This is a genomic window from Mesorhizobium sp. LCM 4576 (assembly GCF_001854815.1).
GTDB lineage: Bacteria > Pseudomonadota > Alphaproteobacteria > Rhizobiales > Rhizobiaceae > Mesorhizobium > Mesorhizobium plurifarium.
Window position 1 is genome coordinate 1 of record NZ_MDDT01000033.1, and the last position, 50,391, is coordinate 50,391.

The following is a 50,391-nucleotide window of genomic DNA, read 5'->3' on the forward strand; positions in this document are numbered from 1 at the left end:
ACTTTCCGCCACGGCCTTCAGTACTTCCAATCCATCGCACGTGGCTGGAGCCTACGAGATGTGTGAATCGCCTAGGCGAAAGCGGGGGAGAGGTGGCCCGGCGAAGCCGGGACGGAGCGGGGGACGACGTCCGCGACACCAAAGCCGCTGCAAGCCAAGGCGCAAGACTGAAGGGCTCGAGGCGGTTAGGAGGCTTAAAAACTCCAGGCGCCGCGCTGACCCCTCTCCGTCCCGGCTTCGCCGGGCCACCTCTCCCCACTTCGTGGGGCGAGGAACCAGGTTCTGGCCGCAATTGCCGAAAAGCCAAAACATTGCTATCTACCCCGCCATGGAAAAGCTTTTCAGCGATCCGGCATACAAGGGTTTCGTGCTGCAGGACAGAAAGCGCCTGCCGTCGCGTTTCTCCGCGCGCGTTTGCGGCGCGCTGACCAGCCGACTTAACTGACCCGACCGATCGCAGTCGTCGCGCCGGATGGCCGGCGTGCTTTTCCCATTCTCATATCGACGGATTTACGCACATGAGCGCACCGCGCACCCTCTATGACAAGATCTTCGACGACCACGTCGTCGACCGCCAGGACGACGGCACCTGCCTGCTCTATATCGACCGCCACCTCGTGCATGAGGTCACCARCCCGCAGGCCTTCGAAGGCCTGCGCATGTCGAACCGCAAGGTCCGCCATCCCGAGAAGACGCTGGCCGTGGTCGACCACAACGTGTCGACCTCCCCCGAGCGCAAGTTCGGCATCAAGAACGAGGAAAGCCGCATCCAGGTCGAGGCGCTGGCCAAGAACGCCAAGGATTTCGGCATCGACTATTATTCCGAGAACGATATCCGCCAGGGCATCGTCCATATCATCGGGCCGGAGCAGGGTTTCACGCTGCCGGGCATGACCATCGTCTGCGGCGATAGCCATACCTCCACGCACGGCGCCTTCGGCGCCTTGGCGCACGGCATCGGCACCTCGGAGGTCGAGCATGTGCTGGCGACGCAAACGCTGATCCAGCGCAAGGCCAAAAACATGCTGGTGCGCGTCGACGGCCAGTTGCCGGAAGGCGTCACCGCCAAGGACATCATCCTCGCCATCATCGGCGAGATCGRCACCGCCGGCGGCACCGGTTACGTCATCGAATATGCCGGCGAGGCGATCMGCTCGCTGTCGATGGAAGGCCGCATGACGATCTGCAACATGTCGATTGAGGGCGGGGCGCGGGCCGGCCTGATCGCGCCGGACGAGACGACCTTCGCCTATGTCAAGGACAAGCCGCGCGCGCCGAAGGGCGCCGCCTGGGACGCCGCGCTCGCCTATTGGAAGACGCTGCATTCCGACGAGGGCGCGCATTTCGACAAGGTGATCGTGCTCGACGCGGCGAAGCTGCCGCCGATCGTCTCCTGGGGTTCCTCGCCCGAGGACGTCGTCTCGGTGCAGGGCATTGTGCCCGATCCGGAAGAGATCGCGGACGAAAACAAGCGCACGTCGAAGATCCGCGCGCTCGACTATATGGGGCTGACGCCCGGAACCAAGATCACCGACATCGCGCTCGACCGCGTCTTCATCGGCTCCTGCACCAATGGCCRCATCGAGGACCTGCGCGCTGCCGCCAAGGTGGTCGAGGGCAAGAAGGTCAATCCGCGGGTCAACGCCATGATCGTGCCGGGTTCCGGCCTGGTCAAGGAACAGGCGGAGGCCGAGGGCCTCGACAAGATCTTCCTCGCCGCCGGCTTCGACTGGCGCGAGCCGGGCTGCTCGATGTGCCTGGCCATGAACGACGACCGGCTGAAGCCGCATGAGCGTTGCGCCTCGACCTCGAACCGCAACTTCGAGGGCCGGCAGGGCTTCAAGGGCCGCACCCATCTGGTCTCGCCGGCYATGGCGGCAGCGGCGGCGATCGCTGGCCACTTCGTCGACATCCGCGACTGGAAGTAACCGCCCGCCTGCGGTGCTTGACAAAGGCCCGGACAATACGTCCGGGCCTTTTGCTTTTCAGCGATCTATCTGCGAATGATCTCGTGAAACTCCTCGCGCCGGCCGGGCTCGTCGGCGGCGACGACCAAGGCCAGCTGCCGCTCGTCGAAGATCTTGAACCACTCGTCCCACTCCACGAGCTCGTAGCCGCCGGCGTTGATCGGGCGCTCCGGGCGGTCCTCGTCCTCATAGGCCTGCTGCCCAAAAACCAGCCGCAGCATGGCCTGCGTTCCGGCCTCGGGCGAGACGTCGACGATGGCCGGGAAGCCGGCGCGTGCCGCCGCCCAGGAGCGGATTTCATCGTGGTTCGTCAAAGTGATCGTGCCGGCCATCTCGATCGTCTCCGTCTGGCGTTTCTTGTCTGGCCGGACAACGCCGCTCAGGCAGGCCGGTTCCGCGTGGCGTGCAACGTATCTATCGAGGCTTAACCGCTTGTTTGGGCTTAAGTCCTAGTATCTCCCCTTGGGTAAGTTGGGGAAAGTCGCAGTCCTTTGGACACCGGTCTGCTCATAGCGCTGCTCAATCCGACGATAGCGCTGGCGCTCGGCGCTGCGTTCCTCGTGCTGTGGTCCTATCAGCGCCATCGTCCCTATCTGGCCGTCTTGGCGGCGAGCTATGCTCTCGCCGCGGCCGGTTTCCTGTTCCAGCATTTCACCCTCCCGGTCGGCCTGGCGCCGTCCAAGTTCCTCTCCAACCTGTGCTTCTGCGTTGCCGGATCCTGTCTGGTTGGCGCCATTATCGCGCGCCAGGGCCGGCCCGTCCCCTATGCCGGGATCGCCGCGCTGGCGTTGGGCGGAATGGCCGCATTCTGCTGGTTCCTGTTCGTTCAGCCGGACCTGACATGGAGGATCCTCGTCGTCAATTTCGCGCTTGGCGGCATCAGCCTGCTGGCCGCCGCTGAGCTGCGCGTGGTGCGCGGCAATGGCCCGACGGAAAAGATCTTGCTCGCGCTGGCGTTGCTTTCCGGACTGAACTTCTTCGTAAGGACGCTGGCCGTCATCATCGCGCACGGRCCGTTCAAAGGCTATGACGAGCTCTATGCCTCGTCCTACTGGACGACGGCGCTGCTGTCGCACGCGCTCTTGTCGCTGCTGATCGCGCTCTGCCTGTTCACCGCGGCGGCGCTCGACGTGATGAAGGCGCTGAAAGCCGAAACCCATACCGACCCGCTCTCGGGCATCCTCAATCGCCGCGGCTTCGAGGAGCGGGCGACCCTCTTGCTCGACCAGTGCGGCAAGGCCGGATTTCCCGTCRCCCTGGTGCTTGCCGATCTCGATCACTTCAAGGCGCTCAACGACCAGCATGGGCATGAGGCCGGTGACCGGGTGATCGCCGATTTCGCCGCCAAGCTGCGTTCCGCCACCGGCGCGCGCGGGGCCGCCGGCCGCATCGGCGGCGAGGAGTTCGCCGTGCTTCTGCCTCTCACCGACCTGGGAGCGGCAAGGCTCTTCGCCGAAGCGATCCGCGCCTTCTATTCGGCGGGCACGATCGACGGCCTGCCGGCCGGCACCAGGGTCACCGCGAGTTTCGGCGTCGCCGCCCGCACCGGCAAGGAAGGGCTGATGCCATTGATGCGACGCGCCGACGAGGCGCTCTACAAGGCCAAGAAGAACGGCCGCGACAGCGTGCGGCTTTCCTACGAGAGACCCGAAACCGCCTTCGTCGCCGTGCCGCTCGCCGTCGGCTGAGGTACACTGACCCAGGCTGCCCGAACCCGGCAGGCGATCGCAACGTTCGCGATTGGCCGAGGCCTATGCAGCCTCGTCATCCTCGGGCTTGACCCGAGGATCCATGCCGTAACCTCAACGAAAGTGCAGCGGCGCAGAATTCTGCATCGCGGTGGCGCGTTGAAGTCACGGCATGGATTGCAGGGTCTGCGCGCGTCGCTTCGCTTCTTGCTCCGCCCTGGAACGACGACAGGATAAGTTTTGYGGCTAACCGCCAAGGCTTGCGGTTCCGTACCGCAGCTAGCATTAACGTGTTTTTCGCCCGTCGATGGTTTTCTGTCCGGAACGTTCGACGAAGGAAGACATGGRCAGCGCCGACTTCATATTGATGATCAACTTCGTCGTCGCCGGGCTGCTGGCGGCGGCGTTCATGGCGATTGCTGTCTATGATACCGGGCGCGTGTCGGCGCGCTGGCTTGCCTTCAGCTACCTGCTCGGCATGGCCTATTTCGCCATCGASTTCAGCATTCCTGCTTTCGCGGACGCCCGGCTGCCGGTCGTTGCCGCCTTTGCCGTGCTCTTCGGCGCAACCGTCGCCTTCAACGGCGGGCTCGCCCATAAATACGACGTGCGGCCGCCCTGGGCGCCGATGCTGTGCTTCCTCGTTGTGGCCTCGGTCGCCGTCTATCTGGTGCAGGACCTGCCGCGTCAGTCGCTGACGCGCATGATGGCCTACCAGCTTCCTTACGCTACCATGCAATTCGCCGCGCTCGGCATCGTGCTGTCCTCCCGGCAAAGGCTCGCGCGGCTCGACCATGTGCTTGCGCTGGTGCTCGGCGCCAGCGCCGTGCAGTTCGCCTCCAAGCCGCTCATCGCCGGCGCGCTGGGCGGGTGGGGCGCAAATCCGCAGGCCTATGTACAGACGGCCTACGCGCTTGTGTCTCAATCGCTCGGCACCGTGTTCGGGCTGGCGCTGGCGTTGCTTGCGCTTGCCGTCCTGGTGCGTGACGCGCTCAACGAGGYGACCTCGAAATCGGAAACCGACGCTTTGTCGCGGCTCTTCAACCGCCGCGGTTTCGAACGCCACGCGGACCTTGCGATGCGGGATGCCGTCCGGCGCGGCGTGYCGGTGGCGCTTGTGATCGCCGATCTCGATTATTTCAAGAGCATCAACGACAGCTACGGCCATGCCTGCGGCGACCGCGTGATCGAGAGCTTCGCCAGTTTCCTGCGCGAAGCCGCCGCCGAGCACCATGTCGCCGGYCGTATCGGCGGCGAAGAGTTCGCCATCATCCTGCCGGGCACCAATCTTGCGGCGGCGCGGCTGTTTGCCGAGGGCGCGCGCAACGCCTTTGGCGCCTTGCCGATCGAGGGCCTGCCGGCCGACCATCGCTGCAGCGCAAGCTTCGGCGTGGCCGAGCTCGCCGCGGACGAGGGTTTTGCGGATCTTTTGCGGCGCGCCGACGGCGCGCTCTACGAAGCCAAGAATGCCGGCCGCGACTGCGTGCGCGTGTCAGGCGCGCTCAGGCGGCGCCAAACGCCGACGATCTTCAACGGCAAGGGCTGAGATTGGGCATCTCGCCGTCGGAAAGCCCGTACATATAGGAGCGGCCCTTGACCAGCACCGGCGGCTGGTAGCAGCCGGGCGCGCCGGGCTCGTCCGCATCGTCATAGACGACGTCCGGCTGGCCGGCGCTGGTGTATTCGGAAAGTTTCTTGGCGAGCTTGCCCTCGCCGACGATGATGCGCTTGTAGCCGGCGGCGCTGTCGATGACGAGATTGCCGAAGGAATCGGCATAGACGCGGTCATGGTGGCGCAGGCCGGCTTCGGCCGGCGCGGCGATTGCCGTCACCAGCCCCGCCAGCGCGGCGGTGGCAACGCTTGCCCGCACTGAATTCGAACGCATGTCGCTCTCCTTGATGGCACGACCGATCGCGCCTGGGTTCCGGTTCGCATCGGAAATTAACCCTTTCTTAACCTTTGTTAAGAGGCGGGAGGCCTTCGGCGCCGGTTCTTAAGGAACATGGTTAATTTTCGAAGGTCCGGTTCTCACCCGCCGCAGGGCGGCCATGCAGTCGACTGACTCTGGGTGAGCTTGATCTTGATGCGTCGCGTGGCTAGAGCGGTTCGTCGTTTAACGGAAACGACAAACCACTCTATCTCTTTGTTTTGACGCAATTCCGGACGGAAAACCGTTTCACACTTTTCCTGGAATTGCTGTAGCGTGCCGCGCACGAAAGGGCAGCGCATGAGCTTTGGCCACACGGTTCGGGTGTCGATCACCATCCCGCTGCTTCTCGCGGCCGCGGCCTGCGTGCCGCAGGACGGCGCGCCGAAGGCGGCGAATGCCGCGCCGCCCGCCGCCTCGCCCGCTCCGGCCCCGCCGTCCGCGGCACCCGGGGCGCCGCCGGCAGCCGCAACGCCCCCGGTACCTGCAACGGCCCCGGCGCCTGCAACAGCCAAGACGCCCGCAGCGCCTGCGCCCGCGACCAAGATCGTCACCGACCTTACCGTGCCGCGATCCGGCATCGGCACGGCCACCTATAGATGCGGCAATGGCGGCATGATCACCATCCAGAATCTCGGCTCGTCGCTGCGCGTGGTCCGCCAGGATGGCACGACCGAGGAATTCGCGGCCTCGCCCGCCAACCAGAGCAGCCGCTACCAGGAAGCGGCGACGCATGACGCAATCGTGATCGATGGACGCGAAGCGCTGGTGATGAAGAGGGGATCCACCCCGCAGACCTGTCGGAGATAGCCGGTGGGCTGACCTTCAGGTGAGGCCGGCCTGCAAACGGCAGCTTCCTGCGCTTCCGGTGCTCACGTACTTCAAGTACGCTCCGCTCCGGTTCTCGGAAACCGCCTTGTTTGGTCGCTTCGCGCCCGTCTTCGACTCCGACTCGGCCTGACCTGAACCTCAACCCACCGGCGCGCGCTCTTTGTTGCGCTGCAGCGAGACCTTGCGCCGGCTTCGAAGCAGCCGCTAATCGATTGAAGCGCGCCGCCGTCCATTTGTCAGACTAAATGATGTTTCCAAAACGATTTTCCGGCTTTGACGCGGTGCAAAAAGCGCATTAGAAACCGGCTGTCCGGGCCATATATGAACATGGCAAACGCCGCATTCCCATCGCGGCTTCCAGGATGCCGATCTGGGGGAGCCATGAGCAAATCACCAGCCACCCGCGCAGTTGCCAGACGTGAACGGCCGCTTTCGCCGCATCTGACTGTCTACCGGCCGCCGATCACGATGACGATGTCGATCATCCATCGCATCACCGGCGGCGCGCTTTATTTCGGAACGCTGCTGGTGGCGGCGTGGCTGATCRCCGCCGCAAGCTCGCAGGCCGCCTTCGACTGGGTCAACTGGGCCTTCGGCTCCTGGCTCGGCCGGCTGGTTCTGTTCGGCTACACCTGGGCGTTGATGCACCACATGCTGGGCGGGCTGCGCCACCTCGTCTGGGACACCGGCGCGGGGCTGGAAAAACACACCGCGTCGAAGATCGCCTGGGCGACGCTCGCCGGTTCGATCGTGCTCACGCTGTTGATCTGGATCGCCGGCTACATGGCGCGGGGAGCTTTCTGATGAGCGCGAACAACACCGACATGCGCACGCCGCTCGGCAAGGTGCGCGGCCTGGGCTCGGCCCGCGAGGGCACGCAGCATTTCTGGCGCCAGCGGCTGACGGCGATCGCCAACATCCCGCTGCTGTTGTTCTTCGTCGGCTTCCTGATCGCGGTCAACGGCCACGGCTACACGGACGTGCGGGCGTCGCTCGCCAACCCCTTCGTGGCGCTCGTGCTGGCGCTCGTGCTCATCTCCGGCCTCTACCACATGCGGCTCGGCATGCAGGTCATCATCGAGGACTATGTGCATGGCGAAGGCATGAAGCTGGCGCTGATCGCCCTCAACACCTTCTTCGCAGTCGCGGTCGGCGTCGCTTCGCTGTTTGCCCTGCTCAAACTCGCATTCGGAGGCTGACGTCTTGGCCAACGCAAATACCGCCGGCACGGCTTCCGCCTACACTTTTGTCGATCACAAATTCGATGTGGTGATCGTCGGCGCCGGCRGCGCCGGGCTGCGCGCCACGCTCGGCATGGCCGAGCAGGGGCTGCGCACCGCCTGCATCACCAAAGTGTTCCCGACCCGCTCGCACACCGTTGCCGCGCAGGGCGGCATCGCCGCCTCGTTGTCGAACATGGGGCCGGATTCCTGGCAGTGGCACATGTACGATACCGTCAAGGGCTCGGACTGGCTGGGCGATGTCGACGCCATGGAATATATGGTGCGCGAAGCGCCGGCCRCCGTCTACGAGCTCGAGCACTACGGCGTGCCGTTCTCGCGCACCGAGGAAGGCAAGATCTACCAACGGCCGTTCGGYGGCCACATGATGAACTACGGCGACGGTCCGCCGGTGCAGCGCACCTGCGCCGCCGCCGACCGCACCGGCCACGCCATCCTGCACACGCTCTACGGCCAGTCGCTGAAGAACAACGCGCAGTTCTTCATCGAGTATTTCGCGCTMGACCTGATCATGGAGCCGGACGGCACCTGCACCGGCGTGGTGGCCTGGAACCTCGACGACGGCACCATCCACCGCTTCTCGGCCAAGATGGTGGTGCTGGCGACGGGCGGCTACGGCCGCGCCTATTTCTCCGCGACCTCGGCGCATACCTGTACCGGCGACGGCGGCGRCATGGCGGCCAGAGCCGGGCTGCCGCTGCAGGACATGGAATTCGTGCAGTTCCATCCGACCGGCATCTATGGCGCCGGCTGCCTGATCACCGAAGGCGCGCGCGGCGAGGGCGGCTATCTCGTCAATTCCGAGGGCGAGCGCTTCATGGAGCGCTATGCGCCGTCGGCCAAGGACCTTGCCTCGCGCGACGTCGTCTCGCGCTGCATGACGCTGGAGATCCGCGAGGGCCGGGGCGTCGGCAAGAAGAAGGACCATATCTTCCTGCATCTCGACCACCTCGATCCGGCGGTGCTGCACGAGCGGCTGCCCGGTATTTCGGAATCGGCCAAGATCTTCGCCGGCGTCGACCTTACCAAGGAGCCGATCCCGGTGCTGCCGACGGTGCATTACAATATGGGCGGCGTGCCGACCAATTATTGGGGCGAGGTGCTCAACCCGACGCCAGAGAATCCCGACCGCGTGTCGCCCGGTCTGATGGCTGTCGGCGAGGCCGGCTGCGCTTCGGTGCATGGCGCCAACCGGCTTGGCTCGAATTCGCTGATCGACCTCGTTGTGTTCGGGCGGGCGGCGGCCATCCGCGCCGGCCAGGTGATCGACCGCAAATCGGCGATCCCGTCGCCCAACGAAGCTTCGGTCGAAAAGATCATGGAACGCTTCGACCGGCTGCGCCACGCCAACGGCTCCATCCCGACGGCGGTGCTACGCGAGAGAATGCAGCGCGCCATGCAGGAAGACGCCGCCGTGTTCCGCACGCAGGAATCGCTGGAGAACGGCTGCAGGCGCATTTCGGAACTCTGGGGCGAACTCAAGGACATCAAGGTCACCGACCGCTCGATGATCTGGAATTCTGACCTCGTCGAGACGCTTGAGCTGGAGAACCTGATGGCCAACGCCATCACCACGGTCTACGGCGCCGAGGCGCGCAAGGAGAGCCGTGGCGCGCATGCGCGTGAGGATTTCGACAAGCGCGACGACGCCAACTGGCGCAAGCATACGCTTGCGCATCTCAGCGAAGACGGCACGGTGACGCTCACCTACCGGCCGGTGCATACCGAGCCGCTGCTGGCGGAAAAGGACGGCGGCATCAGCCTCGCCAAGATCGCGCCGAAGGCGAGGGTCTACTGACCATGGCATTGGCGGCCGCGGGATATTCCGGCACGTCCCTTCCGGCCAAGCTCGGCCTGAAGGACGGCATGGTCGCCGCCTTCATCGCGCTGCCGCCGGAGCTCGATGAACTGACTGGGACCGTGGCCTTTGYGGACGTCGATCGGTTCGCCGAGTGGTCCGCGATATCGGGTCGGCAGAGATACGATGCCGTGCACGCCTTCACCCGGCAGCGCGCCGAGATCAAGGACGGCTTGGCTCACCTCGAGACGGCGATCAAGCGCGACGGCATGGTCTGGGTCTCCTGGCCGAAGAAAGCATCGAAAGTGCCGACCGACGTCACCGAGGGTGTGATCCGCGCCGAGGCGCTGAAGCGCGACCTGGTCGACGTCAAGGTCGCCGCCGTCAACGAAATCTGGTCCGGGCTGAAGCTCGTCATCCGAAAGGACCGCAGGTAAATGGTCGAACTCACGCTTCCAAAGAATTCGCAGATCAAGCAGGGCAAGACCTGGCCGAAGCCGGAGGGCGCCACGAACCTGCGCGAATACCGCATCTACCGCTGGTCGCCGGACGACGACGAAAATCCGCGCATGGACACCTATTTCGTCGACATGGACGATTGCGGGCCGATGGTTCTCGACGCGCTCCTGTGGATYAAGAACAAGATCGATCCGACGCTGACGCTGCGCCGTTCCTGCCGCGAAGGCATCTGCGGCTCCTGCGCCATGAACATCGACGGCTCGAACACGCTGGCCTGCACCAAGGGGGCGGACGACATCTCCGGCGCGGTGAAGGTCTATCCGCTGCCGCATATGCCGGTGATCAAGGACCTTGTGCCCGATCTCACCAATTTCTACGCCCAGCACGCCTCGATCGAACCGTGGCTGAAGAYGGTCTCGCCGACGCCCGCCAAGGAATGGCTGCAGAGCCATGAGGACCGCGAGAAGCTCGACGGGCTCTACGAATGCATCCTGTGCGCCTKCTGCTCGACCTCCTGCCCGAGCTACTGGTGGAACGGCGACCGCTATCTCGGCCCGGCCACGTTGCTGCAGGCCTATCGCTGGCTGATCGACAGCCGCGACGAGGCGACGGGCGAACGGCTCGATAACCTCGAAGACCCTTTCCGGYTCTATCGCTGCCACACCATCATGAACTGCGCGCAGACCTGCCCGAAGGGGTTGAACCCGGCCAAGGCGATCGCCGAGATCAAGAAGATGATGGTGGAGAGAAGGGTTTAGTCGGGCGAATTCGCTCGTGGTGCTTCGAAGGCAGCGATCCTTCGCGCCCCCCTCTGTCCTGCCGGACATCTCCCCCACGGGTGGGGAGATTGGCTGTCACCGCGGCTTTCGCCAATCGCTGCCGTCGAAGAATAAGCGCTGTTGACGAAGCCGCTGATCTCCCCCCTTGTGGGGGAGATGTCCGGCAGGACAGAGGGGGGCGCTGTCCCGCCAGCGTCAGAAAGGATTGCAGCCAGTGACCGATCTCCCCGTCCTCTCCCCCGTCGAAGCCCGCGTGCTGGGCTCGCTGATCGAGAAGAAGGAACTGACGCCGGACGTCTATCCGCTGACGCTCAATGGCGCRCATCAGGCCGCCAACCAGAAGACGGCGCGCGAGCCGGTGATGGYGTTGGAGCTGACCGAGGTTCRGCGGGCGCTGAGCACGCTCGAGCAGAAAGGTCTGGTGYGCCAGGCCTTCGCCTCGCGGGTCGAGCGTTACGAGCATCTGATGGCGCAGCGCTTTTCGCTGACCACGCCGCAGATCGCGGTGATCGGGCTTTTGCTGCTGCGCGGCGCGCAGACGGCGCATGAATTGCTGGCGCGTTCAGAGCGCATGGCGCGCTTCGCCTCGATCGAGGAGCTGCGCGACAATCTCGATTTGATGATCGGGCGGAGGCCGCCGCTGATCCAACTGCTCGAACGCGCGCCCGGACAGCGCGAGGAGCGCTATGTGCATTTGCTGAGCGGGCCGGTGGAAGCGGYAGTGGCGGCGCCTTGGCAGCCGCCAGCGGTAGCTGTGGATTCCGGACTTGAGGCGCGCGTCAAGGCGCTGGAGGAAGAGGTCGCCGCATTGCGGGCGAAGATCGAGGCGCTGGGCGGCTAGCGCTCACTAGAAGCGTTGGCGCGAGGCCCCCCTCTCTGTCCTGCCGGACATCTCCCCCTCAAGGGGGGAGATTGGCAGTTTYGGCGCCGGCGCTCCGCTGGCAATGTTGGCGATTAGCGAAAGCCGCAGTGACATCTGATCTCCCCCCTTGAGGGGGAGATGCCCGGCAGGGCAGAGAGGGGGGCGAAGGAATGCCTGCCGGCGGCTAGAAGGCGCCGTTACGCGAGCTTCGCATCCAGCGAGACGTTTATCGCCCCCAGCGCCTTCGACACCGGGCATTCGGCCTTGGCCTTCTCGGCCAGTTCCTTGAACTTCGCCGCGTCGATGCCGGGCACCTTGCCGACCAGGGTGATGGYGCTGCCGGTGATGCCCGTGCCCGGCACCAGCGTCACCACCGCCTTGGCGTCGAGCTCGGCGGCCGGTGTGCCGTTTTCGGCGAGGAAGTGCGACAGCTGCATGGCGTAGCAGCCGGYATGGGCGGCGGCGATCAGCTCTTCCGGATTGGTGCCGGACTTGCCGCTCTCGTCCTCGAAGCGCGCCTTGAACGAATAGGGCGTGCCCTTCAAGGTCCCGCTTTGCGTGTCCAGCGTGCCGTTGCCTTCCTTCAGATTGCCTTTCCAGACGGCGTTTGCAGTGYGGTCCATGGAGTCCTCCCTGTGTGTTCGGGGTTTCTCGCCGGCGGGCGCCGACGTCCTCGCAAACTATAGCGCGGGTGTAGCGGAAGGCCATCCTTGGCCTGGTATGATTGTGTTCCAGAAAACTCGCGAAAAAAAGCGCGTGCAAAAATGTCGACTTCCCGTCGGCCCGACCGTCCTGCGGGCGGCCACTCACGGCCGACGGAGATTAAGGATGGATAGTCTGTTTCTTGCGATCTGGGGAAGGCCGGGACGAAAAGGCGTGCGACTTGAAGAGTTCTGGCTGGATTCGCCGACGCTCGGCTTCGGTCGGCTGGYGGTGGCCATCGCCATCATCGGTGTCGCGRCATGCATACTCGATCATGCGGCGACGGCCAGCAGAACCGACACCGTCGCCTTCCATGGCGTGTCAACGAAAGGAAGCTCGAAATGAAATATGTCCTGCTGGTCTATGGCGAGGAAAAGAACCTCTATGCGCTGACCCCTGAGCGCGCGGCCAGGCTCGATGCCGACTCGCTCGGCTATGATCGGGAACTCGACCGGCAAGGYAAGCTGGTCATCGCGCAGGCGCTGCAGTCGGTGAAGACATCGAAATCGCTCAGGCGGCGCAAGGGCAAGGTACTGGTGACCGATGGACCGTTCGCCGAGACCAAGGAGCAGCTGCTCGGCTTCGTCATGATCGAGGCGGCCGACCTTGCCGAAGCGCTGAAGATTGCCGAAGGCATTCCGCTGGCCGAGCTCGGCACCGTCGAGATCAGGGCGATCTACGACATACCAGGGTCATGACGCCGTATAACGACGGCGTATATGGGATTTGTTCATCGTCGCGATTGTCGCTTGTTGAAGCGATGCCGCACTTCTCTTATCGTTGCTCGGATTTCGGGGGAATTCGGCATGCCTTTCCTGATCGCTTTGCTTGGCGTGCTCGGCGCGGCTGCCTTCTGGTGGTATCGGCTGAAGGCGATGAACGAGGCGGCGAACGAGGTCGCCGATGTCATCGGACGCGTGCAAGGTAACATTCGCCGGAAGAAGCTGCGCAAGCAGGCAGCACTTTCGCCATTGACCGCAATCGAYGATCCGGTGGTAGCGGCCGCGACGCTGATCACCGCGATCGTTGCCGAGCATGGCCYGATCCTGCCGCAGCGCGAAGGCGTCATCCGCGAGGTGATCGCGCAGATCGCGGAAAATCCGAAGAAGACCGACGAGGCGGTCGTCTACGGCAAATGGGCCGCCGCGCAGATCGACGACGCGACCATCGTCATCGACACGCTGGCGCCGTTCCTGCGCGAGCGTCTCGATCCGCATGAGCGCGACGACCTGCTTAGGATGCTGAACCGCGTCGCTCAAGGCGGCGAGCAGAGCCTCAGGATCGCCGACCAGCGGATGCTGAGGCTGCGGCAGAAGCTGGGCTTCGAGGTGAACTGAATTGAAACAGCGACGATCGGATCGCCTGCCTTCGTGATTGGCCGAAAGCCCTCGCGCTCCGCCCGTGGATGACGATGTTTGAATGGCTTACGCCAATCGTTCAGATCGCCTCGCCCTTCAGCAGCCGTGGCGTGTCCCCCGACAGGCCCGAGGCCTGGCGGATGAAGAAATCCTTGAGCCTGGGCATGCGCTCGACCAGGCCGAGGCCGAGATCGCGCACGGCGCGCAGCGGGCCGATGTCGTTGGAGAACAGCCGGTTCAAGACGTCGGTGGTGACGCCCATCTGCAGCGTGTCGAAGCGGCGCCATTGCTGGTAGCGCTCGAGCACGTCGAGGGCGCCGATGTCCTGGCCGAGCCGGTCGGCCTCGACCACGACTTCGGCGAGCGCCGCCACATCCTTGAAGCCGAGATTGAGCCCCTGGCCGGCGATTGGGTGGATGCCGTGCGCGGCATCGCCGGCGAGCGCGATGCGCGGCGCGACGAAGGCCCTCGCCAGCGTCAGGCCGAGCGGCCAGGCGCGCGGCTTGTCGGCGACGCGGATTTCGCCGAGCTTCAGGCCGAAGCGCTGTTCCAGATCATGCTCGAAGACGAACTCGTCGCCCTCGACCAGCGCCTTGGCATCTTCCGTGCGCTCCACCCACACGATCGACGAGCGGTTGGTGCCGTCCTTGTCCGGCTTCAGCGGCAGCGTGGCGAAGGGGCCCGCAGGGAGGAAATGCTCCTCGGCGCGGCCGTTGTGCGGGCGCTCATGYGCCACCGTGCAGACGATGCCGGACTGGCCGTATTCCCATTTGACCGTCTTGATGCCGGCCATGTCGCGCAGCTTCGAATTGACGCCGTCGGCGGCAACAAGCAGCCGCGCCTTAAGCGTCGCGCCGTCCGCCAGATGCACGGTGATGCCGGCGCCGCTCGTGTCGAAGGCGCTGACCGCCATGCCCTCGATGATGTCGATKCCGAGCTTCTCGGCGCGCCGGCGCAGCGCGCCGTTGAGATCCCGGTTGGCGACCATGTGAGCGAAAGGCTCGCCCGGCGCCACCTCGCCGTCGAAGGTCAAAAACACCGGGCGCACCGGGTCGGCGGCGCGCGAGTCGGTGATGATCATCTCGGTGATCGCCTGCGCCTGCGGCGCGACCTCTTTCCAGACGCCGAGCTGTTCCAGCATGCGGCTCGCGGCCGCCGCGATGGCCGAGGCGCGGCCGTCTTTCTGCCAGACTCCGGCGGGGGCGGCGTCGACGACGGCGATGGCGAGGCCCGGCCTCGCCTGCTTCAGCGACACGGCCGCCGTGAGGCCGACATAGCCTGCGCCGGCGATGAGCACGTCGAGCGGCGTCTCGCGGCTTCCGTTCGCTTCCGCTTCCTTCGGCTTGCGGTCGACCATGGCATCATCCTTTCACGGCTTCGGCCGGTTGCCGTTTGCGGCCTTGACTGCCTGCGCRTCCTGTCCGAAACCGGCCATGGCACATCCTTGAAGGATTTCAAACATGACCGCGGCCATRGACGAGCTTCTCGACATTCTCGACCTCGAGCAGCTCGAACACAATCTGTATCGTGGTCGCAGCCCCAAGGTCGACTGGCAGCGCGTCTTTGGCGGCCAGACGATCGCGCAAGCGCTGGTCGCGGCGCAGCGCACCGTGGAGCCGGAACGCCATGTGCATTCGCTGCATGGCTATTTCATGCGGCCGGGCGACACCAAGCTGCCGATCGTCTACGAGGTCGACCGCATCCGCGACGGCGGCTCCTTCACCACGCGCCGGGTCGTGGCGATCCAGCATGGCCAGGCGATCTTCTCGCTGGAGGCGTCCTTCCAGCAGGATGAGATCGGGCTCGAGCACCAGCTGCCGATGCCGCGCGACGTGCCGGCGCCCGACACGCTRCTCACCCAGCGCGAGCTGCTGGGAAAATTCGGCGAGGCGGTGCCGGAAGGCATCAGGCGCTACTGGGAGCGCGATCGTCCGATCGAGATGAAGCCGRTGATGCTGAAACACTATACGAGCCGCGAGAAGCTGGATCCGCAGCAGAATATCTGGATCCGGACCACCGGCCCGGTGCCTGAAAACCGCGCGACGCAAGCGGCCGTCCTTGCCTATCTTTCGGATATGACGCTGCTCGACACCTCGACCTTCGYGCATGGCCGCGCCATCTTCGACCGCGACATCCAGGCCGCCAGCCTCGACCACGCCATGTGGTTCCATCRCAGCCATTCGCTCGACGACTGGATCCTCTACAACCAGGACAGCCCGTCGACGCAAGGGTCGCGCGGCTTCACCCGCGGCTCGCTGTTCGCGCGCGACGGCACGCTGATCGCTTCGGTTGCCCAGGAAGGGCTCATCCGGCTCAAACGTTGAGCCGGCTTCCCGTATTTGCCTGCAAAACGCGCATTTTTGATTTTCTGCCTACTTTTTAGGCCGCGGTGCCTGCCGGCCCGTGCGCGAATGATGTGCACCGGCTGGCCATCCCCTTTGTTTACAATAGGTTAACACCCTGCTTCGGCAACTGGCACGGAGCTTGAATCCTGTCGAGCACTCTCCGGCTCCTCGGGATCGGTGAAGGTGTGCAAACGCGGGGGACCGCAACAGCAAAGGGTGAAACCTTATGAAAATCGTGATGGCAATCATCAAGCCGTTCAARCTCGACGAGGTGCGCGAAGCGCTCACCGCCGTCGGCATCCAGGGCCTGACCGTCACCGAAGTCAAAGGCTACGGGCGTCAGAAGGGGCACACGGAAATCTATCGCGGCGCGGAATACGCGGTCAGCTTCCTGCCCAAGATCAAGATCGAGGTCGCCGTCGCGGTCGACATGGTCGACAAGGCCGTCGAAGCCATCACCGCGGCCGCCAAGACCGGCCAGATCGGCGACGGCAAGATCTTCGTCTTCGGCATCGACCAGGCGGTGCGCATCCRCACCGGCGAAACAGACACCGACGCGCTCTGAGCGGCGACCATCCATTCCAACGGAGAGTTCAATGAATATTCCTTCCACCTTGAAGACGACGGGACGCGCGGCCGCTTCGCTCGCGCTCGTGGCCATGAGCACCGTCGCCGCCATCGCGCAGGAGGCCGCCCCGGCARCCACCGCTGCTGCGCCTGCCGCGCCGGCGCCCGCGCTTGATACCGGCAACACCGCCTGGATGCTGACCTCGACGGCGCTGGTGTTGATGATGACCATTCCGGGCCTGGCGCTGTTCTATGGCGGCATGGTGCGCAAGAAGAACGTGCTCGCCACCATCATGCAGAGCTTCGCCATCACCTGCCTGGTGACGGTGCTGTGGTTCATGTTCGGCTATTCGCTGGCCTTCTCCGACGGCGGCGCCACGAACGCCTATATCGGCGGCTTCACGAAATTCTTCCATCACGGCATCACCACCGCGACGCTGTGGGCGCCGGGCGTTGCGAACATCCCTGAATTCGTCTTCTCGATGTTCCAGATGACCTTTGCCATCATCACGCCGGCGCTGATCGCCGGCGCCTTCGCCGAGCGCATGAAGTTCTCGGCGCTCTTGATCTTCATGGGCCTGTGGCTGGTCTTCGTCTATGCGCCGATCGCGCACTGGGTGTGGGGCGGCGGCTTCCTTGGTTCGGCCGGCGTGCTCGACTTCGCCGGCGGCACGGTCGTCCACATCAACGCCGGTGTCGCGGGCCTGGTCTGCGCGCTGGTGCTCGGCAAGCGCGAGGGCTACGGCACCACCAACATGGCGCCGCACAACCTGGTCTACTCGGTGATCGGCGCCTCGCTGCTGTGGGTCGGCTGGTTCGGCTTCAACGCCGGTTCGGAACTGGCGGCTGACGGCCTCGCGGGCGCGGCCATGATGAACACGCAGGTCGCCACCGCCGCCGCGGCGCTGGCCTGGATGTTCGCCGAATGGATCGTCGCCAAGAAGCCTTCGGTCCTCGGCATCATCTCGGGYGCGGTCGCCGGCCTCGTCGCGGTGACGCCGGCTTCCGGCTTCGTCAACCCGACCGGCGCCTTCATCGTCGRCATCATTGCCGGCGTCGTCTGCTACCTGTCGGCGGTCAAGCTCAAGCATGCGTTCGGCTATGACGACTCGCTCGACGCCTTCGGCGTGCACGGCGTCGGCGGCGTGGTCGGCGCTTTGCTCACCGGCGCGCTCGCCGATCCGGCGATCAACGCGCTCGGCAAGGACGCCTCGGTCGGCAAGCAGCTCTACGGCATCGTCTTCACCATCCTGTGGACGGCGATCGCCACCTTCGTGATCCTTTACATCGTCAAGGCGCTGGTCGGCCTGCGTCCGTCGACCCAAGAGGAGGTCGAAGGCCTCGACGTCACCCAGCACGGCGAAGTGGTGCCGTAAGGCTCATTTCGCTCTCTGCTTCGGCGCAATTCCGGACCRGGACCGTTCGGAATTGCACCAAGGGCCGGCGGATCCTCCTCCCGCCGGCCCGGAATTTCCTCCCAAGATCCCGTCGTGACGCTCTCGAAAGGAGCTCACGCCTTGAGGCCCGGAAGAACCTTCCGGGCCTCCTTTTTTGTCGGGCGGCCATCCAAGCCTTCTCGATCACGTTCACTTGATCGCGTCGGTGTGAAACATCGGCCTTCCAGGTTCCGTACTGGGATAGCGACCGTCATCAAGGCGTTCGCCAAACAAAAGGGAAGGAACCACCTGATGAACATCAAGAATATCTTCCTGGGAGCAATGGCTCTTTCGATGATCAGCGGCGTTGCACTTGCCGGTGCTCTCGATGAGCCGGCCAACATGGCCCCGTTCTTCACCGACTCCAGCATGAAGACCATGAAGTCCGAGGCCGACTTCAAAGCGGCCTGGGCTTCGATGCCGAAGGACAAGCAGGACATGATGATGAAGGAATGCCAGGACGCGGCGATGAGCAAGCCTCACGCCGAGTTCTGCGCCAACCTGGTGACTTACGCCGGCAACAGGTGATTTGCGGCAGATCGGGTCCGGAAGGAGCCCGATCGTTTTGCTGTTTCAAGCAGGGATGGCGGGCCGCAAGGCCTGCCATCTTTGTTGGAGCCAATCCGGTAAAGACCCATGGTTAATGCGGCCTTAACCTTCCCCCCGATAGTCTGGCGTTCGAATCTGCCGGAATGCGCCATGCGCCCGGCCAGGCAACGATTACGGGGAAGAGCATGCGTTCAGGCGCCTCAGCACCGCTCGCGCTGACCGATACGGGGCACGGCATCCAGGCATTCGCGCGGCGCCAGGTCGGGCGGCTGGTCGGYGCCGGGCTGTTCCTGTTCACCGCCTTCGGCATCGCCGCCTTGGCCACATGGAACGTCGCCGACCCCAGCTTCTCGCACGCCACCAGCAATGTCGTCACCAATGCCATGGGTTATGCGGGCGCGGTGTTCTCCGACCTCGCCATGCAGTTTTTCGGTCTCGCCGCCGTAGCGGGGCTGGTGCCGGCGGTGATCTGGGGCTTCCTCCTGTTTTCCGCGCGCGGCGTCGACAAATTGCCGAAGCGCGGCTTCGCCTGGTTCGGCTTCGCGCTTTTGGCCGCGGCCATCGCCGGCTGCGTGACGCCGCCCAACACCTGGCCGCTGCCGACCGGGCTCGGCGGCGTGTTCGGCGACATGGTGCTGAAAATCCCGGGTATCGCCGTCGGCGGTTACCCGAAAGGCCTTTTCGCGACGATCATCGCGGTCATCCTCGCCGCGCCGACCTTCTGGCTGTTCGCCTATGGCTCGGCGCTGATCGCGCGCAAGAACGGCTTTGCCGTCATGGAACGCGCCGCCCAACCCGATCCGCGCGAGCAGGACGAGATGCTGTTCGAGGAGGATGAGGACGAGGGCGACGAGGGGATACTCGCGCTCGGCGCCGTCACCCATTGGTGGCTGTCGTTCCGCGCCTTCCTGCACCGCCGCGCCGAGCGGCGCAGGCGCGAGCGCGACGAGTTCGAACCGCCGATGGAGCCTAAGGCCAGCGCCTGGCGGCGGGCCGCCGAACGCGTCGAATCGRCCGAGTTCGCCGAAAGCCGGATGAGTCCGGGCGGCCGCGCCCGCGTCGAGCCGGAATTCTTCGCCGCCATGGTCAACGACCGCAGCGCCTCGGTCGATCCGGCCGACCAGGATATATTCGACGACGAGCAGGACGAAGACGTCGACCTTGACGACTTCGACGACGAAGCGCCTGTCCAGCGTCGCGGCGCTGGCGCCAAGGTGCAGAATTTCCGCTCCGATGCCGCGACCCGCGTCGCCGCGCCGGCGGCGCGCCCCGTGCCGGGCGCGCGCATCCAGCGCGAGGCCCAGACCTCGCTGATCGGTTCCGACACGTTCGAGATGCCGTCGCTGCACTTCCTGTCCGAGCCGAAGAACATCGCAAAGGATGCGAGCCTTTCGAAGGACGCGCTGGAGCAGAATGCGCGCTTGCTCGAGGGCGTGCTGGAGGATTTCGGCGTCAAGGGCGAGATCATCCATGTCCGCCCCGGCCCGGTCGTCACGCTTTACGAATTGGAGCCGGCGCCAGGCATCAAGTCGTCGCGCGTCATCGGTCTTTCCGACGACATCGCCCGCTCGATGAGCGCGATCGCCTGCCGCGTCGCCGTCGTGCCCGGYCGCAAYGCCATYGGCATCGAATTGCCCAACGCCAAGCGCGAGACGGTCTATCTGCGCGAGATCATGGCCAGCCGCGACTTCGAGACGACCAAGATGAAGCTGGCGCTGGYGCTCGGCAAAAGCATCAATGGCGAGGCTGTCATCGTCGACATCGCCAAGATGCCGCACGTTCTGGTCGCCGGCACCACCGGCTCGGGTAAGTCGGTCGCYATCAACACCATGATCCTGTCGCTRCTCTACCGGATGACGCCGCAGGAATGCCGGCTGATCATGATCGACCCGAAGATGCTGGAGCTCTCCGTCTATGACGGCATCCCGCATCTTTTGACGCCGGTCGTCACCGATCCCAAGAAGGCGGTTGTCGCGCTGAAATGGACCGTGYGCGAGATGGAGGACCGCTACCGCAAGATGTCCAAGGTCGGCGTGCGCAACATCGACGGCTTCAACGCGCGCGTGYAGCTGGCCGAGAAGAAGGGCGAGAAGATCTCGCGCACGGTGCAGACAGGCTTCGACCGCCAGACCGGCGAGGCGATCTAYGAGACCGAGGATCTCGATCTCGAGCCGATGCCCTATATCGTGGTCATCATCGACGAGATGGCCGACCTGATGATGGTGGCCGGCAAGGATATCGAAGGCGCGGTGCAGCGCCTGGCCCAGATGGCGCGCGCGGCCGGCATCCATGTCATCATGGCCACGCAGCGCCCGTCGGTCGACGTCATCACCGGCACCATCAAGRCCAATTTCCCGACCCGCATCTCCTTCCAGGTGACGTCCAAGATCGACAGCCGCACCATTCTCGGCGAGCAGGGCGCCGAGCAGCTGCTCGGCATGGGCGACATGCTCTATATGGCTGGCGGCGGCCGCATCCAGCGCGTGCACGGCCCGTTCGTCTCGGACGACGAGGTTGAGAAGGTCGTCGGGCACCTCAAGCTGCAGGGCGTGCCGGAATATCTCGACGCCATCACCGAAGACGACGAGGAAGACGACGAGGACGGTCCGTCGGGCAAGGGCGGCTCCAGCGGCGGTGGCGGCGGCAATTTCGAGGATTCCGACGATCCTTACGACCAGGCGGTGGCGGTGGTGCTGCGCGACGGCAAGGCCTCGACCAGCTACATCCAGCGCAGGCTCGGCATCGGTTACAACCGCGCCGCCTCGATCATCGAGAAGATGGAGAAGGAGGGCATTGTCGGTCCAGCCAACCATGCCGGCAAACGCGAGATTCTGGTCCCAACGGAAGAGGACAAATTCTAGGTCTGTCGACATTCAGGTGAGGCCGGCCGGACCTGAAGCCCGACAAGCCCCTGGCCCGGCAAGACGCCGGTCCGGGCCGGCAGGCAACCGGAAATCGTCTGGCGCGTTCATGCGACGGAGCTGTCGCGCATCCGCCAAACTTAGGCCCCAGTGGGAGTCCAGAAACTGCGGCGACACGAATCACAGGAAGTGACCGGCATGAAGACCCAGACCGAATTCGCCCTCACCCGCCGCCAGCTTCTCGGCCTCGGCCTGATGCTTGGCGGAGCCGCCGCGCTCAACCTCGTGCCGGGCTACCAGCTCGTGGCCGCCGCGCAGGCCGCGGTGCCGCCGGCGGCGCAGAAGATCGCCGATCATTTCTCCTCGGTGAAGTCGATGAGCGGCGAGTTCGTCCAGTTCGGGCCGAAAGGCGAGCAGACCGGCGRCAAGTTCTTCCTCGAGCGCCCCGGCAAGATCCGCTTCAACTATGACGGCTCCTCGAACTTCCGCGTCATCTCCGACGGCAAGTCGGTGGTGATCCTCAACAAGAAGCTCAACACCTCCGACCTCTACCCGCTGTCGAAGACGCCGCTGAAGCTGCTGCTCGATGATCGGATCGACCTCTCCGGCGGGCGCGTCAAGGCGGTCAAGGAAGAAGACGACCTCACCACCATCAAGCTGTCCGACAAGTCGGTGTTCGGCAATGYGATGATCACCATGATGTTCGACCCGAAGACCTACGATCTGCGGCAGTGGACGATCACCGATGCGCAAGGCAAGGACACCACGGTGATGATCTTCAACACCAAGGAAGGCGTCAGCTTCCCGCCCGACACGTTCGCGATCGACTACACGGCGAACAGAGAGCTGAACACGAGAACGCGCTAAAACCGCTAACTTGGCGGGCTGGTCAGTAGCTTCGTCATCCTAGGGCGAAGCGACGCGGAGCGGAGCGGAGACCCTAGGATCCATGCCGTTGCGCTTGCCGAGGAACGATGCGGTGCAGAAGAACACTATTCTGTGCCGGCGTTCGGTGCTGAGGTCTGCACCGTTGCAGCGCTCGCACGTCACGGCATGGATTCCAGGGTCTGCGCGCGTCGGTTCGCTCCTTGCTCCGCCCTGGAATGACGAAGTTGAGAAGGCTTTGTCCAATCTCGAAGGCTTGCGCCATGCTTCGGCTTGTCTTCGCCCGCGCTCACTGGCACTAGTGCGGCGACTTTTGCCGTCCGGACTCGCCGCATGCCTTTCACCATCGCCACCTGGAACATCAACTCCGTGYGCCTGCGCATGCCGATCGTCGAGCGGCTGTTGAAAGAGCATGCGCCCGACGTGCTCTGCCTGCAGGAGACCAAGGTTCCCGACGAGCTCTTCCCGGAAAAGGCCTTCCGCAAGGCGGGCTACGAGCACATCCTGTTCCATGGCCAGAAGGGCTATCACGGCGTCRCCACCGTCGCACGCCGGCCGATCGAGTTGGTGGAAAAGCGGCGTTTCTGCGAGATCGACGACAGCCGGCATCTGTCGGTCAGGGTGCAGRCGGGCGGCAAATCGGTGCTGGTGCATAATTTCTACGTGCCGGCCGGCGGCRATGAGCCGGATCCGGAGATCAACCGCAAATTCCGGCACAAGCTCGATTTCGTCCATGAGATGAACGGCGTGCCGGCGAGCGGGGACGAATCGTCCGCGTCGATCCTGGTCGGCGACCTGAACATCGCGCCGCAGGAGCATGACGTCTGGTCGCACAAGCAATTGCTCAACGTCGTCAGCCACACGCCGGTCGAGACGACAAATTTCGAGGCGATGCGCGAGGCCGGCGGCTGGGTCGACCTGATGCGGCTCAACGTGCCGGCCGAGCAGAAGCTCTACACTTGGTGGAGCTATCGCGCGAAGGATTGGGAAGCGTCGAACCGCGGCCGCCGCCTCGACCATGTCTGGTCCTCCGCCAACCTGGTGCCGGCTTTCAAAGGCTACGAGATCCTGCAGGCGGCGCGCGGCTGGGAAAAGCCGTCCGACCATGTGCCGGTGATCGCGAAATTTGACTTGGACTGACGCGGCGGCGGAGAGGGCGGCGCACGCCTCTCAGGTCGTCATCCACGGGCTTCGCTCCTTGCTCCGCCCTGGAATGACGAAGTCGCGATTGCGCGTTTCGTCGAGTCCTACCCCGTAAAGCGCGGCGCCAGTTCCTCGATACGGGCGATCATCTGCTGGAATTCCTCCAGGATGCGCTCATGCAACAGAACTGCGATCTCCGGGTATTCTTCCAGGATTYGGTGGAACATCTTGCGGCTCAGCCGGATCACTTCCGAATCGACCGCGGCGGAGGCGCTGGTCAGCCGGTTGGTGTCGGCGATCAGCGCCAGTTCGCTCAGCATGGTGCCCGGGCCCGCCGTGCCGATCGGGACGCGTTCGCCGCCTAGCTCCCGATAGAGCGTGATCAAGCYGGTGACCACGATGTAGGCCGAGTCGGCGACGTCGTCCTCGCGGTAGAGCTTATGGTCGGCCTGCAGCACCGTGGTCTCGGCGCCGAAGGCGAGCAGGCGCAATTGTTCCTGCGTGAAGCCCTGGAAAAGCTTCACGCTGGACAGGATGAGGATGTCATCATCCAGCGCCATCCTAGCTGTGTCCCCGAGCGGTCAGTCCAGTCCCTCCTTTGGAGCGGCGCGCCCTTCTGGGCACGCGAGAAACGCTCCGCCATGCATCCTGCGATGCGTGCAACGAGCCGATCCATCACCCTCCAGCACCAGGATCGTACCCGAAGCGGTCCCGCCCGACCGCTCTCAACTCTTTTGGCTCAATTCCGGACGGAAGGCTACGGCGAAGCCGCCGAGCCCAACCGTTTCACACTTTTCCTGGAATTGTTCCAGATCATGAAATGTTTAAGGAACCAGCTTGTAGCCGCCGCTTTCTGTCAYAAGAATTTCGGCATTGGAAGGATCGCGCTCGATCTTCTGGYGCAACCGGTAGACATGGGTCTCCAGCGTGTGCGTGGTGACGCCGGAATTGTAGCCCCAGACCTCTTCCAACAGCACGTCTCGCGTCACCACCTTCTGGTCGGCGCGGTAGAGATATTTGATGATCGAGGCTTCCTTCTCGGTCAGCCGCACCTTGGCGCCGCGAGGGTCGATCAGCAGCTTCTGGCTGGGCTTGAACGTGTAAGGACCGACCGAAAAGGTCGCATCCTCGCTCTGCTCATGCTGGCGAAGCTGGGCGCGGATGCGCGCGAGCAGCACGGCGAAGCGGAAGGGCTTGGTCACATAATCGTTGGCGCCGGCCTCGAGACCCAGGATCGTGTCGGAATCGGTGTCGTGACCGGTCAGCATGATGATCGGCGCCTTGTAGCCGCCCTTGCGCAGGATCTTCACCGCCTCGCGGCCGTCCATATCGGGCAGGCCGACATCCATGATGAGCAGGTCGACAACGCCGCCACGCGCGGCGGCAACGCCTTTTGCGGCGGTCGATTCCTGCTGGACGTCGAATTCTTCGTAAAGCGCCAGCTGCTCGACCAGGGTGGCGCGCAGGTCGTCGTCGTCATCGACGATCAGGATGGTGCGTGATGTCATGGATATCAATCCGTTGTTTTAAAAAGAATATTCAGTTGACCTCCCCCCATTTATGCGGAAGCTCACCGGCGCAACAGCCRATCACAGTGATTTGTTCCGTGACACGATCATACAAGAAAAAACGCGCTCGCAATGCGGCGGGCRCATTTTTGYCRAAAGGCCTGGGCGTTTTGGTGGTGCGCGCGCGCCCCGGCAACCCCGCGCAAGGCTTCCTGCAAGCCGGCAAAACGGTGTTTCCCTGTGCGCTGGGGCGCAGCGGCATCACCGCCAACAAGCATGAAGGGGACGGCGCGACGCCGCTGGCGTCGATGCGCATCCTGTCGGGCTATTTCCGGGGCGATCATTTTCCGGGCGGTCGCCGGACGAGGCTGCCGATGGCGCCGATCGGTCCGGATCTCGGCTGGTGCGAGGTGCCGGACGACCGCAACTACAACCGTCCGGTGAAGATCCCCTATGGCGCGAGCCATGAGCGGATGAAGCGCGACGACCGGCTCTACGATGTCTGCCTGGTGCTCGACTGGAACATCGCGCCGCGCCGGCGCGGGCGCGGCAGCGCGATCTTCTTCCATCTGGCGCGGCCGGGCTTCACGCCGACCCAAGGCTGCGTGGCGGTGACGGCGCGGACCATGGCGAGGCTGCTTCCGTTGCTGTCGGATCGGACGGTGGTGAAGGTAATCAGGTAGGCAGTAGGCAGTAGRCAGTAGGTGTCTTGGAGTCTCCTTCCCTATTGCCTAATCCCTAATCCCTACCGTCTCGGCTGCTGCCAACCGGTACCGAGCAGCCCGATCTCGCGAAGCTCTCGATCCATCGTCTTCGAGATATCCCGGCGCTCGGCGCCGATGTCGCGCAGCTGGCTGTCGGAGAGGTCTTCGACCGATTCGTGTGGCAGCCGGGCGGCGACGCGAGCCTGGTGCAGCCAATCGCGCGCCGAACGCAGCCAAACGGTCAGGCCCGAGGGCGATTCCAGGGGGGTGCAGGGTTTCAGGGCGATCTCAGACATGGCTTTATCCCGTGTTCTCCGGATATCAAATCCAGTTTTATGGTGTTTCGATGAGGCCATGATGCCGGATTGAAAAACAAACGGGAAACGAGTAGTTCTTTTCTGATCGTCAAGTTTTATTTGGAGATCGTATGTCCAAGCTGCTGCCGGGAACACGCGCGCTCCGGACGTTCGAGGCGGCCGCCAGGCATCTCAACTTCACCCGCGCCGCCGACGAGCTCGGCCTGACGCCGGCGGCGGTCAGYCATCAGATCAAGGAAATCGAGGACCAGCTCGATCTGGTGCTGTTCACGCGCACCAGCCGTACCATCCGGCTGACGGAGGCGGGCAACTTGCTGCTGGAGGCCTCGGTCGATGCGCTCGACCTGCTCAACCGCGCCGTCAGCCGCGCCCGAAAGATGACCCGCGGCACGGCGCTGCTGAAGGTGACGCTCGACGCACAGTTCGCGACGAAGTGGCTGATGCGGCGCGTCGACGATTTCCGCCGGCAGAAGCCCGGCGTCGAGCTGCGTTTCGACATCACCTACGACGTCAGGGATTTCGAGCGCGACGATGTCGATGTCGGCATCCGCTTCGGCACCGGCAAATATCCGGGGATCATCGCGCATCGGCTGTTCGAGAACATCATCATCCCGGTCTGCAGCCCGGCGCTGCTCGCCTCAGGTCCGCCGCTGAAGGAGCCGCGCGACCTCTTCAACCATACGCTCGCGCATATCGAATGGTCGCGGCAGGGCGTGACCTGGCCGAACTGGAGCATGTGGATGCAYGCCGCCGGCGTCGACGATTTCGACGACAGCCGCACGCTGGTCTTCGGGTCCTCGACCGATGCCACCCAGGCGGCGCTCGACGGCAATGCGGTGGCGCTCGCCGACTTTGCCATGGTGGCCAACGATCTCTCGCAAGGGCGCCTGGTGCGGCCCTTCGAGCTCGGCATCAAGGTCGCCCCGGAATTCGCCTATTTCCTGGTCTATCCCGAGGCCGTGAAAGACGACGCGCGCGTCGTGGCCTTTCGCGAATGGCTTATAGAGGAGGCGGCGAAGACGCCGACGTGATGGCGACTTAACCCGCTGGCGCCGCGGGCGCGCCGAACCAGCCGATGATGGCGCCGATGATCAGCATCGCTCCCAGCCAATGGCCGGCATCGATCAGCGTCAGGGCCCAGCCGAAACCTTCATAGCGGTGGTTGACGGCAAGCGTCGTGGCGATGAAGCCCAGCCAAAGCACGAAGCCGAACAGCAATCCCGCTATAAGGTTCGGCTCGCCGCCGGTTATGGCGCCGACCACCAGCGTCAGCACCAGCGCCATGATCAGCTCGGCGATGAAGCTCACGACGAACGGAACGGCCGAGCGCTTCATTGTGGCCGGGTCGAGCTTGGCCGCCTTCAGCCAGGGCTTGCTCAGGCTCATGTACCAGGCGGCGCCGAACAACCATGCGACAACGGCGGCGACAATCACCGCCAGCCAGTTCACGACCGAAAAATCCATGCTTTCCCCTCCGGATCGAAATGCGATGGAACGCTTGTTCGCCTGTCGCGTCAAGCAAGGCGCCAGACGGTCGTACGCTTGACGTCGGCATCCTCCAGCACGCGCGTCACCGGAACCTGATAGACGGCAAGCGATTGCAGCCCGGTCTTCGGCAGGTAGGCGCGGCCGGGATCGCCGACGAGGATCTCGGCGCCGCGCGCCTTCAGGGACCCGAACCAGGGCAGCAGCCTGTCGGCGAAAGCTTTGTCGTAGAAGACGTCGCCGGCAAGCACGACGTCCCAGCCACCGTCGGTGCCGATGCAATCCGTGCCGAGGAATTGCGCTTCAGCGCCATTGGCTTCGAGGTTGATGGCGATCGCCGTCTCGCAGAACGGGTCGATGTCGGCGGCGATCACCTGCTTCGCGCCCGCTTTCATCGCGGCGATGGCGACGAGGCCCGAGCCGGAGGCGAAGTCGAGCACGCGCCTGTCGCGTACGGTCCCCGGGTGGTCGAGCACATAGCGGGCGAGACCCTGGCCGCCGGCCCAGGCAAAGGCCCAGAAGGGCGGCGGCAGGCCGATCTCGGCCAGCTCCTCCTCGGTGCGCAGCCAAAGGTCATGCGCCTCGTCGGCGAGGTGCAGAAGCACTTCCGGCACATGCGGCGGCGCCATCAGCGCCGTGTTGTCGAGGATGAAGGTCTTCGCGGTTTTCGGCGTCAGTCGTTTCACGGCGCCGGGTTGAGTTCGGCCATGCGGCAGACCTCTTTCCATTCGGCCGGCGTCACCGGCTGCACGGAAAGYCGGCCGAGCCGGACCAGCGCCATCTCCGCGAGCTTGGGGTTGGCCTTGACCTGTTCCAGYGTCACCGGCTTCGGCACGTCCTTGTAGGCGCGGATGTCGACGCATTCCCAGCGCGGGTCGTCGGTGGTGGTGTCGGGGTGCGCCAGCGCGYAGACCTCGGCGATGYCGACGATGTCGAGCCCCTCATTGGAATGGTAGAAGAAGCCGAGATCGCCGATCTGCATCGCCTTCATGTTGTTGCGGGCGGCGTAGTTGCGCACGCCGTCCCATTGCGTGCCGGCCTTGCCCTTGGCTTTCAGCGCCTCGAAGGAAAAGACCGAGGGCTCGGACTTGAAYAGCCAGTAATTCATATCGTTTGTCCCATCGCTTTGCCGCCACGCATGGCGTTGCCGTCTATGCTTACTCTCTCGCCGCCGTTGCGGCGAGAGCAGCGAACGATCATGCGTCGGCGGGTTTCTGGAAGACCCAGTTCCACGGCCGGATCTGCACGCTTTCGAACAGGCCGGCCTTGGCGTAGGGGTCGGCCGCGGCGAGCTCCTGGGCGCCGGCCATGTCCGGCGCCTCGATCATCACCAGGCTGCCGTCCGGCTTGCCGTCGGCGTCGAGGAAGGGACCGGCAAAGGCAAGCCTGCCTTCGCTGATCAGGCCTTCCAGGAAGGCCGCATGCGCCGGCCGCGTGTCGACGCGCAGCTGCAGGCTGCCGGGCTTGTCCTTGCAAATCAACGCAAACAGCATTTTTCAACTCCGATGGTTCAGATGTCGGTTTCGGTTTTGAGCKGGCGTGTCATCAGCGCGGTCACCGCCTGGCCGATGGTCACCTTGCCGTCGAGGATGGCGGCGACGGCCGAGATGATCGGCGCCTCGATGCCGCGCTCGGCGGCGATGCGGGCGGCGATGCCCGCCGTCGGCACGCCTTCGGCCAGCGGCAGGCCGGCAAGCGGCTTGCCCTGGCCGAGCGCCAGGCCATAGGCGAAATTGCGCGACTGCGCCGAGGAGCAGGTGAGCAAGAGGTCGCCGAGGCCGGAAAGCCCCATCAGGGTTTCCGGTTTCGCGCCGAAGGCGGCGCCGATGCGGCGCAGTTCGACGAAGCCGCGCGTCACCATGGCGGCCTGGGCGCTGGCGCCGAGGCCGGCGCCGGTGATCGCGCCGGCGGCGATGGCGAAGACGTTCTTCAGCGCGCCGCCGATCTCGACGCCGATCAGGTCGTCGCTGGAATAGCAGCGCAGGTTCTCGGCCGAGAAGCGGGCGGCAAGCTCGGCCGCCAGTTCCGCATCGCGGGCGGCGACCACGACGGCGGTCGGCAGGCCGCGCGCGACGTCGCTGGCGAAGCTCGGACCGGAGAGCGCCGCGACCGGATTTCCCGGCAGGCTTTCCTCGACGATCGCCGACAGCAGCGCGCCGGTGTCGCGTTCGATGCCCTTGGCGCAGAGCACCAGCGGCACGCCTGCAGGAACGTGGCTTCGCGCGCCGGCGAGCACAGCGCGCAGCGATTGCGCCGGCGTCACGGCGAGCACGCAGTCGGCGCCGTCGAGCGCCTCGGCCATATCGCCGGTGGCCGCGATGCCGGGCTCGATCCTGATGCCGGGCAAATAGCGCGGGTTCTCGCCGCGGGCGATGGCGGCGACGGTTTCGGAGTCGCGCGCATAGAGCCGGACATCATGGCCGGCGCGCAGCATGGCCAGCGCCAGCGCCGTGCCCCAGGCGCCGCCGCCCAGCACCGCGACGCGCCAGCCGCTGCCCGGCTTCCTGCCGCTCGCCCCCTTCGCGCTCATGCCTTGGCACCGCGCCGGCCCGAGCCGACCAAAGGCGTCGAAACGCTGTCGAGCGGCCAGCGCGAGCGCGGCACGAAGTCGGCGGCGTTTTCGTCGGCGATGCCGGCGCGCAGCCGCTCGACGCCGGCCCAGGCGATCATCGCCGCGTTGTCGGTGCAGAGCTTTTGCGGTGGCGCCACGAAGGCGAAGCCGGCTTTGGAACAAAGCGCTTCAAGCGTCGCCTTGACGGTGCGGTTGGCGGCGACGCCGCCGGCGACGACCAGCGCCGGCTTTGCCTGGCGCGGRAATTCCTGGCGGAAGCGGGCAAGGGCGCGGCCGACACGATCGCCCAGCGCGTCCGCCACCGCCGCCTGGAAGGAGGCACAGATGTCGGCGACGTCCTGGTCGCTCAGCGGCGCGATCGCGGTTGCCGCCTGGCGCACCGCCGTCTTCAGGCCGGAGAAGGAGAAGTCGGGCTGCGCCGAGCCCTTCATCGGACGCGGGAAGGCAAAGCGGTTCGCATCGCCACTGGCCGCGGCCTTCTCGACATTCGGGCCGCCGGGATAGGGCAGGCCGAGCATCTTGGCCGTCTTGTCGAAGGCTTCGCCCAGCGCATCGTCGATCGTGGTCGCCCAGCGCTGATAGTCGCCGACGCCGCGCACCGCGACGATCTGGGTGTGACCGCCGGAAACGAGCAGGAGGAGGTAGGGGAAGTCGAGCCCATCGGTCAGYCGCGCCGTCAGCGCGTGGCCTTCGAGGTGGTTGATGGCGATCAGCGGCTTGTTGGCGGCGGCGGCGATCGCCTTGGCCGTCATCAGGCCGACGATCAGCCCGCCGACCAGTCCGGGACCAGCGGTGGCGGCGATGGCGTCGACCTCGTCGAGCGATACGGATGAATCGGCGAGCGCTRCCTCGACGATGCCGTCCAGCGCCTCGACATGGGCGCGCGCGGCGATCTCCGGCACGACCCCGCCGAAGGCCGCGTGCTCCTCGATCTGGCTGAGCACGATGTTGGACAGGATTTCGGGCGCGGAAGCGCCGTCCAGCGCCACCACGCTGGCCGCCGTCTCGTCGCAGCTCGTCTCAATGCCCAGAACGCGGATCAATTGGTCGCTAGCCTCAAAGATTGTATCACCGGCCAATCCCAATTAGGAAAAGGCCCGGCAGACCTCAAGCTGCCCGGGGGTTATCACGGACCGCGCGCCATGCAAACTTTGAAAATCGGAACACGCGGCAGCCCGTTGGCGCTGGCCCAGGMGCATGAGACGCGGGCGCGGCTGATGCAGGCGCATGGCCTGCCAGAGCAGGCGTTCGAGGTGGTGCCGATCTCGACCAGCGGCGACCGCATCCAGGACCGGCCGCTCTCGGAAGCCGGCGGCAAGGGCCTATTCACCAAGGAAATCGAGGAAGCGCTGCTCGATGGCCGCATCGACATCGCGGTGCATTCGTCGAAGGATATGCCGACGGTGCTGCCCGACGGGCTGGAGCTTATCACGTTCCTGCCGCGCGAGGACGCCCGCGACGCTTTCATCGGCAAGAAGGTGAAGCGGATCGTCGACTTGCCGCGCGGTGCGGTGGTCGGGTCGTCGTCGCTGCGGCGCCAGGCGCTGCTTCGCCGCATGCGGCCGGATTTCGAGGTGGTGATCTTCCGCGGGAATGTGCAGACCAGGCTGCGCAAGCTCGACGAAGGCGTTGCCGAGGGCACGATCCTCGCCTATGCCGGGCTGAAGCGACTCGGGCTCGAACATGTCGTCACAGACCTGATGCCGCTCGAGGATTTTCCGCCGGCGCCGGGGCAAGGCGCGATCGGCATCGAAGCGCGCATCGGCGACCGCGACGTCGAGAGGATGCTGGCGGCGATCCATCATGTGCCGACCGGCCAGGCGCTCACCTGCGAGCGCGCCTTCCTTGCCGCGCTCGACGGCTCGTGCCGCACGCCRATCGCCGGCCATGCGACGGTAGCGGGCGAAAAACTGTCCTTTGACGGGCTGATCATCTCGCCCGACGGCACCGAATCGCATGAGGTCCGGCTGGAGGGCGAGGCCGCGGACGCGGCGGAGATAGGACTGGACGCCGCGCGCAGGGTTCGCGCCAGGGCCGGCGCTAAGTTCTTCGACGGCTGGGCCTGACATGGTCCGCATCCTGGTGACGAGGCCGGAGCCCGGCGCGTCGCGCACGGCACGACGCCTCGAAACACAGGGATTCCAGCCGGTCCTGCTGCCGCTGACCGTAACGAGCGCCTTGCCTGTCGAAGCGAGCATCGGCGGCGATGCCGTGGCGGTTGCTGTCACCAGCGCCAATGCGGTGCGGCATGCACCGAAAGCGCTGGTCGCGGCGCTTGCGCGCCTGCCTTGCCACGCGGTCGGGAAAAGGACGGCCGAAGCCTGCCGCGCGGCGGGATTTCTCGCCGTCATGGAGGGGCCTGGCGACGCCGAGGCGCTGGCAGATGTGATCGCCGGCGGCCTTGCCGGTAAGGCAATCGTCTATCTGTGCGGCCGCGTTCGCTTCCCGGTGTTCGAGCATCGGCTGAGTGCGGCGGGCCTGCATGTCCAGGCAATCGAGACCTACGACACAACGGCGATCGACTATGGCGACGCCGATGTGGTCGCCCGTCTGTCGGGCCGGCCGGTGGGGGCGGCGCTGCTCTATTCGGCCAAGGCCAGCTTGGCGCTGGTCAGCCTGATTAAGCGGCCAACGCTAAGGCATCTCTTTGAAAAAACGGAATTCCTGGCGCTCTCGGCCCGGATCGCCGAACCGCTGGATGGGGTTGCCGGTCACAGGGTCCGCATCGCCGCCAAACCCGAGGAAGACGCGCTGCTGGCGCTTTTGTCGCTGCCCGGTTGAGCCGCGTCATCACACCGCCCCTTTTCACCGCTTGGTGATGTGCTAGAGCATCCTGACGCTCTGGACCCATTGATCAGCCATTTTGCGGAGCCCAAGCATGGTCAAGACGCCGAAGATGCGACATTCGAAGAGCCGGCGCGAGCCGGTGACCATCGAACTCGAGCCCGGCGCCGTCTCGCGAATCACCGACGAGGATGCCGCGAAGGCCAAGGCGGCCCAGACCGATGAGGCGAAGGCGGAAGAGGCCGCCGCCGCTTCCCAACCGGAGGCGCCGGAAGAGCCGATCCATGCCGAGCAGGCCGATATCGAGCCGTGGGAGCATAGCGACGCCGCGCAGGCGACATCCGACAAGCCCGAGGTCGGCAAGGATGAGCCGGAAAAGCCTTACCCCGGCGGTTCCGATGCGCCGAAAAGCCAGCACCAGGGCTTCGACTACAATTTCGAGGATGCGTCCGCGCCCGGCGCCGGCGCCTCGGCAGCGAAACCAAGCGACACGAGCAGCGAGGATCGCATGCCGCAGCCACCGCGCAGAACCGGTGTCAACGCCATTGCCGCGGGCGTCGTCGGCGGCGTGATCGCGCTTGCCGGCGCCGGCCTGCTGCAGGCGGTCGGGCTGATTGGCGCGCCGGGATCGAACGGCGGTTCGCTCGACGGCGTCAATGGCGAGATCGCTTCGCTGAAAAGCGAAATCGCGGCGTTGAAGGAAAGCGGCGACACCGGCGTGTCGGCCAAGGTCGACGGCCTTTCCTCGGCGCTCGCGCAGGTCAAGGCCGATGTCGCGGCGCTGAAATCCACCGCAGGACAGGGCGGCGACGGCGCCGCGCTGAAGGCGCTCGGCGACAAGGTCGGCCAGATCGAGGCCACCGTTGCCGAGCTGCAGAAGAACGGCAATGCCGCGCCCGTCGATCTTGGGCCGCTCAATGAGAAGATCGCCGGGCTCGACGCGTTGGTGAAATCGACCGGCGACGCGGCCAAGGCCGTGGACGGCCGGGTGGCGGCGCTTGAGCAGTCCGTGTCGCAGCTTTCCGGCAAGGTCGAGGCGCAGGCCTCGCAGCCGAAGATCGCTTTGGCCATTGCCGCCTCGGCGCTGAAGTCGGCGCTCGACCGCGGCGCGCCTTTTGCGACCGAGCTCGACACGTTCGCGGCGATCGCGCCGGACGCGCCGGAGCTTGCGGCGCTGCGCTCCTATGCCGAAARGGGCGTGCCGACCCGCGCCACCATCGCGTCGGAGGCCGATGCCGCGGCCAACGCCATGGTCGAGGCGGCAAGGCCGGTCGACCAGAATGCCGGCTTCTTCCAGAGCCTGGTGTCGAGCGCGGAATCGCTGATCAAGGTGCGGCCGGTCGGCACTGTCGAAGGCAAGGGCGCTCCGGAAACCGTCGCCCGCATGGAAGTGGCGGTCAACCAGGGCGACTATGCCAAGGCGCTCAGCGAATACGWCACGCTGCCCGACGCGGCAAAGGCGGCCGGCGCGGAGTTTGCCGGCAAACTGAAGGCGCGGCTGGAGGTTGAAAAGCAGCTCGAAGCGCTGATTGCCGGCGCGACGAAGGCATAAGGAGACAAGATGATCCGCCTCCTCGTCTTCCTCGCCGTCGTCTTCGCGTTGGGGTTGGGCTTTGCCTGGCTGGCCGACCGCCCGGGTGACATGCTCGTCACCTTCAACGGCTACCAGTACCAGGTCACGCTGATGGTGGCGGCAGTGGCGATCGTCGCCGTGGTTGCTGCGGTGATGATCGTCTGGTGGCTGATCAAGTCGCTGTGGAACAGCCCCTACACGATCTCGCGCTATTTTCGCGTTCGCCGCCGCGACCGCGGCTATCAGGCGCTGTCGACCGGGATGATCGCCGCCGGCGCCGGCGACGGCGCGCTGGCGCGCAAGAAGACCAAGGAGGCCGCCAAGCTGATCAGCTCCGACCGGGAGCCGCTGATCAACCTGCTCGACGCGCAGGCCTCGCTGCTCGAGGGCGACCATGAGGGCGCGCGCGAGAAATTCGAGCGCATGCTCGACGATCCGGAGATGCGGTTGCTCGGCCTGCGCGGGCTTTATCTGGAGGCCGAGCGCCTTGGCGACCGCAACGCCGCCCGCCACTATGCCGGACGCGCGGCGGCGGTTGCGCCGCAGCTTGCCTGGGCGGCGGAATCGACGCTCGAGGAGCTCACCGAACGCGGCGACTGGGACGGCGCGCTGAAGCTGGTCGAGGCGCAGAAATCGACAAGGCAGATCGAGCGCGACGCGGCCAACCGCCGCCGCGCCGTGTTGCTGACGGCCAAGGCGCAGGCGCTGGTCGACAGCGACCCGAACGCGGCCCGCACGGCGGCGCTCGAAGCCAACAAGCTGGCGCCCGATTTCGCGCCGGCGGCGGTGATCGCCGCCGATCTGGTTATCCGGCAAAACGACGTGCGCAAGGGCTCCAAGATCCTGGAGGCCGCCTGGAAGGCCGAGCCGCATCCCGATATCGCCGAGCTCTACACCCATGCCAGACCGGGCGATGCGGTGCTCGACCGCCTCAACCGAGCGAAGAAGCTGCAGGACTTGAAGAAGAACCACGCCGAATCGTCCATGGCCGTGGCGCGCGCGGCGCTCGACGCGCAGGATTTCGCCACCGCGCGGCGCGAGGCGGAGGCGGCAATCCGCATGGATCGCCGCGAGGGCGCCTATCTTCTGCTCGCCGATATCGAGGAAGCCGAGACCGGCGACCAGGGCAAGGTGCGGCAGCTGCTGTCCAAAGCCGTGCGCGCGCCGCGCGATCCCGCCTGGGTGGCGGACGGCGTCATCTCCGAGCGCTGGGCGCCGGTATCGCCGATCACCGGCAAGCTCGACGCTTTCACCTGGCGCGCGCCGATGGAGCGGCTCGGCCAGCTGATCGACAGCGACGCGGATGTCGCGGTGCCGGCGATCACCGCTGCGCCGCCTGTCCAGCCTGTCGCCGAGAAGGCGATCGACATCGTCGCCGATGCTGCGGCCGAGAAGACGGCGCCGGTACCCGCGAATGGCGGCGAGAAGGACACGGCCGTCGTGGAAGCCGGCGGCGAGGCCGAAACCGCCGGGCGCGGCCCGGAGCTGCCGCCTCTGCCGGACGATCCGGGTGTCGCGCCGGAAGAAGAAGCGGAAAAATCGCCGCGCCGGTTTCGTTTGTTTTGAGGTCCGGCGTGGCGGACAAGAAAGATTTGGCGGGCAGGGAAAAATCATCGATGTTCGAGCGCGTATTGTCCTTCCTGAGGGATCTGCCGGCCGGCCGCGCGGCCAAGCCGAGCGCCGACGATCCGCGCGTCGCGGCCTCGGCGCTGCTCTACCATGTGATGAACGCCGACGGCGTGCGCCAGGACGTCGAATGGGAGCGGTTCAAGCAGATCCTGGCCGAGACCTATTCGGTGAGCGGCGCGGAGCTCGACGCGCTGGCCGCGGCCGGCGAGCGCGCCGACAACGAGGCGATCGACCTGTACGCTTTCACCAGCGTCTTGAAGCGCGATCTCGATGCCGAGGCGCGCAAGGCCTTCATCGGCCTGATGTGGGAGATCGTCTATRCCGACGGCGAGCTTGACGAGCTCGAGGACAACACCGTCTGGCGGGTCGCCGAGCTGATCGGCGTCGAGCGCCGCGACCGCATCGAGGCGCGCCAAAAGGCGGCGGCCCAGGCGCCTGGCGCCAAGGGCCAGTCGAGCGACGAATAACAGGATCCTTCGCCTTCCATGCCACCCAGACCGAGGCCGAGACCAAAAATCCTGATCGTGCTGCATCAGGAGACTTCGAGCCCCGGCCGCGTCGGCCATATGCTTCTGGAAGAAGGTTTCGACCTCGACATCCGCCGGCCGCCATTGGGCGACGAGCTACCCTGCACGCTCGACGATCATGCCGGCGCGGTTATCTTCGGCGGGCCGATGAGCGCCAATGACGAGGACGAGTTCGTCCGCCGCGAGACCGATTGGCTGGAAATCCCGCTCAAGGAGAACCGGCCGTTCCTCGGCATCTGCCTCGGCGCGCAGATGCTCGCCAACCATCTCGGCGRCAAGGTCGAGGGCCATGGCGAAGGCCTGGTCGAGATCGGCTGGTATCCAATTGAAGCGACCGAGGCCGGCAAGAAGCTGCTGCACTGGCCGGAGATGGTCTACCAGTTCCACCGCGAAGGCTTTTCGCTGCCGAAGGAAGCGACGCTTTTGGCAACCGCGGAAACCTATCCCAACCAGGCGTTCCGCTACGGCGAGAACGCCTGGGGCATCCAGTTCCATGGCGAGCTGACACGCGTGATGATGCAGCGCTGGGTGGTGCGCGGCGCGCATCGCTTCGAATTGCCCGGCGCTCAGCCCGGCCGCGACCATCTCGGCGGCCGGCTGATCTGGGACATGCATTTGAAGCGCTGGCTGGGCGAGTTTCTGGGGCTGATTTTTGGTCGGCCGGCGGTGGGGTAGGCCAAAGCCCGATTGCTCTGGACGGCCGGGCTTGGCCCCACCTGGGCCTGCCCGCGCGCCTATCAGCTCGTTGCCTGCGAATCCCGGGCGGAAGGCAGGCTGGCCTTGAGGAAGCGGTGCCAGGCGCCGCCGAGGACCAACGCGGTTTCGGCTTGACCGAATCCGGCCGAGGAAAGGCCTTGCGACAGCTTCGGAAAATCGAGGTTCGATCTGAACCAGGACGGCTGCGGCGGGAAGCTCGCGGTCGCCTGGATCTCGCGGGTCCAGCGGCCTTCTCGCATCCAGCGCACGACGCTGTCGGGCTGGTCCTGGCATAGATCCGAGCCGATGCCGAGATGATCCGCCCCCATGATCCCGGCCGCTTCGGCAGCCATTTTCCCGAACTGCTCCAGCGTCGTGTCCGAGCCGTTCGGGAGGTGCAGCGGGTAGAGCGAAAGGCCGAGCAACCCCTCCTTTGCGCGCAATGCCTGCAAGATGGCCCTGGAGACATTGCGGTTGCTGTCGCGCAGCCAGCGCGGATTGGCGTGGCTGACGACCACCGGCCGCTGCGACAACGCGATCGTTTCCAGCGCGGTCCGCTCGCTGGCATGCGACAGGTCGATGATCATGCCGAGCCGGTTCATCTCGGYGATCGCCTCGCGCCCCATCCGCGTCACGCCGCTGTCCTCCTTCTCCATCCAGCCGCAGCCGAGCAGCGACTGGTTGTTGTAGGTGAGCTGCATGAAGCGGATGCCGAGATCGAACAGCATCTCGATCAGGCCGATGTCGTCCTCGATCGGCATTGGGTTCTGCAGGCCGAGCAGGATCGCCGTCCGGTTCGAGGCTCGCGCCCGCTCGATGTCGCCGGCATCGCGCGCCAGGAGGATCAGATCCTCATTGTCGCGAAAACGCGTGCRCCAATCGACGAGGTGGCGCACCGTCTCGCGGAAACCTTCGTGATAGCCGACCGTGGCGTGGACCGCGGTCAGGCCGCCCTGGCGCATCTCCTCGAAAATTTCGCGCGACCAGTTGCAATATTGCAGCCCGTCGATGAGCACTTGCGGCGCGCCGGTGGTCATTCGGGCGCGCCCGCGTGGATGTAGGATGTCTTGACTTGGGTGTAGAACTCGACCGCGGCGCGGCCCTGCTCGCGCGGGCCGTAGCTCGAGGCACGAACGCCGCCGAACGGCACGTGATAGTCGGTGCCGGCGGTCGCTAGGTTGACCATGACGCAGCCCGAGCGCGAGGCGTGGCGGAATTTCGTCGCGCGCGCCAGCGAGCGGGTGGCGATGCCGGCTGTCAGCCCGTAGGGCGTGTCGTTGGCCAGCATGATCGCCTMGTCGAGATCGTCGGCTTGAATGACACAGGTGATCGGCGCGAACATCTCCTCCTGGTTGATGYGCATGCGCGAGCGGCCGTTGAGGAACACGGCGGGCGCCATGTAGTGGCCGTTATGCGCGAGATCGAGCGCCTCGCCGCCGGCCGCAAGCTCGGCGCCTTCGCTGATGCCCAGCGTCACATAACCGAGATTGGCCGAGAGCTGTTCGGCGCTGACGACCGGCCCCATCTGGACGCCGGCCTCAAGCGCATGGCCGACCTTCAGCGCCCGGGTCTTCGCCAGCAGCTTCTCGACGAAGGCGTCATGGATCGGCCGGTGGACGATCAGGCGCGACGAGGCCGTGCATTTTTGTCCGGTGCCGCCGAAGGCGCCGTTCACGGCAAGGTCGGCGGCGCGGTCGAGGTCGGCGTCGTCCATCACCACGAACGGGTTCTTCGACCCCATTTCGAGCTGCAGCTTGACGAAGCGCGCGGCGGYGAGCGCGGCGATGCCGGAGCCGACGGCGCCGGAGCCGGTGAAGCTCAACCCTTGTATGTCGGCCTTGGCGGCAAGCTCGCGGCCGATCGTCGATCCCGATCCCATCACCAGGTTAAAGAGGCCTTTCGGGATCGCCTGCCGGCTGATGATCTCGGTCAATGCCCAGGCGCTGGCCGGGGTGAGGCTGGCCGGCTTCCAGATCACGGCATTGCCGAATGCCAGCGCCGGCGCGATCTTCCAGGACGCGGTGGCGACGGGGAAATTCCATGGCGATATGATCGCAACGACGCCGAGCGGCTCGCGCTCGATCAGCACATCGACGCCGGCCCTGACGGAGTCGGCCGAGCTGCCCAGATTACGCAGCGCCTCGGCGGCGAAATAAGTGAAGAACTGCCCGGCGCGATAGACCTCGCCGACACCTTCGGGAAGGGTCTTGCCCTCCTCGCGCGAGAGCAGTTCGCCAAGTTCCTTCGAACGCGCCATCAACTCGCGCCCGATGGCGTCGAGAACGGCAGCCCGCGCTTCCAGCCCCGCCGCCGCCCATTCCCGCTGCGCGCCTTGCGCCGCCGCCACGGCGTCATGGATGTCGGACAGCCGCGCCTGCGCGAAGCGTCCGACGATGTCGGTCACGTCGGATGGATTGATGTCCTCGACCCAGCCGGCGCCGTCGCGCCATTCGCCCGCAACGAAGTTCTGACCGTTCAGCATCGTGTTCGACCTGCATCAATTCGGTTGACAACGACCTAACCAATGCTGTGAACTTCAATCAAGCTCAATTTTTGGCACAAATGTTCAGGCAAGCTTAACATTGACCAAAACCATCAGCCTGACCGGCATGCGCAGCTTCGTCGCGGTCTGCGAGACCGGTGGCGTGCGCGCCGCCGCCGACCAGATCGGCCGCACGCCCTCGGCCGTGTCGATGACCCTGAAGCAATTGGAAGACGATATCGGCGCGCCGCTGTTCGAGAGCGAGCGCAAGGGCGCGCTTTCGCCGGTCGGCCGTATCGTGCTCGACGAGGCGCGCGCCATGATCGCGCATTACGACCGCGCCTGCCTGGCGATGACCAGCTATGCGGCGGACCGGCAAGGCCGCTGCGACGTGGCCAGCGTGCCTTCGGTCGCCGTGACCCTGCTGCCGCGCGCGATCGCTAAGCTTCGCGCCGAAGGCAGCCGGTTCGACATCCATGTCCGCGACAGCGATTCCAGCGCCATCGTCGAGGCGGTCGAAAACGGCATGGTGGAGGTGGGCCTGTGCGTGCTCGCCAGCAAGCGGCCGCAGCTCAGCTTCGAGCCGCTGTTCCACGAGCCGCTCGATTTCGTCTGCCCGGCCGATCATCCTTTGGCGAAGTCGAAACGTCCGTTGAGATGGGCTGAGCTCGATGGCGAGAGCTTCATCCGCAACGGCGCGGCCGCGGCGCTCGGGCTTGCCGAGACCGAGGCGCTTGCCGCCGGCTCGAAGCTCACCGCGACCAATGTGAGCTCCAATTTGGCGATGGTGGAGGCCGGGCTCGGCGTCACCATCCTGCCCCGGCTCTGCCGCTGGAAATCGAGCCACGACGTGCGCTTCGTTCCGCTTGCCGACCCGCGCTCGAGCCGCACCGTCGGCTGGATCGCCAAGGCGGGCCGCAACCTGCAGCCGGCGTCGCTGCGGTTCATCGAATGCATTCGCCAGCAAGCGCAAGCCGGCGAGAGAGAATTTGGCTATGCGGCGGCATGATTGGCGGATGATCGGATGACACGACTGACCCAAGCCCGAATCGAGACGCTGGCTTCGGCCGCCCTGCTTCGCCACGGCGCCAGCGAGCGCCAAGCCGGTGCGCTCGCCGCGGCCATCGCGGCGGCCGAACGCGACGGCCTGAAATCGCATGGCCTGATGTATCTGCCGACCTATTGCGAGCATCTGACCTGCGGCAAGGTGCTGGGGCAGGCCGAGCCGCGCCTGACGCAGCCGGCTCCGGCGGTCGTCGCCGTCGATGCCGCAAACGGCTTTGCCCATGCGGCCATCGCCCTCGGCCTGCCGGCGCTTATCGAGGCGGCGCGCTCGCAAGGCGTGGCGGCGCTTGCCATCCGCAATTCCTACAATTGCGGCGCGCTGGGCTATCACACCGAAAACATTGCGCGGAACGGGCTTGTCGGTCTGGGATTCACCAACGCGCCGGCCTCGATCGCGCCCTGGGGTGGCCGCAAGGCGGCGCTGGGCACCAATCCATGGTCGCTGGCGGTCCCGGACGGGCGAGGCGGTGCGCGCTTCGTCATCGACCAGAGCGCCAGCGTCGTCGCCAAGAGCGAGGTCATCAAGCGCGCCCGCGCCGGCGAGCCGATCCCTGCCGGCTGGGCCTTCGACGCAAGCGGCGAGACGACCACCGATGCCGGCGAAGCCTTGAAGGGCACGATGGCGCCGGCCGGCGGCTACAAGGGCGTCGGCTCGGCATTGCTGGTGGAGATCTTCGCCGCATGCCTGACCGGAGCCAATCCCGGGCTTGTCGCCAGCCCCTTCTCCGGCACCGCCGGTGGCCCGCCTGGAACCGGCCAGTTCTTCTTGGCGGTCTCGCCCGATACGACGTCGACCGGAGCGTTCGCGGGGAATCTGGAAACCGTTGCCGGCGCTTTTGCCGGCGAAGCAAGGCTGCCGGGCGTGAAGCGTTTTGGCGCGCGAGAGCGGAATGCAACCGAAGGCATCGAGGTGGCGGCGGAGACGCTCGCCACGCTCGAAAAGCTGGCCGGGACCGCCGCATGACGGCGATCGCGCTGCGCCCGCCGGAGGTCGTCATGCGGCTGCAGCGGCTTGGCGCCGCGCATCCGACGCGTCTCAGCTTCCTGCGCCAGCTGATCCGCCGCGCCACCAGGGAAAAATGGCGCGTGCGCAAGCACCTGTTCGACCTGGACGACAATGGGTTCGGGCGCGCGGTCTATGCGGTCGAGACGCCGGCAAGGACCTACAGCCTGGTCGCCTTCTCGACGCCGCTCGACGACGAGGAGCGCTCCGACCGGGTGATCGCGCAGGCCTGGGACACCAGCTACGTGCTTTACGACGGATTGCCGGACGCCGCCGAGATCGCGCGGCTGGAGGCAAATGCGCCGCTGCAGGAGGCGGGCCGCTACACCAATCGCGAGCTCGTGCTGGCGCGCGCCAACAAGAGCGTGCGGCTGTTCGAGGACGTGGTTTCGGCGCTGGCGCGGGGGCGGCAGCCGGACGAGGAGCAGCTGCTCGGCGTCGGCTATCTGCTGCGCACCACGGCCGTCTACGGCAACGGCAAGTTCGGCATCGCCGACCGCGACGAGATCGCCGGGCGCCCGGAACTTGCCGGATCCTTCCAGGCGGAGATGCTCACCGTCTGGCTGATCCGGTCCTTCACGCTCGACCTTGTCGATCACATCGCCTGTCGCCGCAACCCGGCCGGCGCGGCAAGGCTGGCGTCGGACTTGCGCCGGGCGCTCGGGGTCGGCAATGCGACGGGGCTCGGCATGGCGCCCTTCCTCGTGCGCCATCCGCTGTTGACGCATAGCTGGTTCCTGGCCCGTGAAACCGCGCTGGCGCGGGTGCGGGCAGAGCCGCATGCCGGCGCGGCGGAACGGATGATTTTTGCGCAAGCGCTCGCCGATTTGTCGCGACGCGTCGCCCGCTGGCACAGCGACGATGATCGCCAGGCCGCCGCGACCATGTCGCTGGCCGCCGATCTCGATGCGCTGACCGAAAACCTCGACCGGCTCCTGGCGAAACCCCGGCCCTGGGACGCGGTCTATCGCTTCGCGGAAGACAATTTTTCGCTGGAAGGGCAGGAAGCCTGCGTCTCGCTGATCCTCGAGCCGCATGGCGCGCTGGTCGACGAACTCGGCGACACGATGAAGGCCGACGAGACGCCTGGACATGCGATCGACGGCAGCGTCACCTGCGCTTCGCTTCGCCAGGCGCTTCTCGACGCCTATTCCTGGGCGGCTGATGTCGATTTCGCCGACCCGGCTGCCAGTGCGCGCTTCTGGTATGTATCGGCGGAGAAGCTCGAGCCCCGGCTCGGCGAGCGGTTCGAGGAGGACGGCGCCGAGCTCGAACAGCCTTTGGCCACCGCGCGCGATGCGCTCAGCCTGGCGGCCGCGCTGGCGCAGGAACCACAATCGGCCAGTGTCGCCGACTTCCTGCTGCGTCGGCCGGAATGGCGCCATGCGGTGCGGCGCGCCCAGATCGTCGCCAGGTTTCCCTACGCCGAGATCCACGACAATCTGATCGGCGCCGACTTGCGGCCCGTCGACATATTGCGCGCCAAGCTGGCGTTCTTCGGCGCGCGCAGTTTCGATCCGCGCTCCGACCGCTGGCTGCGGATCGCGCTGTTCAGCGGCGAGCCGCTGATCGAGGATGTCGCCGCCATGGCGACCGCAGGAGAGGCCGCGTGATCGAGCTCTCGCTCAACGAAGTGGAGACGCTGGGCGCCAAGGCGGCCCGGGGCGCCGGATTTTCATGGGGACTGGCCGAGGATATCGGTCGCGCGGCGCGCCGGATCGCGGTTGAGGACGACGATTGGGGCGTGGCCATGCTGAGCCTCGCCGAAAACGCGCAATCCCTCGACCCGCCTGATCCTGCCCGCGCGGCGCGCTGGCGAAAGGGCGAGCCCGACAGGCCTGCCGAAAGGCCGCTCTGTCCGATCCGAACAGCGGCCTTGCTGCTCGACGATCCGCTTCCGGCAAGCGCGCTGCCGCTGACAATCATCAATGTCGGCCTGCCAATGTGGCTCGACGCCATGCTGCGCCGCTCGGCCATGCGCGTGGCGCGGCCGGTCGGGCTGGTGGCGCGCGCCGATGTCGTCGTCGAACACCGCGCCGACATCGATCAGTCGGCCACGGGCCGGCGCGGCGCGATCGACGAGCGGACGCTTGCGGCGCTCAATTCCTTCGCCGCCAGAACCTATGTGCCGGAAAGCGAAAGGTCGCGCGTGCGCGGAGCCGGCGGCGGCCGGGTGGACGATGAATAACAAGGGGAGAACCAAATGAGCGCAGCCGACGGCCAGAAGATCGCCATGCGTGGAGCGGGCTATTACTCGGCCAACACGGTCGGCGCCAAATATGTCATCGACAAGGTCGGCGATCTCGTCGTCAAGGCCGTCGCCGGAATGCCCCGGCTGGCCGATGGCCAGCCTTTCGCCGTCGCCGATTTCGGCGCGGCCGACGGCGGCACCTCGATGGACATGATGCGGCGGCTGGTCGGCGCCGTTCGGGAGAGGGAACCGAACCGGGCGATATCGATCACCTATACCGACCTGCCGCACAACGATTTCTCGACCCTATTCCGGTTGAGCCAGGGACTGCTTGGCACCTCGACGGAGGTTCCGCTGGCCGAGACGCCCGGGCTCTACATTTTCGGCAGCGGCACCAGCTTCTACCGCCAGATCCTTCCCGACAATTCGCTATCGTTCGGCTTTTCCGCCACCGCGATGCACTGGATCAGCACGCGGCCCTGCATGATCGCCGACCATGTCCAGGCGGTCGGCGCGACCGAGGCCGAGCGCGCGCAGTTTCGCGCCCAGGGGCTGCGCGACTGGGAGACGATCCTGCTGGCCAGGGCCCGTGAGCTGAGGTCCGGCGGCCGGCTGGCGCTGGCCAATTTCTGCGTCGACGAGGAAGGCCGCTATCTCGGGCACACGACCGGGGTCGACATGTTCGACAGCTTCGCGCGCCATTGGCGCGATTTGCTTGCGGCGGGGCGGATCGGCGAGGCGGAATATGTCAACGCGACGTTCCAGCAGTTCTACAAGACGCCGGACGAGTTCGCGGCGCCCTTCCGCGATCCCGCTTCGCCGGTGTCGCGGTCAGGGCTGAGGCTCGAGAATATCTTCACCATGGTGACGCCATGCCCCTATGCCGAGGCCTTCCGGGTCCATGGCAACGCACAGGCCTTCGCCAAGGCCTATGTGCCGACGCTCCGCTCCTGGTCGGAAACCGTCTTTGCGAACGCGCTCGATCCCTCGCGTCCCTCCGGTGACCGTGCCGCAATCGTCGACAATCTCTACGGCGCCTACGAAGCCGATGTCGCGCGCGCCCCCGAAGGCCACCGGATGGACTACGTCCATTGCGTGACGGAGATCGTCAAAGAGTAGGGATACCGCCATCGCGAACTTCGCGCGGCTCAGTATCAGGTGCTTATCTGAAATCCCGGGTTAAAGGGTTTCAAGCCGCTGGTTCGGCAGTGAGCTCCTGGATTTTCCCGAGAAGATTTTTGACGAGCAGCTGGTAGGTGCGGGTGAGTTCGTCCGGCGACAGTTCAACTCTGATGTCGTACTTGCCGGAATAGTTCACCTGGAGATCGACGGTTCCGAACAGCGTCGTTGCGCCATCGCGAATGTCGGTCGCCACGATCATGTTCGCCAATGGCTGATCCAGCAGAATGACGCCTGGTTCTCCGGGATGATTGTGCGTTGTCGTGCGTATTTTCACAACGTAACCCTCCTGTCAGGTGAGAGCCCGCCTCGCTACATCAGCATCGGGCCCTGTCCAAAATAGAAGCCATCCCCTCGAAACGCGAGGAACAAAAATGGATGGTATCGGCGCGGCCACGAATCTGTGTTATGCGCCGCCCGATCAAGCGAAGGACGACACACGTGAACGAACTGACCGTGGCCGAGGCGACCGAAAATATCTATGCCTCACTCCGAGCGGACAATGCCGACCTCGATGCGCATATCGCGACGCTCAAGGCAGCGCTGGCACGGGAGGGGAAGAAACAGGCGGTGTTCGATCCGGCCAAGTTGGCGCAGAACAACCGCGCCGGCCGCAAGTTGATGCAGGCCTATTTTCGGCAGCGCGGCATCAGCGTGAGCTTTTCGGAGTAGATCGGCTCCCGACCTGCGCTTCCGCGCTCGTGCCGTCGCAGCTCAACTGCAATTCCATGTCTCTATGGGCCGATGCGTGCCGTCGGCCTGATCCGCCAGTCAATTGCGGCTGTTGAGATGCCGGACCTGCCGCAGCGCGGGGAACAGATATGCCCACAGGCCGGCGACGGCGACGGCGCCGATGCCGCCGATCACCACGGCGGGAACCGTGCCGATCAGCGCCGCCATGGTGCCGGCGCGGAATTCGCCGACCTCGTTGGAGGCGCCGACGAAGACCTGGTTGACGGCGTTGACGCGGCCGCGCACCTCGTCGGGCGTCCAGAGCTGGATCAGCGTCTCGCGGATATAGACGCTGAACATGTCGGTGGCGCCGAGCAGCGCGAGCGCCGCGATCGACAGCCAGGTGACGGTCGAGACGCCGAACAGCACGGTGAAGGCGCCGAACAGGGCGACGAAGCCCAGCATGATCTTGCCGGCGTGGTCGCGGATCGGGTGGCCGGCTAGCCAGACGGCGACGCAGATGGCGCCGATGCCCGGTGCCGAGCGCAGCAGGCCGAGACCCCAGGGGCCAAGCTCGAGGATGTCGCGCGCATAGACCGGCAGCAGCRCCGAGGCGCCGGACAGGAGCACGGCGAAGAGGTCGAGCGAGATCGCGCCGAGCACGATCTTCTCGCCCCAGATATAGCCGAAGCCGGCAAACAGCGTCTGCATCGTCGGCTTGTCGGTGGCCGTCTGCTGGGCGGGCTTGGGGATGGTGAAGACGAGCAGCGCCGCGACCAGCATCAGTATGGCGGCGGTGGCATAGGCGACTTCAGCCGAAACGCCGTAGAGCAGGCCGCCGGCGACCGGGCCGACGATGGTCGCGGTCTGCCAAGCCGAGGAGTTCCAGGCGATGGCGTTGGCGAAATCCTCCTGCGGCACCAGATTGGCGACCAGCGAGGACGATGCCGGTCCGTAGAAGGCGCGGGCGATACCGAATATGGCGAGCACGACGAAGATTGGCAGCGGGCTGCCAGGGCCGCGCAGCGTCAACACCAGGAGAGCGAGCGCGCAGCCGGCCTCGACGAGCGACGACAAAGTCATGATCAGGCGGCGGCCAAAACGGTCGGCGACGACGCCGGTGACCAGCACCAGGAGCAGCGAAGGCAGGAACTGGACGATGCCGACAATCCCGAGGTCGAAAGGATTGCGCGTCAGATCGTAGATCTGCCAGCCGACGGCGACCGACACGATCTGGGTGGCGAACGTCGTGAGGAAGCGCGCCGTCCAGTAGCTGAGATACGGTCGGTGCCGGAACGCGGCGTAGCGCTGGTCTGGTGACGTTGCTTCGACGGTCATGGTTCGAGGGCCCCGTTGCGACAACGGCCGGCGGGGCACTTCCACGGTGGGCGCTGGTCCGGCCGCAATCCTTTAGCCCAGTTCGCCAAGCCATGCGCGCAAAAAATCCGCGCCGGATCAAAGAAAATCGAATTTTTTGCCCGGATGGCGGCTCAGTCCCGCAACGCGGCGGATATGGCGTCGAGCCCGCCGCGCAATTCCGTTTCCGTCGGCCAGCCGAAACCAAGGCGGAAGAAGCGTTTCGGCATCTCGAACCAGTGGCCGGGACCGACATAGGTGCCGTGCTGCTCCAGCAGCCTCGCGTAGAATTTGTCGAGGTCGAAGCCGGCATCGACGTTGAGCCGCGGAAAGCCGACGACGCCACCCTGCGGCCGCACCCAGTCGACCAGTGTCTCGCCGTCGATCCAGGCTTGCACGATGTCGCGGCGCCTGGCCATGTCCGGCAGCAGCGAGGCCAGGAAGGCGTCACGGCGTTCGAGCGTGGCGCGGGCGATCGCCTCGTCGATGACGCTGCCGCAGATGCCGATCTGCTCCTTGGCGGCGAGGAAGGTTTCCTGCAGTTCCGGATCCCGGGTCACCAGCCAGCCGATGCGGATGCCCGGAATGCCGAAGGCCTTGGACAGCGAGCAGACGCTGATGGCGCTGGGGCTGAGCGACGCCGCCGCGGGCAATCGTGTCCCAAAGGAAAGGTCGCGATAGGTCTCGTCGACCAGCAGCCGGCATTTGCGGCTCTCGGCAAGCGCGACCAGCGCATCGAGATCGGCGCGTGCCATCATCGTGCCGGTCGGGTTGTGCGGGCAGGTTACGCTGATCAGCCTGGTGTTCGGACGGATCTCTGCCTTCACGCGCTCGATGTCGACGGCAAAGCCCTGGTCGAAGTCGACATCGACATAGGAGATGGCGCAGCCGATCGCCTTCGGCGTCTCGATGTTGGTGGCGTAATTCGGCCGCACGACGACGAGATGGTCGTTGGCCGACAGCAGYGACGTGGCGATGATGAACAACGCGCCTGCGGCACCCGCCGTCACCAGCACATCGTCCGGGGAAAGGCCTCTGTCTTGCCCGGCGATCAGCGCGCGCAACTCCCTGTCGCCGCGATGCTCGCCATAGAACAGGGTGAGGTCCGGAAGCGTCAGACCGATGTCGGAGAGCTTCTGGTCGGCGATCGAGCTTTCGGAGAGGTTGTAGCGGATGCGGTCGTAGCCGTATTCCTCCGGCGCTTCCTTCTCGATCACCATCCTGGCGTAGTTCATGGCCGGCTCCCCCATTGGAGCGCCTCGCCGTCTCGCGGAAACGGTAAATCGCTCCATTTCTTGTTTTTACGCAATTCCGGACGGAAAACCGTTTTTGCACTTTTCCTGGAATTGCTCGCCTTATCCAAGCCACAAAAGCACGAAGCCTGCCAAGGCGGATTCCTCGGCAGGCTTGCTTAAACCATTGGTGCAGGCGCGTTATTTCAGGCGGGCGCCTTGGCCTTCCGGCCCTTGGCGGGCTTCGCCGGCTCCGGTTCCGCCTTGCGTCCGAGGCCGATCGACTTGGCGAGCTGCGAGCGCGAGGCCGCATAGTTGGGAGCGACCATCGGGTAGTCGACGGGCAAGCCCCATTTGGTGCGGTAAGCTTCGGGCGTCAGGCCGAAATGCACGCCGATATGGCGCTTCAGCGATTTGAACTTCTTCCCGTCCTCGAGGCAGATGATGTAGTCCGGCGTCACCGAGCGCCTGGGATTGACGGCGGGGACCGGCGGGGGCGCCGCGGGCTCCGCCGGCTGGCTGATCCCGCCGATCGAGGAGGCGACGCTGGCGATCAGTCCGCCCAGGTCCGAAGCGGGCAGGCGGTTCTTCGCGACATAGGCCGATACGATGTKAGCGGTGAGTTCGAGCAGGTCGACTTCCTTGGCTGTGCTGGTGTCCTCGTTCACGTAATCCCTCCATTTCTGCCGCAAGGCCGCGAAACCGATCCGGTTGTCGCGGTGTACAATATCAAGGCGCTGCGAGCGTTGTTGGCGAATTCTGAAAAGCCGCAGGGGCCGCAGGCCGGCGAATTCCTAGTCGGCAAATCTGCGTGGCGCAACGTTTTGTCGCGTCAATACACGCTGTTTTGAACAATTATACTGAAATGTAACAATATCAGACGACCAGCGCCTTGTCGCGCCATAGACGAAATCCACCCTCGAAAGCGCGAGTGTTGTCGCCGCGCCGGGATTTTTCAGGCAATTCATCGAGCTTGTCGACATTGCCGCCGCCGATCACGACATAGTCCGGCTGCAAGGCGGCGCGAAGCCTGCCGACCACGTCGAAAACGTATTTGCGCCATTTCTTCTTCCCGTGTTTCACAAGGCCGCGCTCGCCGACATAATCCTCGAAAGTCGCTCCCTTCTTGTAGGGCAGATGGGCAAGCTCCATGGRCTGGCCGACATTCTTGATGATCATGGYGGCGCCCAGGCCTGTGCCGAGGCCGAGGAACAGCATGCGGCCGCCGTCATAGCTGCCGATCGCCTGCATCAGCGCGTCGTTGACGAGCTTCACCGGCATGCCGAAGGCGGCGGTGAAATCATAGCCGTTCCAGCCCTTGCCGAGATTGAAGGGATCGAGCGAGGGCTTGTTGTCCTGCACGGGGCCGGGATAGCCCATCGAGATGACGTCATAGTCCAGCCCCTCGGCCAGTTTCTTGACCGAAGCGACGACCTGGTCCGGGGTCAGGCTTGGCCCCGAGGGGGTGCGGCGCATCTCGCCACCCACGCTGGTGAGGATCTTCACATGCGAGCCGCCGACGTCGATGGTGAGCACGATCGGATCGCCGCTCGCCGCGGCTTTCTTTGCTGCCTTGGCCATTTTGTCCTCCCCGGAAATTACTTGGTCGGATTGATCCAGCCGTCGGGCGGGCCGAAGCCGTGCATGGCATCGGCCGGCCCCCAGGTCTTGGGCGCATAGATTGCCGGCGCCGTGGTGTCGCCGAGCACCGGCCCGACGATGCGCCAGGCAAGCTCGGCCGCATCCTGGCGCGTGAAGAGCTGGCCGTTGCCGTTCATGGCGTCGCCGATCAGCCGCTCATAGGGCGGCATGTCGCCCTTGGAGTCGTCGAGCGCGGTCAGCTCCACCTGCTCGCCGACCATGTCGTCGCCGGCTCTCTTGCGCTGGGCGCCGATCGAGATCGCCACCTGAGGATCGATGCGGAAGCGGACATAATTGGCGTCGGACGGCTTGATCGGATCGAAGACGTCGAGCGGCGGCCGCTTCAGCCGGACGATCACCTCGGTGGCGTGCACCG

Annotated in this window: 53 protein-coding genes and 1 pseudogene; 33 read left to right on the forward strand and 21 right to left on the reverse strand. The window is 65.6% G+C overall.

The features are described from left to right. Positions 1-518: 518 nt before the first annotated feature. Positions 519-1,928: a 3-isopropylmalate dehydratase large subunit gene (leuC, locus tag LCM4576_RS20395; RefSeq protein ID WP_071034216.1), complete on the forward strand. Its 1,410-nt coding sequence runs from the start codon at positions 519-521 to the stop codon at positions 1,926-1,928. Between the two features lie 65 nt (positions 1,929-1,993). On the opposite strand, the gene LCM4576_RS20400 is transcribed toward leuC, so the two are convergent. After that, complete coding sequence (locus tag LCM4576_RS20400) at positions 1,994-2,299, reverse strand: hypothetical protein (RefSeq protein ID WP_040987789.1); 306 nt, start codon at positions 2,297-2,299, stop codon at positions 1,994-1,996. 159 nt (positions 2,300-2,458) lie between these two features. Here LCM4576_RS20400 and LCM4576_RS20405 point away from each other — a divergent pair, with 159 nt between their 5' ends. Both LCM4576_RS20405 and LCM4576_RS20410 read left to right on the forward strand, forming a co-directional pair. Next, entirely contained in the window at positions 2,459-3,655 is a 1,197-nt protein-coding gene (locus LCM4576_RS20405; RefSeq protein WP_071034218.1) for a GGDEF domain-containing protein, read from the forward strand. A 343-nt stretch (positions 3,656-3,998) separates the two neighbouring features. After that, entirely contained in the window at positions 3,999-5,201 is a 1,203-nt protein-coding gene (locus LCM4576_RS20410; RefSeq protein WP_071034285.1) for a diguanylate cyclase, read from the forward strand. Here LCM4576_RS20410 and LCM4576_RS20415 read toward each other — a convergent pair. Continuing rightward, a complete protein-coding gene (locus LCM4576_RS20415; RefSeq protein WP_071034220.1) occupies positions 5,185-5,541 on the reverse strand; it encodes a hypothetical protein in 357 nt (118 codons plus the stop codon). The two genes, LCM4576_RS20410 and LCM4576_RS20415, sit on opposite strands and share 17 nt — an antisense overlap. A gap of 318 nt (positions 5,542-5,859) precedes the next feature. On the opposite strand from LCM4576_RS20415, the gene LCM4576_RS20420 reads away from it, so the two are divergent. The 7 genes from LCM4576_RS20420 (at position 5,860) to LCM4576_RS20450 (ending at position 11,532) form a co-directional block, all read left to right on the forward strand. Continuing rightward, entirely contained in the window at positions 5,860-6,393 is a 534-nt protein-coding gene (locus LCM4576_RS20420) for a hypothetical protein (RefSeq protein ID WP_244508306.1), read from the forward strand. Between the two features lie 402 nt (positions 6,394-6,795). Continuing rightward, positions 6,796-7,218, forward strand: a complete 423-nt coding sequence (sdhC, locus tag LCM4576_RS20425; RefSeq protein WP_071034223.1) for a succinate dehydrogenase, cytochrome b556 subunit — start codon at positions 6,796-6,798, stop codon at positions 7,216-7,218. After that, positions 7,218-7,613: a succinate dehydrogenase, hydrophobic membrane anchor protein gene (gene sdhD / locus LCM4576_RS20430; protein WP_040987777.1), complete on the forward strand. Its 396-nt coding sequence runs from the start codon at positions 7,218-7,220 to the stop codon at positions 7,611-7,613. The genes sdhC and sdhD overlap by 1 nt, the downstream gene beginning before the upstream one ends. A gap of 4 nt (positions 7,614-7,617) precedes the next feature. Beyond that, positions 7,618-9,453, forward strand: a complete 1,836-nt coding sequence (gene sdhA / locus LCM4576_RS20435; RefSeq protein ID WP_071034225.1) for a succinate dehydrogenase flavoprotein subunit — start codon at positions 7,618-7,620, stop codon at positions 9,451-9,453. Positions 9,454-9,455: 2 nt separating this feature from the next. Next, positions 9,456-9,890 (forward strand): DUF3052 family protein, encoded by a 435-nt coding sequence (locus LCM4576_RS20440; protein WP_071034227.1) that lies wholly within the window; start codon positions 9,456-9,458, stop codon positions 9,888-9,890. After that, on the forward strand, positions 9,891-10,670 hold the full coding sequence (locus tag LCM4576_RS20445; RefSeq protein ID WP_071034228.1) for a succinate dehydrogenase iron-sulfur subunit: 780 nt from the start codon (positions 9,891-9,893) through the stop codon (positions 10,668-10,670). A gap of 226 nt (positions 10,671-10,896) precedes the next feature. Beyond that, positions 10,897-11,532: a YceH family protein gene (locus LCM4576_RS20450; RefSeq protein ID WP_071034230.1), complete on the forward strand. Its 636-nt coding sequence runs from the start codon at positions 10,897-10,899 to the stop codon at positions 11,530-11,532. Between the two features lie 218 nt (positions 11,533-11,750). On the opposite strand, the gene LCM4576_RS20455 is transcribed toward LCM4576_RS20450, so the two are convergent. Further along, positions 11,751-12,176, reverse strand: a complete 426-nt coding sequence (locus LCM4576_RS20455; protein ID WP_071034232.1) for an OsmC family protein — start codon at positions 12,174-12,176, stop codon at positions 11,751-11,753. Positions 12,177-12,596: 420 nt separating this feature from the next. Between LCM4576_RS20455 and LCM4576_RS20465 the strand changes: the two genes are divergently transcribed. Together LCM4576_RS20465 and LCM4576_RS20470 are read left to right on the forward strand one after the other, a co-directional pair. After that, positions 12,597-12,953, forward strand: a complete 357-nt coding sequence (locus tag LCM4576_RS20465; protein WP_040991435.1) for a YciI family protein — start codon at positions 12,597-12,599, stop codon at positions 12,951-12,953. 108 nt (positions 12,954-13,061) lie between these two features. After that, entirely contained in the window at positions 13,062-13,592 is a 531-nt protein-coding gene (locus LCM4576_RS20470; RefSeq protein ID WP_071034235.1) for a hypothetical protein, read from the forward strand. Between the two features lie 100 nt (positions 13,593-13,692). Here LCM4576_RS20470 and LCM4576_RS20475 read toward each other — a convergent pair whose 3' ends face one another. Next, positions 13,693-14,970 carry a ubiquinone biosynthesis hydroxylase gene (locus LCM4576_RS20475; protein ID WP_071034237.1) on the reverse strand — a complete coding sequence of 426 codons (1,278 nt, stop codon included), beginning with the start codon at positions 14,968-14,970 and terminating at the stop codon, positions 13,693-13,695. A 103-nt stretch (positions 14,971-15,073) separates the two neighbouring features. Between LCM4576_RS20475 and LCM4576_RS20480 the strand changes: the two genes are divergently transcribed. The 7 genes from LCM4576_RS20480 to LCM4576_RS20510 all read left to right on the forward strand — a co-directional run bounded on the left by LCM4576_RS20480 (position 15,074) and on the right by LCM4576_RS20510 (position 23,396). Then, complete coding sequence (locus LCM4576_RS20480) at positions 15,074-15,937, forward strand: acyl-CoA thioesterase II (protein WP_071034238.1); 864 nt, start codon at positions 15,074-15,076, stop codon at positions 15,935-15,937. A gap of 247 nt (positions 15,938-16,184) precedes the next feature. Next, positions 16,185-16,523, forward strand: coding sequence for a P-II family nitrogen regulator (locus tag LCM4576_RS20485; protein WP_071034240.1), 339 nt, complete (start codon positions 16,185-16,187; stop codon positions 16,521-16,523). 49 nt (positions 16,524-16,572) lie between these two features. Next, positions 16,573-17,901 carry an ammonium transporter gene (locus tag LCM4576_RS20490; protein ID WP_407067388.1) on the forward strand — a complete coding sequence of 443 codons (1,329 nt, stop codon included), beginning with the start codon at positions 16,573-16,575 and terminating at the stop codon, positions 17,899-17,901. Between the two features lie 312 nt (positions 17,902-18,213). Further along, the gene (locus tag LCM4576_RS20495; protein WP_041002938.1) at positions 18,214-18,489 is read left to right on the forward strand and encodes a hypothetical protein; all 276 of its coding nucleotides are present in this window, start codon (positions 18,214-18,216) and stop codon (positions 18,487-18,489) included. A 206-nt stretch (positions 18,490-18,695) separates the two neighbouring features. Then, on the forward strand, positions 18,696-21,371 hold the full coding sequence (locus LCM4576_RS20500; protein ID WP_071034286.1) for a DNA translocase FtsK: 2,676 nt from the start codon (positions 18,696-18,698) through the stop codon (positions 21,369-21,371). Between the two features lie 198 nt (positions 21,372-21,569). Then, positions 21,570-22,238, forward strand: coding sequence for an outer-membrane lipoprotein carrier protein LolA (locus LCM4576_RS20505; RefSeq protein ID WP_071034244.1), 669 nt, complete (start codon positions 21,570-21,572; stop codon positions 22,236-22,238). A 351-nt stretch (positions 22,239-22,589) separates the two neighbouring features. Then, positions 22,590-23,396 carry an exodeoxyribonuclease III gene (locus LCM4576_RS20510; RefSeq protein ID WP_071034246.1) on the forward strand — a complete coding sequence of 269 codons (807 nt, stop codon included), beginning with the start codon at positions 22,590-22,592 and terminating at the stop codon, positions 23,394-23,396. 107 nt (positions 23,397-23,503) lie between these two features. Here LCM4576_RS20510 and LCM4576_RS20515 read toward each other — a convergent pair whose 3' ends face one another. Then, positions 23,504-23,959, reverse strand: coding sequence for a Crp/Fnr family transcriptional regulator (locus LCM4576_RS20515; RefSeq protein ID WP_071034248.1), 456 nt, complete (start codon positions 23,957-23,959; stop codon positions 23,504-23,506). A 264-nt stretch (positions 23,960-24,223) separates the two neighbouring features. Then, positions 24,224-24,907 (reverse strand): response regulator transcription factor, encoded by a 684-nt coding sequence (locus LCM4576_RS20520; RefSeq protein WP_071034249.1) that lies wholly within the window; start codon positions 24,905-24,907, stop codon positions 24,224-24,226. Positions 24,908-24,993: 86 nt separating this feature from the next. Between LCM4576_RS20520 and LCM4576_RS20525 the strand changes: the two genes are divergently transcribed. Further along, positions 24,994-25,590 (forward strand): L,D-transpeptidase, encoded by a 597-nt coding sequence (locus LCM4576_RS20525; protein WP_071034251.1) that lies wholly within the window; start codon positions 24,994-24,996, stop codon positions 25,588-25,590. A 62-nt stretch (positions 25,591-25,652) separates the two neighbouring features. On the opposite strand, the gene LCM4576_RS20530 is transcribed toward LCM4576_RS20525, so the two are convergent. Beyond that, entirely contained in the window at positions 25,653-25,907 is a 255-nt protein-coding gene (locus LCM4576_RS20530) for a hypothetical protein (protein WP_071034252.1), read from the reverse strand. 131 nt (positions 25,908-26,038) lie between these two features. Between LCM4576_RS20530 and gcvA the strand changes: the two genes are divergently transcribed. Next, positions 26,039-26,959: a transcriptional regulator GcvA gene (gene gcvA, locus LCM4576_RS20535; RefSeq protein WP_041002930.1), complete on the forward strand. Its 921-nt coding sequence runs from the start codon at positions 26,039-26,041 to the stop codon at positions 26,957-26,959. A 7-nt stretch (positions 26,960-26,966) separates the two neighbouring features. Here gcvA and LCM4576_RS20540 read toward each other — a convergent pair whose 3' ends face one another. The 6 genes from LCM4576_RS20540 to tsaD form a co-directional block, all read right to left on the reverse strand. Continuing rightward, positions 26,967-27,392 (reverse strand): DUF1761 domain-containing protein, encoded by a 426-nt coding sequence (locus LCM4576_RS20540; RefSeq protein WP_071034254.1) that lies wholly within the window; start codon positions 27,390-27,392, stop codon positions 26,967-26,969. A 50-nt stretch (positions 27,393-27,442) separates the two neighbouring features. Next, positions 27,443-28,141, reverse strand: a complete 699-nt coding sequence (locus tag LCM4576_RS20545; RefSeq protein ID WP_071034256.1) for a methyltransferase — start codon at positions 28,139-28,141, stop codon at positions 27,443-27,445. Further along, positions 28,096-28,521, reverse strand: coding sequence for an EVE domain-containing protein (locus LCM4576_RS20550; RefSeq protein ID WP_071034258.1), 426 nt, complete (start codon positions 28,519-28,521; stop codon positions 28,096-28,098). The genes LCM4576_RS20545 and LCM4576_RS20550 overlap by 46 nt, the downstream gene beginning before the upstream one ends. Before the next feature lie 88 nt (positions 28,522-28,609). Further along, positions 28,610-28,906, reverse strand: a complete 297-nt coding sequence (locus LCM4576_RS20555; protein WP_071034260.1) for a YciI-like protein — start codon at positions 28,904-28,906, stop codon at positions 28,610-28,612. Between the two features lie 17 nt (positions 28,907-28,923). Then, positions 28,924-29,943 (reverse strand): NAD(P)H-dependent glycerol-3-phosphate dehydrogenase, encoded by a 1,020-nt coding sequence (locus LCM4576_RS20560; RefSeq protein WP_071034261.1) that lies wholly within the window; start codon positions 29,941-29,943, stop codon positions 28,924-28,926. Beyond that, on the reverse strand, positions 29,940-31,025 hold the full coding sequence (gene tsaD / locus LCM4576_RS20565) for a tRNA (adenosine(37)-N6)-threonylcarbamoyltransferase complex transferase subunit TsaD (RefSeq protein WP_198540279.1): 1,086 nt from the start codon (positions 31,023-31,025) through the stop codon (positions 29,940-29,942). The genes LCM4576_RS20560 and tsaD overlap by 4 nt, the downstream gene beginning before the upstream one ends. Before the next feature lie 102 nt (positions 31,026-31,127). Between tsaD and hemC the strand changes: the two genes are divergently transcribed. The 6 genes from hemC (at position 31,128) to LCM4576_RS20595 (ending at position 37,173) form a co-directional block, all read left to right on the forward strand. Then, positions 31,128-32,051 (forward strand): hydroxymethylbilane synthase, encoded by a 924-nt coding sequence (hemC, locus tag LCM4576_RS20570; RefSeq protein ID WP_071034265.1) that lies wholly within the window; start codon positions 31,128-31,130, stop codon positions 32,049-32,051. A 1-nt stretch (position 32,052) separates the two neighbouring features. Then, positions 32,053-32,766: a uroporphyrinogen-III synthase gene (locus tag LCM4576_RS20575; RefSeq protein WP_071034267.1), complete on the forward strand. Its 714-nt coding sequence runs from the start codon at positions 32,053-32,055 to the stop codon at positions 32,764-32,766. Between the two features lie 97 nt (positions 32,767-32,863). Then, positions 32,864-34,321 carry a COG4223 family protein gene (locus tag LCM4576_RS20580; protein WP_071034268.1) on the forward strand — a complete coding sequence of 486 codons (1,458 nt, stop codon included), beginning with the start codon at positions 32,864-32,866 and terminating at the stop codon, positions 34,319-34,321. A 9-nt stretch (positions 34,322-34,330) separates the two neighbouring features. Further along, the gene (locus LCM4576_RS20585) at positions 34,331-35,908 is read left to right on the forward strand and encodes a heme biosynthesis protein HemY (protein WP_071034270.1); all 1,578 of its coding nucleotides are present in this window, start codon (positions 34,331-34,333) and stop codon (positions 35,906-35,908) included. A gap of 50 nt (positions 35,909-35,958) precedes the next feature. Then, positions 35,959-36,438 carry a TerB family tellurite resistance protein gene (locus LCM4576_RS20590; RefSeq protein WP_071034287.1) on the forward strand — a complete coding sequence of 160 codons (480 nt, stop codon included), beginning with the start codon at positions 35,959-35,961 and terminating at the stop codon, positions 36,436-36,438. An 18-nt stretch (positions 36,439-36,456) separates the two neighbouring features. Beyond that, complete coding sequence (locus LCM4576_RS20595) at positions 36,457-37,173, forward strand: glutamine amidotransferase (RefSeq protein ID WP_071034271.1); 717 nt, start codon at positions 36,457-36,459, stop codon at positions 37,171-37,173. Positions 37,174-37,235: 62 nt separating this feature from the next. Here the strand turns inward: LCM4576_RS20595 and LCM4576_RS20600 are convergent, their stop codons facing one another. Beyond that, positions 37,236-38,231: a membrane dipeptidase gene (locus LCM4576_RS20600; RefSeq protein WP_071034273.1), complete on the reverse strand. Its 996-nt coding sequence runs from the start codon at positions 38,229-38,231 to the stop codon at positions 37,236-37,238. Next, entirely contained in the window at positions 38,228-39,676 is a 1,449-nt protein-coding gene (locus LCM4576_RS20605; protein WP_071034274.1) for an aldehyde dehydrogenase family protein, read from the reverse strand. Before LCM4576_RS20605 ends, LCM4576_RS20600 begins: the two co-directional genes overlap by 4 nt. A 100-nt stretch (positions 39,677-39,776) precedes the next feature. Between LCM4576_RS20605 and LCM4576_RS20610 the strand changes: the two genes are divergently transcribed. The 5 genes from LCM4576_RS20610 to LCM4576_RS20630 are packed head-to-tail and all read left to right on the forward strand — an operon-like array spanning position 39,777 to position 45,054. Beyond that, on the forward strand, positions 39,777-40,685 hold the full coding sequence (locus LCM4576_RS20610) for a LysR family transcriptional regulator (RefSeq protein WP_071034276.1): 909 nt from the start codon (positions 39,777-39,779) through the stop codon (positions 40,683-40,685). Between the two features lie 15 nt (positions 40,686-40,700). Further along, a complete protein-coding gene (locus LCM4576_RS20615; protein ID WP_071034277.1) occupies positions 40,701-41,705 on the forward strand; it encodes an Ldh family oxidoreductase in 1,005 nt (334 codons plus the stop codon). Beyond that, positions 41,702-43,357, forward strand: coding sequence for a hypothetical protein (locus LCM4576_RS35915; protein ID WP_116390044.1), 1,656 nt, complete (start codon positions 41,702-41,704; stop codon positions 43,355-43,357). Before LCM4576_RS20615 ends, LCM4576_RS35915 begins: the two co-directional genes overlap by 4 nt. Continuing rightward, the gene (locus LCM4576_RS20625; protein WP_071031029.1) at positions 43,354-43,932 is read left to right on the forward strand and encodes a DUF3726 domain-containing protein; all 579 of its coding nucleotides are present in this window, start codon (positions 43,354-43,356) and stop codon (positions 43,930-43,932) included. The genes LCM4576_RS35915 and LCM4576_RS20625 overlap by 4 nt, the downstream gene beginning before the upstream one ends. A 15-nt stretch (positions 43,933-43,947) precedes the next feature. Further along, the gene (locus LCM4576_RS20630) at positions 43,948-45,054 is read left to right on the forward strand and encodes a hypothetical protein (RefSeq protein ID WP_071031030.1); all 1,107 of its coding nucleotides are present in this window, start codon (positions 43,948-43,950) and stop codon (positions 45,052-45,054) included. Between the two features lie 70 nt (positions 45,055-45,124). Here the strand turns inward: LCM4576_RS20630 and LCM4576_RS20635 are convergent, their stop codons facing one another. Continuing rightward, the gene (locus tag LCM4576_RS20635) at positions 45,125-45,391 is read right to left on the reverse strand and encodes a hypothetical protein (RefSeq protein ID WP_131803272.1); all 267 of its coding nucleotides are present in this window, start codon (positions 45,389-45,391) and stop codon (positions 45,125-45,127) included. 131 nt (positions 45,392-45,522) lie between these two features. Here LCM4576_RS20635 and LCM4576_RS20640 point away from each other — a divergent pair, with 131 nt between their 5' ends. Further along, the gene (locus tag LCM4576_RS20640; RefSeq protein WP_040991486.1) at positions 45,523-45,786 is read left to right on the forward strand and encodes a hypothetical protein; all 264 of its coding nucleotides are present in this window, start codon (positions 45,523-45,525) and stop codon (positions 45,784-45,786) included. A 99-nt stretch (positions 45,787-45,885) separates the two neighbouring features. On the opposite strand, the gene LCM4576_RS20645 is transcribed toward LCM4576_RS20640, so the two are convergent. The 5 genes and pseudogenes from LCM4576_RS20645 to LCM4576_RS20665 all read right to left on the reverse strand — a co-directional run. Beyond that, entirely contained in the window at positions 45,886-47,124 is a 1,239-nt protein-coding gene (locus LCM4576_RS20645) for an MFS transporter (protein WP_071034278.1), read from the reverse strand. Between the two features lie 152 nt (positions 47,125-47,276). Beyond that, the gene (locus LCM4576_RS20650; RefSeq protein ID WP_071031124.1) at positions 47,277-48,377 is read right to left on the reverse strand and encodes an aminotransferase class I/II-fold pyridoxal phosphate-dependent enzyme; all 1,101 of its coding nucleotides are present in this window, start codon (positions 48,375-48,377) and stop codon (positions 47,277-47,279) included. 203 nt (positions 48,378-48,580) lie between these two features. After that, the gene (locus LCM4576_RS20655) at positions 48,581-49,042 is read right to left on the reverse strand and encodes a MucR family transcriptional regulator (protein ID WP_071034279.1); all 462 of its coding nucleotides are present in this window, start codon (positions 49,040-49,042) and stop codon (positions 48,581-48,583) included. Positions 49,043-49,250: 208 nt separating this feature from the next. Then, on the reverse strand, positions 49,251-49,955 hold the full coding sequence (locus LCM4576_RS20660; RefSeq protein WP_071034281.1) for an ROK family protein: 705 nt from the start codon (positions 49,953-49,955) through the stop codon (positions 49,251-49,253). A gap of 17 nt (positions 49,956-49,972) precedes the next feature. Continuing rightward, positions 49,973-50,391: pseudogene (locus LCM4576_RS20665) on the reverse strand (glucose-6-phosphate dehydrogenase); the annotation flags it as partial.

What these genes read in the sequence shown, in the direction of transcription:
- LCM4576_RS20400 (WP_040987789.1), bottom strand. Translation starts at nt 2,299, where the DNA reads ATGGCCGGCACGATCACTTTGACGAACCACGATGAAATCCGCTCCTGG.
- LCM4576_RS20415 (WP_071034220.1), bottom strand. Translation starts at nt 5,541, where the DNA reads ATGCGTTCGAATTCAGTGCGGGCAAGCGTTGCCACCGCCGCGCTGGCG.
- sdhD (WP_040987777.1), top strand. Translation starts at nt 7,218, where the DNA reads ATGAGCGCGAACAACACCGACATGCGCACGCCGCTCGGCAAGGTGCGC.
- LCM4576_RS20495 (WP_041002938.1), top strand. Translation starts at nt 18,214, where the DNA reads ATGAACATCAAGAATATCTTCCTGGGAGCAATGGCTCTTTCGATGATC.
- LCM4576_RS20530 (WP_071034252.1), bottom strand. Translation starts at nt 25,907, where the DNA reads ATGTCTGAGATCGCCCTGAAACCCTGCACCCCCCTGGAATCGCCCTCG.
- LCM4576_RS20540 (WP_071034254.1), bottom strand. Translation starts at nt 27,392, where the DNA reads ATGGATTTTTCGGTCGTGAACTGGCTGGCGGTGATTGTCGCCGCCGTT.
- LCM4576_RS20545 (WP_071034256.1), bottom strand. Translation starts at nt 28,141, where the DNA reads ATGGAAAGAGGTCTGCCGCATGGCCGAACTCAACCCGGCGCCGTGAAA.
- LCM4576_RS20555 (WP_071034260.1), bottom strand. Translation starts at nt 28,906, where the DNA reads ATGCTGTTTGCGTTGATTTGCAAGGACAAGCCCGGCAGCCTGCAGCTG.
- LCM4576_RS20575 (WP_071034267.1), top strand. Translation starts at nt 32,053, where the DNA reads ATGGTCCGCATCCTGGTGACGAGGCCGGAGCCCGGCGCGTCGCGCACG.
- LCM4576_RS20585 (WP_071034270.1), top strand. Translation starts at nt 34,331, where the DNA reads ATGATCCGCCTCCTCGTCTTCCTCGCCGTCGTCTTCGCGTTGGGGTTG.
- LCM4576_RS20615 (WP_071034277.1), top strand. Translation starts at nt 40,701, where the DNA reads ATGACACGACTGACCCAAGCCCGAATCGAGACGCTGGCTTCGGCCGCC.
- LCM4576_RS35915 (WP_116390044.1), top strand. Translation starts at nt 41,702, where the DNA reads ATGACGGCGATCGCGCTGCGCCCGCCGGAGGTCGTCATGCGGCTGCAG.
- LCM4576_RS20630 (WP_071031030.1), top strand. Translation starts at nt 43,948, where the DNA reads ATGAGCGCAGCCGACGGCCAGAAGATCGCCATGCGTGGAGCGGGCTAT.
- LCM4576_RS20640 (WP_040991486.1), top strand. Translation starts at nt 45,523, where the DNA reads ATGCGCCGCCCGATCAAGCGAAGGACGACACACGTGAACGAACTGACC.